We start from the raw sequence: 56,159 nt of genomic DNA, 5'->3' as shown, positions 1-56,159 counted from the left end.
CCTCGGCTACGACTACGACGACACCCTCCCCACCGCCTATCCGAGGGCGTGAGCCGGTGGAAGGCGCCGCCGTCACCGAGACCCACATCGGCGTGGTCTTCTTCGTCGGGGACCGCGCCTACAAGCTCAAGAAGCCGGTGGACCTGGGATTCCTGGACTTCAGCACCCGTGAGCTGCGCGAGCGCGCGTGCCACGAGGAGGTCAGGCTGAACCGGCGGTTCGCCCCCGACGTCTACCTCGGCGTCGCCGACGTCCACGGCCCGGACGGCGGCGTCTGCGACCACCTGGTGGTGATGCGGCGGATGCCCGCCGACCGTCGCCTGTCCACCCTGGTCGCGGCCGGCGCGCCGGTGCGGGACGCGCTGCGCGAGACCGCGCGGACCCTGGCCGCCTGGCACGCGAGGGCGCCGCGCGGCCCCGCCATCGCGGCGCAGGAGACCCGCGACGCCGTCCGGGGCCGCTGGCACGACAGCTTCGACCAGGTCAGGCCCTTCCACGGCACCGTCCTGGACGCCGGGGCCGCCGCCGAGACCGAGGAGCTCGCGAACGAGTTCCTCGCCGGCCGCGAGCCCCTGTTCGACGCGCGCATCGCCGACGGCCGCGTGGTCGACGGGCACGGCGACCTGCTGGCCGGCGACATCTTCTGCCTCGACGACGGGCCGCGGATCCTCGACTGCCTGGAGTTCGACGAGCGGCTCCGCCGGCTGGACGGCCTGGACGACGCCGCGTTCCTGGCGATGGACCTCGAACGCCTGGGCGCCCCCGAGGACGCGGAGCGCTTCTTCCGCTGGTACGCCGAGTTCGCCGCCGACCCCGCCCCGACCTCGCTCCGCCACCACTACGTGGCCTACCGCGCCTTCGTCCGCGCCAAGGTGGCGTGCCTGCGGCACGGCCAGGGCGCCCCGGACGCGGCCGCCGAGGCGCGCGCCTACGCCGACGTCGCGCTGCGCCACCTGCGCGCCGGCCGCGTCGGCCTGATCATGGTCGGCGGGCTCCCGGGCACCGGGAAGACGTCCCTGGCCGGGGCGCTGGCCGACCGGCTCGGCTGCACACTGCTCAGCAGCGACCGGATCCGCAAGGAGCTCGCCGGGCTGGCGCCCACCGCGCCGGCGGCGGCGTCCTACGGCTCCGGCATCTACACCCCGCAATGGGGCCGGCGCACCTACCGCGAGATGGCCGCGCGCGCCGCCCGGCTGCTGCGCATGGGCGAGACGGTCATCCTGGACGCCTCCTGGACGTCCCAGGAGAACCGGAACCTCGCCGCCGCGGTCGCCGAGCACGAGCACGCCCACCTGACCTCGCTGCGCTGCGAAGCACCGGAGGCCGTCTGCGCCGAGCGCATGCGGACCCGTCCCCGGGGCCCCTCCGACGCCGACCCCGGCATCGCCGCCGCCATGCGCGCCGACTCCGCGCCCTGGCCCGGATCGATCGCCATTGACACCGCCCGGGAGCTTCCCCACGCGGTCGAGCAGGCCCTCGCCGCCCTCCACCACCCGGCAGGCCCGCCTGCGCGTTCGCAGGCGGGCCGTTCCGCCTGACGCGCGGCGGCGCCGGACACCGGATCCGATCCCCGGCTCTCCCGCTCACCGGGTGTCGACGGCCGCGGACACGCGTACGAGGGGCGCTCCTCTCGGAGCGCCCCTCGGGTGTCGCGGATCAGGTCACTTGAGGAAGGGGAGGCGCTTGACCAGGGGGGTGCTCCCCCACCAGCGGCCGAGTCCCAGGGTGTCGCCGGCGCTGACCAGGGCCAGGCCGATGATCAGGACCGCGTAGACGAGGTGGTCGTCCATGAAGGGGTTGTTCTCCGGAGGCAGGACGGCCGACCACATCATGACCAGCAGGGCGGCTCCCGCCGCGGCGGCGATCCGCATGCCCACGCCCAGGATGAGGGCGGCGCCGACGCCGGCCAGCCCGATCATGAACAGCCAGTCGGCCCAGCCCGCTCCCGCGATGTCGTGGTAGAAGCCGGCGAACGGTCCGACGGGCGCGTGCGCCAGGAACCCCTCGGTGGGGCTGCCGCCGTCGATCCACGCCTTGGCGGCGGGGGTCTCGTGGCCGAGCCCGAAGGTCTTGTCCAGGAACGCCCAGAAGAAGATCCAGCCGAGCGCGAAGCGGGCGGCGGCCCACATGTAGCGGGCGGCGGGCGACTCGGTCAGCGGCTTGGGGGTGACCACGCGGATGAGGGTGTCGCGTCCCACGTGGGTCTTGTGCTCGGAGAGTGCCATCGCCTCTCACCTTCCATCACTTCGTTGATCTCGTCACCTCTTACTGAATCCTGAACCGGCCTTTGCCTGTAGGACCGTTAGGCGCACGATCGGCGGGACGAAGGTCCCCGGGTGCGGTGGCCGGAGGACCCGGGAGGTCCCGGGCGCGAGGGGCTTCCGCCTCTGCGGCCGCCGGCCCCGGATGCGTAGCGTCGCCATGGAGGGAAGGTGAAGGGACCGCGTCATGGGAGCGACGACCATGCGAGCACGGGCCGGCCGCTGGCGCGAGCGGATCGACCGCCGGCGGCGCAGCTGCGGCTTCGACCGCAACGACCTGCGGCGCGGTGTGGACCGGATCCAGTGGAGGCTCGGTCTGCTGCTGCTCATGGTCTTCCTCAGTGCGACGCCGCCGCTGGTGGCCCATGCCGTCCGGGCCGCCTACGGCTCAGGGGTGCGGGCCGAGCACCGGCAGGCCGCCACCCGGCACCGCGTCGAGGCCACCATCGTGAAGGTGCAGGACCCGGGAGGCAGGCGCACGGTCACCGTCGCCTGGACGGACCCGAACGGGACGCGGCGGACCGCCGACTACACGACATGGCGGGGAGCTTCGGTCGGGGAGCGCCTCATCCTGTGGGCCGGGCCCGACGGCGTCTCGATCACGCCGCCGCGCCGGCACGCGCAGACGGTCGTCCACACCGCGGTGAACGGGACGGGGGTCGTCCTCGCCACGGGACTGCCCCTGCTCGGCTTCTACTGGCTCGTCCGGGCGCGGTGCGACCGGAGCCGCTACCGGATGTGGGACGCCGACTGGGCACGCCTCGACAACCACCGCATCGGCCCGTGACCTTCCGGTCAGGCGGGCTTGAGGGGCACGCGCCAGACCAGCACCGTGCCGCCCTCAGGGCGCCGCTCGGCGGTGCACGTTCCACCGAGCCCCTCGGCACGGGCCTCCATGTTGCGGAGCCCGCTGCGGCGGCCGCCTTCGGTGATGCCGACGCCGTTGTCCTCCACCCGCACCGTGACGTCGTCCCCGACATCGATGTTCAGGGCCGTCGCGGTGGCCTGGGCGTGCCGGGCGACGTTCGACATGGCCTCCCGGACGACGGCCAGGAGCTGCTCGCCGATCTCCTCGTCGACCGAGGTGTCCAGCAGGCCGTCCAGCCGCACCGAGGGCGCGAACCCCAGGTGCTCGGCCGCCCTGTCGGCCAGCGCGTGCACCCGGCTGCGCAGCGACGTCTCGTCGGTCTCGGGGCCCTGGAGCGCGAAGATGGACGAGCGGATCTGCCGGATCGTGTCGTCGAGGTCGTCCACCGCCCGCTGCACCCGGACGGCGACCTCCCGCTTCTGCGTGATCTTGATCGCCGCCATCAGCCCCATCGCGGTCGCGAACAGCCGCTGGATGACGGTGTCGTGCAGGTCCTTGGCGATCCGGTCGCGGTCCTCCAGCAGCGCGAGCCGCTCGGCGTCGCGGCGGCGCTCGGCCAGCTCCAGGGCCACCGCCGCCTGGCCCGCGAACGCCTCCAGCAGCCGCTGCGTCCCCTCCGAGAACAGCGCCCCGCCCGGCGGGTTGGCCACGGAGATGACGCCGCGCGCCGCCGAGCCGAGCCCCAGCGGGACGACCAGCAGCGGACCCACCGGCACCCGCATGGGCACGTTCGACTCGCGCGCCGCCTTCTCACCGTTGGCCAGCCGCAGGGCGACCCCCTCGGTGAACACGGGACCGGCCACCGACTCCTCCAGCGGCACCCGCAGGCCCTGCAACTGCTCGGCGTCCGCACCGCGGGCGGCCTCCACCACGAGGTGGCTGCTGCCGTCCTCCACCAGCGCCACGGTCGCGAGCCGGGCCTCGGCGATCTCCTGCGCCCGCTGCGCCACCAGCCTCGTCACCTCGTGCGGGTCGGTGCCCGACAGCAGCGCGGTGGACACCTCGGCCGACGCCTCCAGCCACCGCTCCCGGCGGCGCGTCTCCTGGTACAGGCGGGCGTTCTCGATCGCGACGCCGGCGGCCGTGGCCAGCGCGATCACCACGACCTCGTCCTCCTCCTCGAACTGGCCGCCGTCGGCTTTTTCGGTGAGGTAGAGGTTGCCGAACACCTCGTCCCGCACGCGGATCGGGACGCCCAGGAACGTGCGCATCGGCGGGTGGTTGGCCGGGAACCCGCTGGAGGCGGGATGCTCACCGAGGTCCGGAAGCCGCAGCGACCGCGGATCCCGGATCAGCAGGCCCAGGATCCCGTGCCCGTGCGGCCAGTGGCCGATCGCCTCGATCTCCTCGTCGCTCACGCCCACGGTGACGAACTGCACCAGGTGCTCGCCCTCCTCGTCGATCACGCCGAGGGCGCCGTAGCGGGCGTCGACGAGGGTGGTGGCCGCCTCGGTGATCCGCCGCAGCACCGATTCGAGGTCCAGCTCGCTGCCGATGGAGACCACGGCCTCCAGCAGCGCGTGCACGCGGTCGCGAGTCGAGCGCGCCGCCTCCAGCCGCGATTGCAGTTCCGACAGCAGGTCGTCGAGCTGCATCTGCGGCAGGATCAGTCGTGCCCTGTCATGACCGGTGCCCGAATCCTGTGCCACAGGTCCAGTATTACCCTGCGCGGGGCTAGAAGTCAGGTCAGGGACCTTCGTCCCTGATGACCTTGGTCACCGATGCGTCACCCTGGAGGGCATGCATCTCGACCACAGCGGCATGGAGATCCTCGACGACGGGGAATGCCGGTCACTGCTCCGCCGGTCGGCGATCGGCCGGATCGTGTTCACCCTCCAGGCGCTGCCCACCGTCCAGCCGGTCAACTACGTCTTCGACGGCGAGCACATCGTGGTGAAGACCTCGTCGGCCTCGCGACTGGCCACCGCCGCCTCCGACACGATCGTCGCCTTCGAGATCGACGACATCGACGCGGACGCCGGCAAGGGCTGGTCGGTGGTCACGGTGGGGCCCGCGCGCCGCGCCACCGAGCCCGCCGAGATCGCCCGGCTCTCCGCCCTCCCCCTCCGCAGCTGGGCGCCCGGCGAGCGCGACCAGTTCATCGTCATCCGCCCCCGGCTCATCACCGGCCGCCGGATCCCCGACCGCGTCCCGCTCAAGGCTCCACGATCATGACGTCGTCGATGGGCCGCCGGACGGTCTCCAGCCCCTCCCCCTCGGGCACGCCGATGCGCAGGAGCATCTGCGGGTAGGCGTCCCGGCAGAAGTGGGCGCGGATGAAGGCGCGCAGTTCCGGCACCTCCAGCGCCTGGGTGTGGAAGGCGGCCGCCAGGTCGCTCTCGGCCGCCCTCAGCAGCGCCCGCTGGAGCGCCAGGCCCGTGTGCAGCCAGTCGGCCGGCCCCTCGCCGTCGGACACCAGGAGCAGCGCCACCCCGGCCACCCCCGGCTGGCCCGGGTGCGGGGGCTCGGCCCCCCAGCCCTGGCCCCGCGCCCAGTCACGGGTGGGGAAGTTCGGGCTGGTCTCAGGGGTCTGCTTCGGGTAGGCCCCTTCCTGCATGCCGTCCTTGCGGGCCGTCCGGGGCGACGGCGCCCAGCGGCTGATCTCCGCCGCGTAGGCGGGGGTGCGGCGCTGGAGGTGCTCGGCCGCGTCGGTCAGGGCGGCCAGGGCCCCCTTGACGTGCGAGTCGACGGCCTCGATCAGCCGGGCGCCCTCGCGCTCGACGTCGTACCGCATGGCCGTGAGGACCCCGGCGGGGACGGTCTCCGGACGGAACGCGCCCCGGTGGCTGCGCCGGCGCCGGATCTGCGCGTACTCCCCCAGGGTCTGCTGGTCCGGTTCCTCGCCGGGCTCCAGATGCACGTCGGCGAGCAGGTGCGGGCGGTCCGGGTCGGGCAGCAGCCGCAGCACGGGTTCGTAGCCCTGCGCGCGCAGCGACAGCCGGAGGTTGTAGAGGGCGGCACCGCAGCTGATCAGCATCTCCCGGCCCTTCGGGTCCGCCACCCCCAGGCGGCGGTCCGGGTCGGCGCGCAGGCTGATCCGCGAGCCGCGCACGCCGAACCGCCACGGCTGGGTGTTGTGCACCGACGGCGCCCACAGGGCGTCCTCGACGGCGCGGCGCATGTCCTCCGCCATGTCCGCGGAAGTCCTGTACCTCGTCTGCATGGATGGCTCCCTTCCGTCACCTTTCAGCCTCGCCCGCGCGACCTGACCTGCGGCAGGGCCGAAGGTCCGTCCCGAAGGGGCGCAGGGACGCGCGTCAGGTCGGGACGTTCGTCCCGCGGGGGCGGGACGTCCGCTGACTGGGGGACGGCCCGGTCGGCGGGGTAGCGTCCATTCCGTCACCACTGGACCGAGGAAACGAGAGCCATGACCGCCGAGACGCCAGAGAACGCGGGGACGATCCGGGTCTTTCTGATGGACGACCACGAGGTCGTCCGCCGCGGAGTGGCCGCGCTGCTGTCCGCCGAGGACGACATCGAGGTCATCGGCGAGGCGGGCACCGCGGCCGAGGCGCTGGCGCGGATCCCCGCCGTCCGGCCCGACGTGGCCGTCCTGGACGTCCGCCTGCCCGACGGGGACGGCGTGAGCGTCTGCCGCGAGCTCCGCTCCCAGCTGCCGGAGCTGGCCTGCCTGATGCTGACCTCCTTCGACGACGACGACGCGCTGTTCGAGGCGGTCATGGCGGGCGCGTCCGGCTACGTCCTCAAGCAGATCCACGGCTCGGACCTGGTCGGCGCCGTCCGCACCGTCGCCACCGGGCAGTCCCTGCTCGATCCGCGCAGCACGGCCCGCATGCTCGAACGGCTCCGCACCCGCCAGGAGAAGACCGACCCCCTCAAGGGCCTGACCGAGCAGGAGCGCCACATCCTGGAGCTCATCGGGGAGGGCCTGACCAACCGGCAGATCGGCGAGCGCCTCTTCCTGGCCGAGAAGACGGTCAAGAACTACATCTCGAACATCTTCGCCAAGCTCGGCATGAGCCGCCGAACCCAGGCCGCCGCGCTGGCCGCGCAGCTCAAGGCCGACGGCGCCCAGTCCCGGGAAGGGCGCGGCTGAAACCCTGGCCCGGCCGATCCTGGGGGGGCGGCCGGGCCAGGCCCTCCCAAACCGTCACCCGCGTCCGCGGACGATCCCCGTCACCCGCGTCCGCGGACGATGGCGACCGGGCAGTGCGCGCGCATCAGCATCGCGTGGCCGACGGACCCCAGCAGGAGCCCGCCGAAGCCCCCGTGCCCCCGTGAGCCGACGACCAGAAGGCCCGCGTGGACGGACGCCCCCGCCAGGACCCTTGCGGCCCCGCCGTGGACGGCCTCGGACACCACGTCGACGTCGGGGTACTTCGCCCACCAGCCGGCGAGCGACTCGGCGAGGACCCGCTCCTCCTCCGCGGCGACGACGGCGCGGTCGTAGACGAGGGGCTGCATGTCGCCCCGGCCCGAGGGGACCGGGTGCGACCAGGCCGACAGGGCCCGCAGCCGCACCCCGCGCAGGGCCGCCTCCTCGAAGGCGAACCCGACGGCGTCCGCCCCGGCCGGAGAGCCGTCCACGCCGACCACGACGTCTCCCCGGACGTCCGCGTTCGGAGCCCGGGTGACCACCACGGGGCACGTGGCGTGCGTCGCGACCTGCATCGCCACCGATCCCAGCAGCAGCCCCGAGAGACCGCCGGACCCCCGGGAGCCGGTCACGACCATGACCGCGTCGCGCCCCTGCTCGACGAGCACCTTGGCGGGCTGCCCGCCGGTCTGCTCGCCGGTCACCTCCAGCCCGGGCACGCGGTCGCGGGCGCGCGCGACGCCGAGCTCGACGATGTCCCGGCCGCCGTCGAGCAGCCGCTCCCGGACCTGGGCCGCGCCCGGATCCGTCGGGACGTCGAACAGCCACGGCGTGACGACGTACACCACGTGCAGCGCGGCGCCCCTGCGGGCGGCCTCGTCGGCGGCCCAGTCGATCGCGAGCAGGCTCGGCTCCGACCCGTCGTCCCCGACGACGATCCTGTTCATGCCGACACGCTCCGCAGCTCGCGGGCGATGCCGGCGGCCCACTCGGCGACGCGGTCGCGGTCGCGGAAGTCCCCGGACGCGGTCCGGGCGACCTTGGCGGCCATGAAGCCCTTGGCGTCGGGCGCCAGCCGCCCGCCGAAGGTGGCGTGGCCGCGGGCGTCGAGGCGGCGGGCGAACTTGGCGACGCCGGACACGGGGTCGACCGTGCGCTCCTCGGCGCTGCGGTCCAGGGGACCGCTGCTGAACAGCCACACCGGCCGGTGCGCCAGCTCGTCCGCGTGGTGCCGGACGAAGTGGCGCGCCTCCCGGTGCCAGCGCCCGACGTAGAGGGCGCCGCCGACGACTGCGGCGTCGTACCCGTCGAGCATCTCGACGTCTCCGGCGGGCCGCACGTCGGCCTCCACGCCCGCCTCGCGCAGCGCGGCGCCCACCCATTCGGCGATCTCGGCGGTTCCTCCGCGCTCGGAGGCGTACGCCACCAGTACTCGGATCATGACGACTCCTTCACCTGCGTGTCGCGGTCGTGGACGACCGCGACCGGACTCGGCGCCTCGTGCAGCACGGACCGCGTGACGGCGCCGAGGGCGGTCTTGGGGGACGATCCGATCCCGCGGTCGCCGACCACGAGCAGCATCGCGTCCCGGGCGTTGTCGGCGAGGACGCGCCCCGCCCGCTCCAGGACGAACCGCTGCTCGACGGCGACCTCGGGGTGCGCGGCCAGGACGGGCGCGACCGCGGCGGCGAACCGCGCCTTGGCCTCCTCCTTGAGCCCCTGCGGATCGGTGAACGGGAGGCGGTCCGGGCCGGGGAGCACGGCGGGGTCCCACCATGCGCACACCAGCGTCACCGAGGCGTGCCACAGCGCCGCCTCGCGAAGGGCGAACCCCAGCGCGGCCCGGCTCGCGGGCGACCCGTCGACGCCCACGACGATCCGCTTCTCGACCCGTGCCGGTTCATGGGCGGGCACCACGACGACGGGACGATCGGCGTGCGCGGGGACGTGCACGGCCGTGGAGCCGAGCGGCAGCCGGTCGAAACCGCCCGCGCCGCGGGCGCCCACCACGATCAGTTCGGCGTCCCGCGCCGCCCCGAGGAGCGCGGCGGACGGCGTGCCCTCGGCGAGCAGGGGCCGCACGTCGAGGTCCGGGGCGGTCTCCCGGGCGATCCGGACACCGTCCTCCAGGGCGATGACCCCCATGCCGCGGACGATCTCCTGCGCCTCGTCTCCCCGCGGTCCCGGCGGATAGGGCCAAGTCCAGGCGTGGCAGACCCGCAGGGGCACGCCGCGCAGGGACGCCTCCGTCGCCGCCCAGCGCAGGGCGCGCCCGGCGGCCGGCGAACCGTCGAACCCGACCAGGACATGTGGTCCGTCCATCGTGTTCCACCTCCAGATCCCCAAGCCTCACAAGCCCGGGGGCCGGTGGTCAGAGTCGTGGGTCCGCGGGCGCCGGGACCTTAGGCCCTGAACCGCGCCGCCGCGAGCGGCCAATATGGTTGCGGCAGGAGGTGCGACGATGAACGTCCCTTACGGCCCCGAGACCGCCGGACCCCGCGGCGGCGGCCGCACGGCCCGATGACGACGGCTCCCGCGCCCTACCGCAGGCCCGTCGAGGACGTCGTGCGCGAGCTCGGCGGCGACGCCGCCGACGGGCTGGCCTCCGCCGAGGCGGCGCGGCGGCTGGAGCGGGACGGTCCCAACACGCTGCCCGCCGCGCGCGGGCGCGGCCCGGTCGTGCGGTTCCTCCTGCAGTTCAACAGCCCGCTGATCTACGTGCTGCTGGTGTCGGCGCTGGTGACCGGCCTGCTCGGCGAGCACGTCGACGCGCTGGTGATCCTCGGTGTGGTGGTCGTCAACGCCATCGTCGGGTTCGTCCAGGAGTCGCGCGCGGAGAAGGCTCTCGGCGCCCTGGCCGCCATGGCCGAGACGACGGCGCTGGTCGTCCGCGACGGCGCGGCCCAGCGCGTGCCGTCGGCCGGGCTGGTGCGGGGCGACCTGGTCAGGCTGGAGGCCGGCGACAAGGTCCCGGCCGACCTGCGGCTGATGCGCACCGACGAGTTCGCCGTGGACGAGTCGGCGCTCACCGGCGAGTCGGTGCCCGTCGCCAAGAACACCGCGGCGCAGGACGAGGCCGCCCTCGCCGACCGCACCGGCATGGCCTTCTCCGGCACGCTGGCGACGGCCGGCGGCGCCGCGGGCCTGGTGGTGGCGACCGGCGCGGCCACCGAGCTCGGCGGCATCCACCGGCTGGTGCAGGACACCGGCGCGGTCCAGACGCCCCTCACCCGCAAGATCACCGACTTCAGCAAGATCGTGACGGTGGCGATCCTGGCGCTGGCCGCGCTGACCTTCCTCATCGGCGTGCTCCGCGGGCGCGGCGCGACCGAGATGCTCACCGCCGCGGTCGCCCTCGCGGTCGGCGCGATCCCCGAGGGGCTGCCCGCGGTCGTCACGATCACCCTCGCGCTCGGGGTCTCCCGCATGGTCCGCCGCGGCGCCATCGTCCGGCACCTGCCCGCCGTGGAGACGCTCGGCAGCACCACCGTCATCTGCACCGACAAGACCGGCACACTCACCCAGAACCAGATGACGGTCACCGCCGTCACCGCCGGCGGCCGCGACTACACCGTCACCGGCACCGGCTACGCGCCCACGGGCGCGATCGAGCAGGACGGGCGGGAGGTCGACACGGCCGCCCATCCCGCGCTCCGGGAGGCGCTGCTGGCCGGCCTCGGCTGCAACGACGCGCAACTGCACCAGGCGGACGGCTGGCACATCACCGGTGACCCGACCGAAGGCGCCCTGCTGACCAGCGCCGCGAAGGCCGGCCTCGACCGCGCGCCGGGCCGCGTCGCGACGCTGCCGTTCACCGCCGAGCGGCGCTACATGGCCACCCTGCACGAGGACGGCACCGTCTACGTCAAGGGCCCGGTCGAGCGGATCCTGGAGCTGTGCGCGGACGCCGCCGGTCCGGACGGCGCACCCGTCCCGCTCGACCACGCGGCGGTCCACGCCCGCGCCGAGGACTACGGCGGCCAGGCGCTGCGCGTGCTGGCCTTCGCCCGGGGGCGCGCCGAGGGCCCCGGCCTGGACGAGCCGCCGCCGCTGACCTTCCTCGGCCTGCAGGCCATGCTCGACCCGCCCCGCCCGGACGCCGCCCGGGCCGTGCGGACCTGCCACGACGCCGGCGTCCAGGTCAAGATGATCACCGGGGACCACGCCGCCACCGCCCGCGCCGTCGGAACCCGCGTCGGGCTGGACGGCGAGGTGATGACGGGCGCCGAGCTCACCGCCGACGTCTCGCCCGAACGCGTGCAGGCCACCACCGTCTTCGCCAGGGTCTCCCCCGAGCAGAAGCTCCGGCTCGTCCAGATCCTCCAGGACTCCGGGCACGTCATCGCGATGACGGGGGACGGAGTCAACGACGCGCCCGCGCTCAAGCAGGCCGACATCGGCGTCGCCATGGGGGGCACGGGCACCGACGCCGCCAAGGAGTCGGCCGACATGGTGCTCACCGGCGACGACTTCGCCTCGATCGAGCAGGCCGTCGAGGAGGGGCGCGGCGTCTTCGACAACCTGGTGAAGTTCATCGTCTGGGCGCTGCCGTCCAACATCGGGCTCGGGCTCGTGCTGGTCGCGGCGATCGTCGCGGGCACGGCGCTGCCCGTCCTGCCGCTCCAGGTCCTCTGGCTGAACATGACGGCGGTGCTCGTGCTCGGCCTGCCGTTCTCCGTGGAGCCGAAGGACGAGCACATCATGCGCCGCCCGCCCCGCGACCCGTCACTGCCGCTGCTCACGCGCGCGATGACGCTGCGCATCCTGCTGGTCTCGGCGATCCTGCTCGCCGGCGCGTTCGGGCTCCAGCACTGGGAACGCGCCCACGGGGCGAGCCCGGCGGTGGCGCAGACGATCGTCGTCAACGTCTTCGCGCTGACGCTGCTCACCTACCTGTTCAACTGCCTCTCGCTGGACCGCCCGCTGCTGTGGCACGGCGTCCGCCGCAACCCCTGGGTCGGCGCCAGCGTCCTGGCCCTCATAGCGATCCAGGCCCTCTACACCTACGCGCCCTTCATGAACGACCTGTTCCACTCCGCGCCGCTCGGTGGCGCCGCCTGGGGCCGCATCGTCGTCATCGCCGTCATCTCCTACGTGGCGATCGAGCTTCTCAAGTACGTCCAGCGGGGCGCGGATCCGGCCCTCCAGGCCACCGGTCCGGGACGTTCGCCCCTGCCGCCGGGCACCGCCCGGCGGGAGGCTGGAGCCGGAGGCACTCCGTCCGGCCCCGAGGAGGACCCATGACCGCCAGCCCGCCCCTGGAGCAGCGCACCGCCGCCGAGCTGATGAGCCGCGACCTGCTCACCATCGCCGCGGACGAGTCGGTGATCATGGCCTGGGAGCTGATGTGCCGGGCCGAGATCCACCACCTGCCGGTCACCGACGTCGAGGGCGGCTTCCTCGGCGTCCTCGACGCCCAGACCCTCACCTCGACCTGGAGCGCCACCGCTCCGCGCGACGCCCGCCGCCCCGTCACCGACCTCCTGCCGTCCCGGCCCGCCGCGACGGTGCGCCCGTCGGCCACCGTCGCCGACGCGGCGCTGGCCATGCTGGAGTCGGACAAGGACTACGTGGCGGTGACCGACGAGCACGGCGCGCTGGCCGGCCTCATCACCGCACGGGACCTGATCAGCGCCCTGGCCGGGGTGCACCGCGAGATCCCGGCGCGCTCCGGGGGCATGCCGTCCCTGTACCGGATCGAGCCCGTGCTCCCGCGCGAGGCGCCGGCGCGCCATCCGGGGCGGAGCCCCATCGAACCCGACTGATCCCTGCCGACCGCCCCGCGGCAAGGTGCCCGAGGCGGCCGGTGAGGGCCCGCCTCAGGCGACGCGCTGGGCGGCGTACCGCGGCGACGGGACGATCGCGACCGAGCACGGGGCGTGGTGCAGCATCGCCGAACTGGTCGCGCCCAGCAGCAGCGGGTCGAGGCTCCCGGTACCGCGGTCCCCCACCACGAGCAGGTCGGCGTCCGCGGCGGCGGCCAGCAGGACCTCGCGCGGAGGCTCCAGCAGCAGCGAGACGTCCACATGGACCTTCGGGTACCGCCGCCGCCAGGGATGGACGGTCCGCTCCAGCATCGCGGCCCGCGCCTGGTACAGCCGGGCCTTGTCGGTGAACAGGGTCAGGTCGCTCGCGGGCACGGCCCCAGGCTCCCACGCCCCGTGGACCACGCGCAGGTCGCAGTCGCGCAGCGCCGCCTCCTCGATGGCGAACCCCACCGCCGCGTCCGCGTGCGCCGACGCGTCGACGCCGGCCACGACGAGGCCGCGGTCCCCGCCCGCGTCGCGGACGGCGACCACGGGGCGGCGGGTCCGCGCGGGCAGCTCCACCGCCGTCGAGCCCTCGGGCAGCCGGTGCCGCTCGTGCGAGCCGACCACGATCAGCTCCGCGTCGTCGGACTCGTGCACCAGGGTCTCGCAGGCGGGCTCGCGCCTCAGCAGCGTGCGGACCTTCCCCTGCGCGCCCAGGTCGCGAGCGCGGCGCGCGCCCTTGCGCAGCATGTTCTCCCCCGCCCGCTGGAGGATGGCCTCCACCCCGGCGTCCACGTGGCCGCTCGGGTAAGGCCAGTGCCAGCAATAGCACAGCTCCAGGTCGAGCCCGCGCAGCCGCGCCTCCTCGACCGCCCAGCGCAGCGCGGGGTCGTTCTCCTTGGTCCCGTCGTAGCCGAACAGGACGTTCGACCTCTGGGCCCTCGTCAGCGCGGCCATCCGTCCGGTCCCCTCCCTCGAACGACGGTCTCGCCTTCAGTTTTCGCCGGTCAGAACCCTTTGGGGAGGGGCCGAAGGTCCCGCCGCGCCGGGTCGTCCGGTACTGCCGGGCAGCCGCCGGCCGGTGCCAGCGTGAGAGGGGGAAAGCCCACCGGAGGGGCTCGGACGACGGTGAGGAGACGCCATGAGGCGGTGGATCCTGGCCCACGACGGCTACGATCCCGCGGCGGAGGGGCTGCGGGAGGCGCTGTGCACCCTCGGCAACGGCTACCTCGCCACCCGGGGCGCCGCGCCGGAGTCCTCGGCGGACGGCGTCCACTATCCCGGCACCTACGTCGCCGGCTGCTACGACCGGCTCCAGGCCGAGGTCGGCGGGCTGCACGCCGACAACGCCGACCTCGTCAACATGCCGAACTGGCTGCCGCTGACCTTCCGCGCCGAGGACGGCGAGTGGTTCGATCCGGACGCGGCCCTCGACGAGGGCCGGCTCCTGTCCTACCGGCAGGAACTCGACCTGCGGCGCGGCGTCCTGACCCGGCTCGTCCGCGTGCGCGACCGGGCGGGGCGGACGTTCCGCCTGGCCCAGCGCCGGATCGTGTCCATGGACGAGCCGCACCTGGCCGCGCTGGAGACCACGATCGTCGCCGAGGACTGGAGCGGCGCGCTGCACATCCGGTCCGGGGTGGACGGACGGGTCGCCAACGCCGGCGTGGAGCGGTACCGGAATCTGCCAGGGACCCATCTCACCCGCGAGGAACCGCCGCCGCAGCGCGACCCGGAGCTGCTCCTGCTGCGCGCCTCCACCGTCTCATCGAAGATCGGCGTCGGGGTCGCGGCCCGCACCCGGGTGTCGGTCCCCGCCAAGGCCGTCCGGCTCGCCGAGGCGGGCCTGGTCGCGCAGGACCTGACCGTGGACGCCGAGAAGGGCGCGCACGTCACGATCGAGAAGGTGGCGGCCGTCTTCACCTCGCGCGACCGCGCCATCGAGGAGTGCGGGGAGGCGGCGCTGGACGCCGCGGCCGGGGCGGGCGGCTTCGACGCCCTGCTGGAGCGGCACACGCTGGCGTGGAGCCGGCTGTGGCGGCGCTGCCAGCTGAGCGTCGACCAGATCGAGGTCCAGCGCATCCTCAACCTGCACATCTTCCATCTGATGCAGACCGTGTCGGAGCACATCGTGGACCTCGACGTCGGGGTCCCCGCCCGCGGACTGCACGGTGAGGCCTACCGCGGCCACGTCTTCTGGGACGAGGTGTTCATCCTCCCGTTCCTGACCATGCGGTTCCCCGAGATCGCCCGGGCCCTGCTGCTGTACCGGTGGCGGCGGCTGCCCGCGGCCCGGCGCGCGGCGGCGGCCGCCGGGCACCGCGGCGCGATGTACCCGTGGCAGAGCGCCGCCGACGGCCGCGAGGAGACCCAGCTGGTCCACCTCAACCCGCGGTCGGGGCGGTGGCTGCCCGACCACACGCACCTGCAGCGCCACGTCGGCCTGACGATCGCCCTCAACGTCTGGCGCTTCTACGAGGCGACCGGCGACGCCGAGTTCCTCGCCGAGTACGGCGCCGAGATCATGCTGGAGGTCGCCCGGTTCTTCGCGGACCTGACCGTCTACGACCACTCCACCGACCGGTACTCGATCCGCGGCGTCATGGGCCCGGACGAGTACCACGACGCCTACCCGGGACGAGACCGTCCGGGCCTGGACGACAACGCCTACACCAACGTCCTCGCCGCCTGGCTGCTGGAGCGGGCGCTGGAGGCGCTCGCCGTGCTCCCCGAGGACCGCCGCGGGGAGCTGCGCGAGCGGCTCGCGCTGACCCGCGAGGAGATCACCCGGTTCGAGGACGTGGCGCGCAAGATGTACGTCCCGTTCCACACCGGAGTGATCAGCCAGTTCGAGGGCTACGGCGACCTGGAGGAGCTCGACTGGGCCCGCTACCGGGAGCGCTACGGCGACATCCGCCGGCTGGACCGGATCCTGGAGGCCGAGGACGACTCGCCCAACCGCTACAAGGCGTCGAAGCAGGCCGACGTGCTGATGCTGTTCTACGTGCTCTCGCCGGACGAGGTGGACGCCGTCCTGCGGCGCCTCGGGTACGAGTACGGGCCCGAACTGGCCGCCAGGACCATCGCCTACTACCTGCCGCGCACCAGCGACGGGTCGACGCTGAGCTCGCTCGTCCACGCGTGGCTCCTCGCGCACACCGACGGCGACGAGGCCTGGGGCGTCTTCCTCGAATCGCTGTTCGCCGACATCACCGGCGGCCCGCACGGCACGATCTCCGAGGGCGTCCACCTGGGCGCGATGGCCGGCACCGTGGACCTCGTCCAGCGGTGCCACGCCGGCGTCGGCACCCGGGGCGGCGCGCTGCGGCTGGAGCCGCGGCTGCCCTCCGCGATCGGCGAGCTGCGGCTCGGGCTCCGCTACCGCGGCCACTGGGGCGTCGACCTGACCTGCCGCCAGGACCTGGTCCGCGTCGCCCTGCGCCCCGGCGCGGCCTCCCCCATCCGCGTCTCCTACGGCGCCGAGGACGTCGAGATCCAGCCCGGCACGTCCTGGGAGAGCCCCCTGCTGGCCGGAAGGCCGCCGCCGGCGATCGGCTGAGCCGGGCGGCGAAAGGCCCGGCCGGAAGGGGACCGACGGCGTCCGGCACGGTGACGTTGGACCTCTGCCCTCCCTCGCGGGCGGCGGCGAGCATGGAGTCATGAAGGAGGAAGCCATGAGGAGCGCGGACGGGGCGGCAGGCCTCTCGCGAGCGGAGTGCCTGCGCCTCATGAGCACCGCCGCCGTCGGCCGGATCGTCTTCACCGAGCAGGCGCTGCCCGCGGTGGCTCCGGTCGGTTTCGTCATCGACGGCGGGGACGTGGTCATCCCGGTTCCGCGCGGCTCCCGGCTGGTCGCCGCGACCCGCGGCGCGATCGTGGCGTTCCAGGCCGACGACCTGGACGCCGCCTCCCGTACCGGCTGGTCGGTCACCGCCATCGGCCGGGCGCGGATCGTCCCCGATCCCGGGGACGGCGCCCACGAGGCCCTCCTGCCCTGGACCGCCGGAACGGACCCGGAGTTCATCCGCGTGTCCTGCCAGCGCGTCACGGGCCTGCGCGTCGGAGCCGTCTCCGCCGGCGACTGCGAGACCGCCGCTTGACTCCGCCCGGGGCGGACGGCACCGCCCGGCCTCCTACTCGCCCCTGACGAAGAGCCCTGAGCACAAACACCCTGAACACGACGAGAGGCCCGGCGGTCGCCGGGCCTTTCGTCGTGCGGCGTTCGCCGTGTCCGGTTCCCTCAGGTCGCGGGGGTGCCCGCGGCGGGGACCACGGCGACCGGGCAGTGCGCGTGGTGCAGGAGCCCGTGCGTAACCGCGCGGCTGCGCGGCACGTTCAGGCCCTCGCGGGGATGCGAACCCGCGATCACCAGGTCGACGTCGCGGGACGCGGAGACGAGCGCGGCGGCCGGGTTGTCCTGGACGATGTCCTCCACGACGTCCACGCCGGGGAAGCGCTTGCGCATCGGCGCGTGCGCCTCGATGACGCGCCACCGGGCCCGCTCCTCGACGCGGCGGATGTCGACGCCCGCTCCGGGCTCGTCCAGGGCCGCCGGGAACGGCCAGGCGTGCACGACGCGGAGCCGGGCGTCCCGTGCCGCGGCGGCGCGGAACGCGTACTCCAGGGCCGCGGAGTCGTCGCCGAGGCCGATCCCCACGGCGATCTCACGGCGGTCGGCGGCCGGTTCCCCCCGCACCACCACGACCGGGCAGGCGGCGTGGCGGACCGCGCCGAGCCCGACCGACCCGAGGACGAGGTCCGCGAACCCGCCGAGGCCGCGGTGGCCCACCACGAGCTCGAACGCCTCCTCGGAGTGCTCGGCAAGCGCCCGGACGGTGCGCGCGGAGGCCAGTTCCAGGGTCACCGGCACCTCCGGCCTCCGGGCGTGCGCGACGCGCTCGGCGGCGGCCAGCACCTCCTCGCCCTCCCGCGACAGGAAGACGACCTCGCCGGGAGCGGTGTTGAGCGGGACGTCGTAGCCCCACCGCTCCACCGCGTGCAGGATCTTCAGTTCGCGCCCGTACCGGGCGGCCTCGTCGGCGGCCCAGGCCACGGCCCGTTCGGACGGGACGGAGCCGTCGGCCCCGACGATGATCGGATCGGACATGGTCAACTCCTCTTTCGGTCCCTCCGGCGGACGTCCCGCCGGGACGGCGCCGGTCACTGGTCGATGGGCACCACGGCCACCGGGCATTGCGCGTGGTGCAGGACCGCGTGGTTGACCCGGCCCAGCGCCATGCCGACCAGCCCCGTCCGGCGGGCGGCTCCGACCACCACGAGGGCGGCGGACCGCGACGCCTCGACGAGGGCCTGGGGCGGCGTGCGGTCCGAGACGAGCTGCTCGACCCGGACGTCCGGGTGGTGCTCGCGCAGGCCGGCCAGGGCCTCCGACAGCTCCAGGTCCTCCAGCACCCTCCGGCGGGGGGACCCGAACTCCGCGCCCACGGCGTGCAGCGCCAGGATCCCGGCGCCGCGCGAGGAGGCCTCCTCGAAGGCCCAGGCGAGCACGGCCCGCTCCCCCGGCCTCCCCTCGATCCCGACCACGACAAGGGCCGGGGCGTCGGCGGGGTAGGGCGCCGCGCGCGGCACCACCAGGACCGGGGACCGGGCGTGCGCCGCGGTGTACAGCCCGACCGACCCGAACAGCAGCCCCTCGAACCCGCCGAGGCCCCGCGAGCCCACGGCCACGAGCGCCGCGTCCTCGCTGCCCTCCACCAGCGCGGTCCCCGGATCCGTCCGGACGAGCCGCATCTCGATGTCGAGGTCCGGATGCACCTTCAGCGTGTACTGCCGGGCCTCGCCGAGCAGGTCCTCCCGCTCGGCGGCCAGCCGCCGCAGCGCGTCCGGCGGGATCGTCCCGTCGTCGACCAGCGCCCGGGAGGCGTGGACCAGCTCCAGCGGCATCCGGTGCCGGACGGCGTAGTCGGAGGCCCAGTCGAGGGCCTGCCAGGCGTGGGCGGAGCCGTCGATCCCCACGATGATCCGAGTCGGCATGGTGATTCCTTTCCGAGCCGTCCCGCCGGCCGGGCCTGGAAGGCGCCCGGTCGGCGGCCGGCCGGGCTCAGCGGGTCAGGACGACTTTGAGGGCGCCGGTGTGGGCTGCGTCGGCGAAGACCTCGTAGGCCTTCGGGAACTCGTCCAGCGTGAAGTGGTGGGTGACGAACCGTCCGGCGTCGAGCTGGCGTCCGGCGACGAGCCGGAGCAGGGTGGGCGTGGAGAAGGTGTCCACCAGGCCCGTGGTGATGGTGATGTCCCGGATCCACTGCTCCTCCAGGTGCAGCGCGGCCGGGGCGCCGTGCACGCCGATGTTGGCGATGTGGCCGCCGGGCCGGGCCAGCGCGACGGTCAGCTCGAAGGCCTCGGGGACGCCGACGGCCTCGATGGCCACGTCGGCGCCGAGCCCGTCGGTCATCTCGCGCACCACCTCCACGGCGTCCTGCCGGGAGTTGTTGACCGTGCTGTCGGCGCCGAACTGCTTGGCCGCCTCCAGTCGGCTGTCGGCCAGGTCGATCGCCACGATGTGGCTCGGGCTGAACAGCCGCGCCCCCATGATCGCCGCGAGGCCGATCGGGCCGGCGCCCACGACCGCCACCACGTCGCCGGGGCGGACGGCGCCGTTGAGCACGCCGACCTCGTAGCCGGTCGGCAGGATGTCGGCCAGCATCAGCACGTCCTGCGCGGGCACGCCGGGCGGCAGGGGGTGCACCGAGGTGTCGGCGAACGGCACCCGCACGTACTCGGCCTGCGTCCCGTCGATCTTGTGCCCGAGGATCCAGCCGCCCCCGCCGAGGCACTGCCCGTAGCGGCCCTCGCGGCAGAACCGGCACGTGCCGCACGCGGTGATGCAGGAGACCAGCACCTGGTCGCCCGGCTTGACCGTCTTGACGCCCGGCCCGACGGCCTCGATCGTGCCGACCGCCTCGTGCCCGAGGATCCGCCCGTCGGTCACCGCCGGGACGTCCCCTTTGAGGATGTGCAGGTCCGTGCCGCAGATGGTCACCGCGTCCACCCGCACCAGCGCGTCGCCGTCCGCGACGATCTCGGGCTTGGGCACGTCCTCCCAGGACTTGCGGCCGGGCCCGTGGTACACCAGCGCTCGCATGGCGAGCCTCCCTCATCCGTCCTCAGGTTCGCTACCAGGGTCGGATCCGGCGGTGCGGCGGCGGCAGGGCCTAACGTCCCGCCGGGCGGGCCTAACGTCCCGGCGCCGCGGGCACCGGCCCGGGCTCCGGCTCGGGCTCGGCACCGCCCATGTCGAGCCGGAACGGTGGGTAGCGGTCGGTCATCAGGAAGGCGTAGCCGGCCACCCGCAGGATCCACCGGTCCATCCCCATCACGAACCCGAAGACGCCCCGGAGGTAGCGGCCGGTGAACAGCAGCGCGATGGCGGTGAAGAGCACCAGCAGGCCGACCAGGCTCGGCGCGTCCCAGTTCGAGTCGTCCCCGCCGTAGCCGCCGCCGGTGAAGACCGCGACCACCAGGTAGTGCGGGATCGCCAGCAGCCACCACTTCACCAGCACCAGCCCCCGCGACAGCCGCTCGGGGTAGTCGATCCGCAGCCGGGCCGGGTAGTCCGGGACGTCCTGGAGCGTGAACGGCGGGTACCGGTCGGTGCCCAGCGCGCCGTACCCGTAGAAGGCCACCCGCCACGCCCAGCGCAGCACCCCGACGTCGAAGTCGAAGATCGCCCGCGGGTACCGGCCGGTGACCAGGATCGCGAAGAACGCGACCACGGTGAGCAGGGTGAACGCGATCCCGAGGAAGAACAGGACGATGTAGTGCGGGATCAGGAGCAGCCACTTCACCAGCCACAGCCACCGCGACAGCGGCTCCTCCAGCCGCCCCTCGACGTGGACCGGCATGTCTCGACCGTCCATCTCGACCTCCCCCTCAGGCGAGCGCCCGGCGGCCCCGGTGCGACCGGGCATGTCCTAGACCCACGGTCGGCTTCCGGCCCGCCGCGGCGTAGGGAGGAACGTCCGTACCCGGAAGGACCTAGGTCCGTGCGCGACGACGGCCCGGTGGGGGGCGGTCAGGTCCGCGCCGCCGGCCCCCTCCGCGGCGCCTGGGCGGCCCGGAGGTCCGGTCGCGTCGCGGTCGCGGGACGCGTCTCGGGCCTCTGCAGCCCGAGCTGCACCTTCCACATGGCCTCGGCCAGGGCGTGGAACTGGTAGAGCAGGCGCCGCAGGGCCGGAAGGTCCCCGGCGGACGCCGTCGCGACGGCGTGCTCGGCCACGATCGTGAGGCGGTTGACGCGGCACGCCAGGAAGTGCGCGAGCGCCTCCTGCCGCACGCTCCCGGCGAGGGTGTCGAGCAGGACGGCCTCGGCGGCGCCCAGCTCGGCCATGACCTCGGCGGTGGCGGCCCGCACGTCGACGCCCGTCCCGAGGCCGCTCCTCGCCACCAGCCTGAGCCTGCTCAGCGCGGGGAGGCAGCGCCGGTGGTGCTCGCGCAGCCGGTCCTCCGGAACCGCCCGCTCCATCACACCCGTACCTGTGCCGCTCATGTGCCCTCTCCGTCCCGTGGCGGCACGCCGGCCCGCCGTGCCCGTCCTGGCCGCCGCGCACCTCGACGATCCCGGCTCCGGGCGGCGGGCGGGTAGGGAGAGAGGTCCCGCGCGAAAGGACAAAGGTCCCGAACCCGCCCGGCATCGCGGCGCGGGCGGGGCGGCTCCCCCTCAGCCCTACACGGGGTTCACGGGCACACGGGGTTCAGCGGCACAGCGGGTTCAGCGGCACAGCGCTTCGATGTGGTCCGGGAAGTGCGGGAACTCCGCCTGCGCGGCGGCCACGATCTCGGTGGGCGAGCGGCGGCCCGGGGCGTGGCGCTCGGCGATCGCGCGGAAGGCGTCGTTCGGCTCCGCGGGGGAGCCGGGGTCGTCGAAGGCCTCTCTGGGCCCGAGACCGGCGGCGAACAGCCAGAGCAGGTCGCCGAGGTCCCGGGCGATCACACCGCGATCGCCCTCGGAGCCGACGTAGACCACGGGCTGGCCGGTGACCGGGGCACCGGGCCGCGCCAGCCAGAAGCCGGTGTAGTCGCCGGCCCCGGTCGTGCCGAAGAAGCGGAACTCGCCGCCGTCCGCTTCGGGGTTGCCGGTCCACAGGCGGAACCACCACGTCGTCTCGGCGGGTTCCTCGAAGCGGTCGTAGAGCTCGAAGTCGCAGCCGCGCGCCTCGTCGGTCTCCTCGTCCCACTCCCACTCGAAGCCGATCTCGGCCACCTCGGCGAGGGCGGGGGGCAGCGCGAGGTCCTCAGGCGTCTCCGTCATCCCGGCAGGCTACGCGATCTTCGTCGCCCCCGAGGCCGGGACCGGGGCCGTCAGGGAGGCGGAGCCCCACGTCCGCCGCCCACCCGGAACCGGTCCGGGGCCGCGCGCTCGCCCGCCGCCGATTCGGCGATGATCCGGCCGAGCAGCGGCGCGAACTTGGCGCCGTGCCCCGAGCACGGCGAGGCGACCGTGATCCCGTCGGCGCCGTCGACCACGAAGTCCTCGGTGGGGGTGTTGGTGAACAGGCAGGTGGTCTCCGCGTACGGCTCGGGGACGACGCCCGGCAGGGCCCGCCGGGCGTAGGCGGTGATCCGTTCACGGCTCGCCCGGTCGATCGCGCCGTCCTGCGCGGCGGCGCTCCGGACCGGCCGTCCGCCGTTGAACACGGCCACCTTCTGGCCGCTCCGGCCGCCGGGGAGGGCGGCGTCCCGGCCACCGGGCAGGCCGTAGACCAGCATGGCCGCCTCCGTGTGGATGAACGTCGGCCACGTCTCCGACGGGGCTTCCCGGTAGGGGAAGTGGAAGACGTGCTCCTGCATCACCTGGAGCGGGGGGAACGCCGACAGGAACGCCTCCGGCAGCGGGAGGCCGCCGAGCAGGTCGGGCAGCCAGCCGCCGGCGGCGACGACGACCTTCTCGGCCTCCACCGCCCGGCCGTCCGGACCCGCCACCCGGTAGCCCGCGCCCGCCCGCTCGACCGACGCCACCGGCCGGCCGGTCTCGACCCGGGCGCCCTCGGCCCGTGCCAGCCGCAGCATGGCCGACACCGCGGTCTCCGCGTCGACCACGCCGGCGGCCGGGTGCCAGAGCACACCGGCCCCGCCCGCGAAACGGAGCCGCGGCCACCGCGCGGCGGCCTCGGACGGGGTGAGCAGTTCGTGGTCGACGCCGACCTCCGCGAACACCGCGGCCAGCGCCGCGGGGTCGCGGGCCGCCCCGGCGTCCAGGGAGCCCGTCCGGGTGAAGAGCCGCTCGCCGGACAGCCGCTCCAGCTCGTCCCACTCGCGCCGTGCGTCGACGACCATCCGGACGTAGAACGGATCGGCGTAGCCGTACCGGAGGATCCGCGCGGACCCGTGCGAACTGCCCATGGCGTTGGCCGGCGTGTCACGCTCCAGCACCGTCACCTCGTGGCCGCGGCGGGCCAGCTGCCACGCGGTCGCGGCACCGACGAGGCCGGCCCCGACGACGACGAACGTGCTCATCGTGATGCCTTCCTTCTCAGCGTGTCCGGTCGCCGGGAACGCGGTCGCCCGCCCCTGAGGTCGGGGAGCGACCCCCGCGGCCTCGGATCTCGCCCCGGCCGCACCACCATAGGGTGACCGGATGGACAGCGATGAGTTCGTCGCCGGATTCGACTACCCGATGTTCGTGGTGACCACCGTCGATCCGGGCACGGGGACGCGGGCGGGCTGCCTCGTCGGGTTCACCACGCAGACCAGCATCGAACCGTTCAGGTTCCTGGTGTGCCTGTCGCGGCGGAACCGCACCTACCGGGCGGCGGAGGCGGCGAACGTCCTCGCCGTGCACGTCCTCGGGCGGAGCGAGGAGCAGCAGCGGCTGGCGGCGCTCTTCGGAGAGCGGACGGGCGACGAGATCGACAAGTTCGCCCGCTGCTCCTGGCGGCCGGGTCCGGAAGGGGTGCCCCTGCTCACCGACGCCCCCCGCCGCCTCGTCGGACGGATCGAGGAGCGCGTCGAGCTCGGCGACCACACCGGGTTCCTCCTGGCCCCGGTCGACGTGGCGATCGGGGCCGACACGGCCCCGCTCACCTTCCGCACGCTGCACGATCTCGAACCGGGCCACGAGGCCGGCTGACCGCTCCCCCGAGGCCCGAGGCCTCGCACCGGACCCGCGGTGGCTCAGCCGCCTGGCACGGTCCTTTCTGGGGTGGTCTGCTGAGCGGTGAGGCCTGTCAGTCCTGGACGGGCACCAGGTCGCGGTCGCCGATCTGCTCGGTCCGCGCCGGCGGGCCGGTCCGGCGCAGCACCGCGAGGGCGATCAGGGCGGCGGCGGCCAGGAGCGCGGCGCCGAGGCCGAGGCCGAGCGCGTAGCCGTCGTTGAGGGCCTCGGGTGTGGGCACGCCGCCGGTGCGGTGCTGGGCGGCCGTGCCGAGGGCGGCCAGGCCGAGGGAGGCACCGATCTGGCGCGAGCTGTTGAGCAGCGCCGAGGCGGTGCCGGTCTCCTGGGACGCGACGCCGGCGGTGGCGATGGAGACGACCGGCGCCAGGCAGAGCCCGGAGCCCACGCTTGCGACGATCGAGGGCCCCAGCACATCGGTGGCGAACGCGCCGTCCGAGCTGATCATGGCGAACCAGGCGAACCCGGTGGCGGTCAGCAGCCCGCCGGCGACCAGGAGGGTCCGGGGGGCCAGCCGGTAGCCGAGCTTGACGGCCAGCACCGATCCGGTGACGACCCCCAGGGCGAAGGGCAGGAACATGGTCCCGGCCAGAGCCGGTCCGTGCCCCAGGACCCGTTGCAGATAGAGGGACATGAAGTAGAAGGAGGAGGCCATCGCGGCGCCGACCAGGAGGTTGAAGGTGTTGGCGCCGGCCACCGAGCGGTTGGCGAACAGGCCGAGCCTGACCAGCGGCTCCCGGGCGGTGGTCCGCTCCTGCCAGAGGAAGGCGGCGAGCAGGACCGCCGCGGCGGCCAGGGTCGCCAGGGTGGTCGGGGAGGTCCATCCGTGCCGGTCAGTGCGGACGATGCCGAACACGAGCAGGGTCATCCCCGCGGTGGCCAGGACCGCGCCGAGGACGTCCGGCCGGCGGGCGCGGTCCGGTGCCGGGCCGGAGGTGACACCGCGCCAGGCCAGCGCCAGCGCGACGGCGGTCATCGGGACGTTCACCAGCATCACCCAGCGCCATCCGGCGTATTCGGTGAGCACGCCGCCGATCAGGACGCCGAACGCGCCGCCGGCGGCGTTCATCGCGCTCCAGATCCCGAACGCCCGGACCCGCTCCCGGCCCGACGGGAACGTCGCGCTCAGCAGCGCCAGCGCCGCCGGCGCCAGTGCGGCGGCGCCGACCCCCTGGGCGGCGCGCGCGGCGACGAGCTGGCCCGGTTCCTGGGCCAGTCCCCCGGCGAGGGACGCCAGGCCGAACAGGCAGAGGCCGAGCAGGAGGACGGGCTTGCGGCCGTACCTGTCGGCGGCCTTGCCGCCCAGCAGGAGCAGCCCTCCGAAGGAGAGGGCGTAGGCGTGGATCACCCATGTCAGGCCCACCGCGCTGAAACCGAGGCCGGCGGCGATCTGCGGGAGCCCGACGTTCACCACCGACAGGTCCAGCGACACCATGAACTGCACGACGGCCACCGCGGCGAGCGTCGGCCCGGGGCGGGCGGCGTCCTTCACTTCGTTCGTGTGCATGCCCGACATCGTGGTGTTCGAGCAGGTCGACGGTCATCGGGCCGGGGATGGCTTCTAGCCCTGACGCCCGCGGCGTACGAACGGCACCGCTACACCGCGGGGAGTAGTGGATTTCTCCGCCGCGACGCCGAGGAATCTCGCCGGAAAGAGTCCTAATCTGCACGAATGAGCTCCATGAACCGGTGGCGGCCGCTCGCCGAGGACGGCCTGCTCGCCGTGGCGATGGCCCTCTTCCTGTCGCTCGTCGTGGCCATCACCCCGCACGCGGGCATGCTCGATCTCGCGTTCGCCCTCGCCGGCTCGCTCGTGCTCGTCGCCTGGCGGCGCGCGCCCCTGGTGTCGCTGGTGGGCAGCGCGGGCTGCATGCTCGCGCTCGCGGCGCACGTCCGGCCGGGCCCGGCGGCCGCCTTTCCCGTGATCGTGGCCGTGTTCGCCGCCTTCAGCGCGGGCCACCGGCTGGCCACGGCGCTGGTGGGCGCGGCCTTCCTGGGCGCCGGCCTGATGGTGGGGCTGCCCAGCGCCGAAGGGTCGCTGCGCGACCTCCAGAGCCTCTCGCTGCTGGTCGGCTGGTTCGCGGCGGCCGGCGTGGCGGCGACCGTGGCCCGGCACCGGCAGGCGTACCTGGAGGAGGCCGAGCGGCGGGCCGCCGAGGCCGAGCGCACCCGCGAGGAGGCGGCCCGCCGGCGCGCCGGCGAGGAGCGGCTGCGCATCGCCAGGGAACTGCACGACTCGCTCACCCACAGCATCTCGATCATCAAGGTGCAGGCCGGGGTGGCCGTCCACCTGGCGCGCAGGCGCGGCGAGGACGTGCCGCCCGCCCTGCTGGCCATCCAGGAGGCCAGCGGCGACGCCATGCGCGAGCTGCGCGCCACCCTGGAGGTGCTGCGCGACTCCGACCAGCCCGAGGGCGAGTCCGCCGCCAGCGGTCTCGACCGGCTCGACGGCCTGGTGGAGCGGGCCCGCTCGACCGGGCTGCCGGCCACGGTGACGGTCTCCGGCACGCCGCGGGAGCTGCCGCCCGAGGTGGACCGGGCGGCGTACCGGATCGTCCAGGAGGCGCTCACCAACGTCTCGCGGCACGCCGGTGGCGCGGCCGCGGCGGTGCGCATCGACTACGCGGGCGGGGAACTGATCGTGCAGGTCGACGACGACGGCAAGGCCGACCCGGCCGCGCCGCCCGTCCCCGGCACGGGCCTGCTCGGCATGCGCGAGCGCGTCGCGGCGCTCGGCGGCCGGCTGCGGGCCGAGCCCCGCCCCGAAGGGGGCTTCACCGTCCGCGCCGAGCTCCCCCTCGGGGAGCCCTCGTGATCCGCGTGCTGCTGGTGGACGACCAGGCGCTCATCCGCGGCGGCTTCCGCGCGCTGCTGGAGATCGAGGACGACATCGAGGTGGTGGCCGAGGCGGCGAACGGCGAGCAGGGCGTCGCGCTCGCCGTCGAGCACCGGCCCGACGTCGCCCTCGTGGACGTCCAGATGCCGGTGATGGACGGCATCGAGGCGACCCGGCTGATCGCCGCGGACCGGCGGCTGAGCGGCGTCCACGTCGTGATCCTCACCAACTACGGCCTCGACGAGTACGTCTTCAACGCGCTCCGCGCGGGCGCCTGCGGATTCATGGTCAAGGACACCGAGCCCGCCGACCTGGTGCAGGGCGTGCGGGTCGCGGCCCGCGGCGACGCGCTGCTGTCCCCCGCGATCACCCGCCGTCTGATCGGCGAGTACGTCGCGCGCCGCCCCGAGCCCGCCCCCGAGGGGCTCGACATGCTGACCAGGCGCGAGCGGGAGGTCACCGTGCTGGTGGCCCGCGGCATGTCCAACGACGAGATCGCCGCGCACATGGTGATCAGCCCGGCCACCGCGAAGACGCACGTCAGCAGGGTCCTGGCGAAGCTGCATGTCAGGGACCGCGCCCAGCTCGTGGTGTTCGCCTACGAATCCGGCCTCGTCACCCCGCGGCGCGGCTGACGCGGCCGCGGCCCCACTGCTCGCGCGGCCTCACTGCTCGCGCAGCGCCTTGACGGCCTCGTCGGCGGTGGGGTGGAAGGCGAAGACCTGGTCGAGCCCGGTGATCTCGAAGACCCGGGTGAGGTCGGGGTTCAGCCCGGCGAGCACGATCCTGCTCTGCGCGGCCTGGGCCCGGCGGTAGCCGGCGATCAGCACGGTGATGCCGGTGGAGTCGCAGTAGTTCAGGTCGGTCACGTCGAGCACGGCGCCGCCCCCGGGGGCCAGCGGCAAGGCCTCCAGCGCCTCCCGCAGGCGCGGGGCGGTGTGGTAGTCGAGGTCTCCCGCGACGCGCAGCACGGGGACCTCCGCTCCCTCGGACGGGAGGTTGACGGTGAAGGTGGGCTCGGTCACCGAGGAGGCTCCTGTCCGGACGCGGCTGGACGGCGGGGCACGGAGAGGGCCAGCAACGCCGTGTCGTCACCGACTCCCGCGCCCAGTTCCGTGAGAAGTTTATGGATGTTCGCCAGCAGATTATCCGCTCCGTCACTGGGCTTGCTGGTCAGATGGGCGGTCAGACCCTCGTCTCCGAGCATCGCACCGTCCGGCGTGCGGGCTTCGGTGAGGCCGTCCGTGTACAGCAGGAGGGCGTCACCTGGGGCGAGGCGGACGTCTGCCTGGGCGAAGCGCGGTTCGGGCAGTATCCCGATGAGCTGCCCACCGGGCGTGGGGACGGTGTCGACCGTGCCGTCCGCGCGGACGGCCAGTGCGGGCGGGTGACCGCCCCCGGCCAGGGTCACGGCGAACGAGCCGTCCGGTTCGGGGGCCATGACCCCGAACAGGGCGGTGCAGAACCGGGGGTCGCTCTGGTACTCGCCCTTGAGGACGGCGTCGAGGTTCCCGAGCACGGCGCAGGGGTCGGGGTCGTAGATGGCGGCGGAGCGCAGGGTGTAGCGGGTGAGGGAGGTCAGGGCGGCGGCCTCGGCGCCCTTGCCGCACACGTCGCCGAGGAAGAACGCCCAGCGCCCGTCGTCCAGGGGGAACAGGTCGTAGAAGTCGCCGCCGACCTCGTCCTGGGAGACGGGGTGGTACGCGGCGGCGGCGTCGAGGCCGGGCACCTCGGGCAGGGCGGGCGGCAGGAGCGTGCGCTGCAGGGTGCGCACCAGGCGTTCGGCTCCGGCGCGCATGGTCCGCTCGGCCGTGATGGTGCAGATCGAGGACAGCCGCCGTTCCAGCTCCTGGGCGACCAGCGCCGCCAGGTCGCCCAGGATGCCCAGCTGCTCCTCGGTCGCGTCACGGGGGCGGGTGTCCAGCACGCTGACGGTGCCGAGGCAGTGGCCGTCCGCGGTGGTGATGGGCGCGGCCGCGTAGAAGCGGACGCCCGGCTCGCCGCGGACGAGCGGGTTGGCGGCCGCCGCGGGGTCGGTGAGCGCGTCCGTGACGACGTACGGGGTGTCGCGCAGGATGGCGGAGGCGCACAGGCCGGGGCCGCGGGCGATCTGCGAGACGCCGGGCAGGCCGTGGACGGCCTTGAACCAGACGCGGTCGCGGTCCACGATGCCCACGGTGGCCATGGGCGTGCCGCAGCTGCGCGCGGCCAGGGAGGCGATGGTGTCGAAGGCGCCGTCGGGCGGGGTGTCGAGTATCCGGTAGCGGCGGACGGCCGCCAGCCGCTCCCGCTCGCCGGGCAGAGCGGGGTCGGGTCCGAGGTGGCGGCCGGGGTCCGTCACCGTCACCTCCTGTGGTCGGGAACGGGTCGGCGGCGATTCCGCCAGAAGATGGGCTTTACCCTGTTTGTACTGCTTATCACTTCGGCGGCGATCTGACGGTCGCCGGTCACCGCGGACGCGGCGCGCCGCACGTCCAGGTACCGGGGAAACGGTTGTTGGCTCCGGGTCTGCTGGGGTAAAGGGTTGGCCATGCGGTGCGCGGACGCGCGGGGCGTCCGCCGGATGCGGTGGGTGATCGCCTGAGTGGAAGAGGGGTGCGGTGGCGGTTTCGGAGGACGCCAAAGGTGCCGGGGGCGCCGGACGCGAGCCGCGGGCGGGGGCCGGGCTGTTCTCCGCCGCCGGAGAGATCGGCCCGGATCTCGCGGCCGTCGACTGGGCGGCGACGCCGCTGGGGCCACCCGGCGGGTGGCCGCAGAATCTGCGGACGGCGGTCGACATCCTGCTGTCGTCCCGCTTCCCGATGTGGATGGCCTGGGGCCCCGAGCTGACGTTCTTCTGCAACGCCGCGTACCGCCGCGACACGCTCGGCCGCAAGTACCCATGGGCCCTCGGCCGACCCGCGAGCGAGGTGTGGGCGGAGGCCTGGGACGCCGTCGCCTTCAAGATCGAGACCGTGCTCGGCACCGGGGAGGCGACCTGGGACGAGGGGCTGCTGCTGTTCCTCGAACGATCCGGATACCCGGAGGAGACCTACCACACCTTCTCCTACAGCCCGCTGCGCGACGACGCCCGCGACGTGGTCGGCATGCTGTGCGTGGTCAACGAGGACACCGAGCGGGTCATCGGCGAGCGGCGGATGACGACCCTGCGGGACCTGGGATCCGACCCGAGCATGATCCGGACGGAGGAGGAGACGCTCGCCTTCGCCGACCGGCAGCTGGACCGCAACCGGAAGGACCTCCCCTTCACGCTGACCTACCTCTTCGAGGACGGGGGGACGGCACGGCTCGCCGGGGCGACGGGCGTCTCCCGCGGCCACCCGGCCGCCCCCGCCGGGGTGGCGGTGGACGAACCGGACGCGATCTGGCCCGTGGCGGCGCTGGCGCGGGGAGAATCGGTGCTGATGCGGCTCGATGATCCCCGATTCGGGGTCCTGCCCTCCGGGGACTGGACCCAGCCCCCCGACCAGGCCCTGCTGGTGCCGCTGCTGAGGCAGGGCCGCGCGCCGTACGGGTTCCTGGTGGCCGCGCTGAACCCGTACCGCCAGATGGACGAGGCCTACCGCGGCTTCGTGGAGCTGGCCGCCGGGCACATCGCGGCGGGTATCGGCGGCGCCCGCGGCTACCAGGCGCAGCGGCGGCGCGCCGAGGAGCTCGCCGAACTCGACCGCGCCAAGACGACGTTCTTCTCCAACATCAGCCACGAGTTCCGCACCCCGCTGACGCTGATCATGGGCCCGGTGCAGGAGCTGCGCACCCGGCTGGGCGACGCGGGCGACCAGGTCCACCAGGAGCTGGACGTCATCCACCGCAACGGGCTGCGCCTCGGCAGGCTCGTCAACTCCCTGCTGGACTTCTCCCGCATCGAGGCCGGCCGGATGCAGGCGCGCTACGAGCCGGTCGACCTCGCCGAGGTCACGGCCGAGCTGGCCAGCGTCTTCCGCTCCGCCGTCGACAAGGCCGGCCTCGCCTTCGCCGTCGAGTGCGACCCGCTCCCCGAGCCGGTGTACGTCGACCGCGACATGTGGGAGAAGGTGATGCTGAACCTGCTCAGCAACGCGCTGAAGTTCACCTTCGACGGGGCGATCCATGTCCGGGTGGGCGCCGTGGACGGGATGGCGCAGGTGACGGTGGCCGACACCGGGGTGGGGGTCGCCGCCGACGAGGTGCCGCGGCTGTTCGAGCGGTTCCACCGCGTCGAGCACACCCGCGCCCGCTCCAACGAGGGCAGCGGCATCGGGCTGGCCCTGGTCAAGGAGCTCGTCGGCCTGCACGGCGGGACCATCACCGCCGCCAGCACCGAGGGCGAGGGGACCCGCTTCACCGTCCGGCTGCCGTTCGGGAGCGACCACCTGCCCCCGGACGCCGTCGCCCCGCCGCGCTCCTCCACGGCGGCGTCGGTCACCGCCGACCCCTACGTCCAGGAGGCGCTGCGCTGGCTGCCCGCCGAGCAGCTCGGCGGCGACCCGAACTCCACCGATCCGACGCCGCCCGAGCCGGTCCCGGCGCTCGGGCCCGAGGTCCCCGCGCGGGTCCTGGTCGCCGACGACAACGCCGACATGCGCGAGTACCTCACCCGGCTGCTGCGAGGCGCCGGCTACCAGGTGGACTCCGTCGCCGACGGCCGGGCCGCCCTGGAGGCGGTCCGCGAGACCGGCTTCGACATGGTGGTCAGCGACGTGATGATGCCGCACGTGGACGGGCTGGAGCTGGTCGCCGCGCTGCGCGCCGACCAGCGCACCGCCGCGCTGCCGGTGCTGCTGCTGTCGGCCCGCGCCGGGCAGGAGGCCTCGATCGAGGGCCTGCGGGCGGGCGCCGACGACTACCTGCTCAAGCCCTTCGCCGCCGCCGAGCTGCTGGCCCGCGTGCGGGCCAACGTCGAGCTGGCCCGGCTGCGCGGCCACCACGCCCGCTGGCGCACCGCACTGGTCGAGTCCATGCAGGAGGCGTTCTTCGTCTGCGACGAGGACGGCTCCTGCATCGAGTTCAACACCGCTTTCACCGACATCCTCGGCTACGAGGCCGCCGGGCTGCCCTATCCCCCGGAGCCCCCCTGGTGGCCGGACGAGAAGACCGATCCCGAGGCGCGCCGGGAGGTCGCCGCCGCCTTCGCCGACATGCTGGTGCAGGAGCGCGGCACCCGCAACGTCTCCCTCCGGCACCGCGACGGGCACCGGGTATGGGTCAGCGTGGCCTACAACCACGTCCACGACCCCGAGACCGGGCGGCGCGTCATCGTCGGCACCTTCCGGGACGTCACCGCCGACCACTACGCCATCCAGCGCGAGAGCGCCCTCGCGGCCCTCGGCATGCGCCTCACCGAGGCCGTGAACCTGCCCGACACCCTGGCCGGCGCGCTGGAGGAACTGCGCGACCTGTGGCACGCCGACCGGGTGCTGGCGGCCGTCTTCACCGGCGGCCCGCCCGAGCTGACCTCGACCGAGCCCGGACTGGCCTGGCAGGACCTGCCCGAGGAGCGCCGGGAGGAGATGGCCGCGCTGCGCGAGCACCCGACCCTCACCCCCGTCGCCGAGCACGCCACCGCGATCACGCTCGAACACCCCCGCGGGACCCTGGTCCTCTGGATCGACCTGAACGACCGCCGCCCCTTCACCGACCAGGACCGGCTGCTGCTGTCCCTGCTGGCCGGACGCCTCGCCCAGGGGCTGTCCCGCGCCAACCTGATCGACCAGCAGCGCGAGACCGCCCTCGCCCTGCAGCGCGCCATCCTCGGCCCGTCCGAGCTGCCCGACGGGTTCGCCGTCCGCTACGAGCCCGCGGCGCGGCCGCTGGAGGTCGGCGGCGACTGGTACGACATCTTCGCCCTCCCCGACGGCCGCATCGGCATCATCGTGGGCGACTGCGTCGGCCGCGGCTTGGAGGCGGCCACCGTCATGGGCCAGTTGCGCAGCGCCTGCCGGGCCCTCCTGCTGCAGGACGCCGGGCCGGCCCGGACCCTCACGGCCCTCGACCGCTTCGCCGCCGGCATCCCCGGCGCGCGGTGCTCCACCGTCTTCTGCGGCGTCCTCGACCCCCGGACGGGCGAGCTCACCTACTCCAGCGCCGGGCATCCGCCCGCCATCCTCGCCCAGCCGGACGGCACCACCGAGCTGCTCGACGGGGGCCGGTCCGTCCCGATCGCCGTCGGCTCGGCACGGCCCCGGCCCGTCGCCGCGACCACGATCCCGGCCCGGGCCACCGTGCTGCTCTACACCGACGGCCTCGTGGAACGCCGCCGCCGCTCCTTGTACGAGGGCATCCGGCAGGTGGGCGACGCCGTCCAGGACGGCCGCGAGCAGGGAGTCGACGAGCTCGCCACCCGCATCATGACGAGCCTGGCCCCACCGGGCGGCTACGACGACGACGTCGCGCTCATGCTGTACCGGCATCCCGCGCCGCTGGACGTGAGCTTCCCCGCCGAGTCCTCGCAGCTCGCCCCGCTCCGGGAGGCGCTGCGCGGCTGGCTCGCCCAGTGCCAGCTCCCCCGCCGCACCGCCCAGGGCGTCCTGGTCGCCGCCGGCGAGGCCTGCGCCAACGCCGTCGAGCACGGCCGCCCCACCGGCGGCGTGCACACCATCCGGCTGCGGGCCGAGGCCTTCGTCGACCAGCTGCATCTCACCATCGCCGACACCGGCCGCTGGAAGCCGCCCGGCCCGGACGGCGGCCTCAACCGCGGGCGCGGCACCGCGCTGATGCGCGCGCTGATGAGCAACCTCACCATCACGCCAGGACCGGACGGAACCACCGTCCACATGAACACCAGGATCGGCTCATGAGCACACCCCTGTCCCTCACGACCGCCCGGCGCCCGGACGGGAGGGCGCTCGTGACGGCCGTCGGCGAGATCGACATGAGCAACAGCCGGGCCCTCGCCGCCGCGCTGGCCACCGCGCACGAGGAGAGGGGCGGTCTCGTCCTCGACCTCACCGCGGTCGAGTACCTTGATAGCGCGGGACTGAGCGTTCTGTTCGCCCACGCGGACCATCTCGAACTGATCGCTCCGCGGCTCCTGGAACCGGTGCTGACCCTCTCCGGGCTTCCGGAGCTGGCCACCGTCCGCCTCGCGCCCCCCGGGGCCGCACCCCCCGAGCCCGCGCGGCCCGAGACCGACCACACCTGAAGTCCCGGCGCACCGGTGGCGCCGGACCCCGACCCAGAGGAAAGCGGAACGACGTGGAGGCAACGCCATGGCCGAGGTGACCGGCCACGCGCGGGACGGCCGGACTTTGATCACGATGACCGGTGACCTGGCCCTGGACACCGCGCAGCAGGCCGAGCAGCAGATGCGCCGGCTGCGCGGCGAGCACGGCGAGCACCTGGTCCTCGACCTGAGCGGCCTGCGCTACCTGGACTCGGTGGGCCTCAGCCTGCTGATGCGGTTCTACCTGGCGGCCGAGGGACGCGGCGGCAGCGCCGTGCTGGCCGGACCGCTGCAGGACTCGGTCCGGCGCGTCCTGCAGATCACCCACGTCGACGAGCGCCTGACCATCCATCCGACCCTCGACGACGCGCTGGCGGGCGCGCGGCCGCCGGGTGCCGACCTGCGGAGGACCTGAGTCCGGCGGCCGGCCGGTCCGCGCGGCGACGGCGGCCGTCCGGCGTGGACCCCGGCGGGCACGGCCCGGCCGGGCGGACGGAGGACCACCGGTACATTACGGTCGCGGTCGCGCAGGCCGTGCGGGCGGCGGACGGGTCGGAGCGCGGTGTGCCGCGGATGCATATTTGCCATAAGGCAACTACTATCGGCGCGGCACCGGCGGGGCGGAGGGGGGAAGAGGTGGTGGACGGACTGATGTCGCACGGTCTGGAGGCGACCGGTCTTGAGGCGACCTCTCCCGCGCTGCCCGGGCCGCGCATACCGGTCCCGGTGGACGGCGCCGCCGACGGCGGGCCGGAGCTGGGGCCGCTGCGGGTGCTGCTGGTCGAGGACGACTCCGCCGACGCGATCCTGGTGGAGGACACGCTGGCCGACACCGGGCTGCGGGCGTCCCTGCAGTGGGTGCGCTCCCTTCCCGAGGCGCGGGGCCCGCTGTCCGCGAAACCCGAGCCCGACTGCGTGCTGCTCGACCTGAACCTGGGCGAGTCGCAGGGCCTGGCGGTGCTCCGGCAGGTGCTGGAGTGGGCGCCCGGCGCCGCGGTGGTGGTGCTGACCGGGCTCGCGGAGTCGCAGGCGGGGACCGCCGCCCTGGCCGCCGGCGCGCAGGACTACCTGTCCAAGGACCAGCTCGAGTCGGATCGGCTCGGGCGGGCGATCCGCTACGCGGTGCAGCGGCGCCAGGTCCAGCAGGCGGTCGCGGCGCTGCAGGTGGAGCAGATGCGGGCCCAGGAGAACGCCCGGCTGGAGCGCGGGCTGCTGCCGCGCCCGAGGGTGTCCAACCCGGGGCTCCGGGTCGTCGCGCGCTACCGGCCCGGACGGGCGCACTCCCTGCTGGGCGGCGACTTCTACGACGTGGTGGAGACCGGCGACGGCCTGGTGCACGCCGTGATCGGGGACGTGGCCGGACACGGTCCCGCCTCCGCCGCCCTGGGCGTCAGCCTGCGGGTGGCGTGGCGGTCGTTCGTGCTGGCCGGGACCCGCGGGGCCCGGGTGGTCGAGCTGCTCGAAGAGCTGCTCGCCGGGGAGGACGGCGGCTCGGAGATGTTCGTCACCCTCACCACGGCGACCCTGTTCCCCGACCGCCCGGTGGCACAGGTCGTGCGCGCCGGGCACCCCGGGTTCCTGCTGCACGGGCGCGGCGAGGTCCGGCTGGTCGAGCCGCCGGGCGGGCTGGGCGTGGGCATGGTGCCCGGACTCGGCACCTGGCGCGAGCACGAGGTCGCGCTGCCGCCCGGCTCCTCCCTCGTCCTGTTCACCGACGGGCTGTTCGAAGGCCAGATCGACGCCGGCGGCCGGCGGCTGGACCTGACCGGCCTGCTCCGGCTCGCCCAGGGCCACCGCGAACGCTCCCCCGACGACTTCGTCGACACACTGATCACCGACGTCGAGGCGGCCTCGCTCCAGCACGGGGGCCTGGACGACGACGTCGCCGTCATACACCTTGGATGGACTCCCACATGAGCACACCGCCCCTGACGGTGCAGGACGCCGAGCCGGGCGAACCCGCCGGTTCCGCCGCGCCGGCGCCGGCGAAAGGCCCCCCGCCGCGGCGCGGACCGACCGTCCGGGCATGGTTCATGCTGGCCGCGCTGCTGATCGTCGGGCTCACCGTCACCGGCGCCGTGGTGGTCCACAACCTGCTGGAGGAGACCGCGCGGGCCTCCGACCGGCTGGTCGACAGGATCGCACCGGCGCAGGTGGAGGCGAGCCGGCTGCAGATGGCCATGCTGAACCAGGAGACCGGCGTGCGGGGCTACGCCCTGGTGGGCGACCGGCAGTTCCTGCGGCCCTACACCGACGGGGTGGCCACCGAGCAGGAGTCCCTCGCCCGGCTGCGGCGGCTGCTGGCCGACGAGCCCGAGCTCCGCGCCGACATCGACGCGCTCCAGCGGGCGATCGGCGTGTGGCGCCGCGACTACGGCGCCGTCGTGGTCGCCCAGGTCGACGAGCGGGGGCCCGGCGTGGAGGCGGCCGCCACCGCGGCGCGCGGCAAGTCCTCCTTCGACACGGTCCGCGCCACCTGGACGGTCCAGAACCGCCACCTGGCCCAGGTCCGCGCCGAGAGCCGCACCGACCTCCGGCACACCCGCGCGGTGCGGGACTGGACGCTGACGTCCCTGTTCATCGCGCTGCTGGCGACCGCGGCGCTGCTGGCGGCCCTGCTGCACTACGCCGTGGACCGGCCGCTGCGCATGCTCAGCACCGCCTCGCGGCGGGTCGCCGACGGCGACTTCACCCACGTCATCGGCGCGCACGGCCCCGCCGACGTGCGCGAGGTGGCCCACGCGGTGGAGGCGATGCGCGGCCGGATCACGATGGCGCTGGACCAGTCCACCGAGCGCGAGCGCCTGCTCCAGCGGCAGACCGCGGAACTGGACGCGCAGACCGTCGAGCTGCGCCGCTCCAACGCCGAGCTGGAGCAGTTCGCCTACGTCGCCAGCCACGACCTCCAGGAACCCCTGCGCAAGGTTGCCTCCTTCTGCCAGCTGCTGGAGCGCCGCTGCGCCGACCAGCTCGACGAGCGGGGCCACCAGTACATCGCCTTCGCGGTGGACGGCGCCAAGCGGATGCAGGTCCTGATCAACGATCTGCTGACCTTCTCCCGGGTCGGCCGGCTGCACCAGCACCAGCGGACGCTCGCGCTGGACGAGCCGCTCGACCAGGCGCTGGCCAACCTCGACGACGTCGTCGCCGAGGCCGGCGCCCGGATCGAGAGGCCGGATGACCTTCCGCAGGTCACCGCCGACCCGACGCTCATGGTCATGCTGTGGCAGAACCTGCTCGGCAACGCGGTCAAGTTCCGCTCCCCCGACCGCGACGCGGTCGTCCGCGTCACGTGCGAGCGGGAGGACGGGTTCTGGCACCTGACCGTCACCGACAACGGGATCGGCATCCCCGGCGAGTACGCCGACAAGATCTTCGTCATCTTCCAGCGGCTGCACAGCCGCGAGGCCTACGCCGGCACGGGCATCGGCCTGGCGCTGTGCAAGAAGATCGTCGAGTATCACGGCGGCCGGATCTGGCTCGATCCCGACCGCGCGGAGGGCTCCCGCTTCCACTTCACCCTCCCGGTCGAGGAACGGCCCGATGAGCCCGAGCAGTCCGACCGGCCCGCCGACGCGGCGTCCGGCGCCGCCGCCTCCGACACCGCCGCCTCCGACACCGCCGCCTCCGACACCGCCACGTCCGACACCGCCACGTCCGACACCGCCGCGCCGGACGCCGGCGTTCCGTCCTCGACCACCGACCTCCAAGGAGCCAGTTCGTGACCAGCACCGCCGTCCAGCCCATCACCGTCCTGCTGGTCGAAGACGACCCCGGTGACGAACTCATGACCCGCGAGGCCTTCGAGCACAACAAGGTCGGCAACACCCTGCACGTCGTCCGCGACGGCGCGGAGGCCCTGGACTACCTCTACAGGCGCGGGGACCACCCGGACGCGCCCCGCCCCGACCTGGTCCTCCTCGACCTCAACCTGCCCAAGCGCGACGGGCGCGAGGTCCTCGAAGAGATCAAGACCGACCCGGAGCTCGCCTCCATCCCGGTGGTGGTGCTGACCACGTCGTCGGCCGAGGAGGACATCCTGCGCAGCTACAAGCTGCACGCCAACGCCTACGTCACCAAGCCCGTGGACTTCGACCAGTTCATCAAGGCCATCCGCCAGATCGACGACTTCTTCGTCACCGTCGTCCGCCTCCCGACCCGCCACTGACCCGCGCCCCGTACCGCCTGGCCCGCCCCGGAGGCCGGGTTGGCAGAAGGCGGCGCGGGTAGTGCGCAGTGATGTTCTTCGACGGCTTCACACTGGACCATGTCGACGTCGGTGAGGTCACGCTGCGAGTGCGGCACGGCGGAGCGGGGAAGCCTGTGCTGCTGCTGCACGGTCATCCCCGGACGCATGCCACCTGGCACAAGGTCGCTCCCCTCCTCGCAGAGCGGTACAGCGTGGTGTGCCCGGATCTGCGCGGCTACGGGAAGTCGTCCAAACCCCCGACCGACGCCGGCCACACCCCTTACTCCAAGCGCGCGATGGCCGGGGACATGGTCGCCCTGATGCGGGCGCTCGACCACGACGAGTTCGCGGTCGCGGGGCACGACCGCGGTGCGCTGGTCGCGTTCCGGACGGCGATGGACCACTCGGCGGCGGCCACCGCGCTGATCGCCATGGACGGGCTGCCGGTGGTCGAGCACCTGGAGCGCTGCGACGCCCGCTTCGCGGCGGAGTGGTGGCACTGGTGGTTCTTCGGGCAGACGGACAAGCCCGCGGAACGGATCATCAGCGCCGACCCCGGCGCCTGGTACACCACCACGGACGAGCACATGGCCCCCGAGGCGTGGGCCGACTTCCGCGAAGCGATCCACGACCCGGCGACCGTGCACGGCATGTTGGAGGACTACCGCGCCGGCCTGGGCATCGACCGCCGGCACGACGAGGACGACCGCCGCGCCGGCCGCCGCGTCCAGTGCCCGACGCTGGTGCTGTGGTCCGCCCGCGACGACCTGGAGGACCTCTACGGCGATCCGGTGCGGATCTGGCGGGACTGGGCCGGCGACGTCACCGGCCGCCCCGTCGACTCCGGCCACCACATGGCCGAGGAGGCCCCCGAGGCCGTGGCCGGCGCGATCGGCGCCTTCCTCGATCGGCACGCGCCCTAGAACCCGCAGGAGAGTCCCCCGGCCGACCCTTCGTCGCCGCATGGCGGAGAGCCTCTCCGCTTCTGGGACCGCCGTGCCGTGTGAGCACGCCGATACCGGGTACGGAACCGAGCGGCGGATTATTGCCCAATGCAAAGATCACGGTGGTCGCGCGGGCGCCTCCCTCCGCCCGAGGACGTCTCCACAGGTCGTGCGCCGCGCGCCGCGGGAAGAGGCGATCATTGGCAGCGGACCGACGCGAATCGATCGACCGGCGCACCCATCAGCTCCTGGAGCGGCTGCACCGCCTCGCCCCGGACGATCCCGTCCGCGAGCGGCTCCGCGCCGAGATCGTCACGCTCAACACCGCCCTCGTGCGCAGCGTCGCACGCCGCTACGCCGGCCGCGGCGAACCGGTGGAGGATCTGGAGCAGGCCGCCTTCGTGGGCCTGGTCTCCGCCATCAACCGGTTCGACCCCGCCCGGGGCATCCGCTTCCTCGCCTACGCCTACCCGGTGGTCACCGGGGAGGTCCGCCGGCACTTCCGCGACCGGACCTGGGGGGTCAAGGTCTCGCGCCGCATACAGGAGCTGCGCCCGATGCTGCACCGGGCGATGACCGACTTCACCGCGGCGCACGGCCGCTCCCCCACCGCCGCGGAACTCGCCGACCGGCTCGGCGTCGGCCTGGAGGAGACGCTCGACGCGCTGGTGGCCAGCGAGGCCTATCGCCCGCTGTCCCTGGACGCCCCGGCCGGCGGCTCCGAGGAGGGCGACCCCGGCACGCTGGGCGACAGCCTGGGCGCCGACGACCCCGACCTGGAGGGCATCGTCGACGCCCAGGCGCTCCGGCCGCTGCTGGACGAGCTCCCCGAGCGCGAGCGCACCATCGTGCTGCTGCGGTTCTTCGGCAACAAGACCCAGTCCCAGATCGCCGCGCAACTGGGGCTGTCGCAGATGCACGTCTCCCGGCTCCTCGCCCAGACCCTGAAGCGGCTCCGGCAGGGCCTGCTCGCCGGCACTTAGCACCCGGCGGGCGCCGTCCGGCCGCGGCGTCCGTCCTGGCCGCCGCATGGCGAAGCCCGGGCGGCCCATGGCGAGACCCGTGCGGAGTCGGGAAGCGCGGCTGAGGAAGCCGCGGCTAGCGTGATCGGCATGGACATCACCATTCACACGACCTTCCTCCCCCATGACGACCCGGAGGCCTCGGTGGCCTTCTACCGCGACGCGCTCGGCTTCGAGGTCCGCAGCGACGTCGGCGGCGGCAGGATGCGCTGGATCACGGTCGGCCCGCCCAAGCAGCCGGACACCTCGATCCTGCTGGCGCCGCCGGCCACCGACCCCGGCGTCACCGACGACGAGCGCCGCGTCATCGCCGAGATGATGGCCAAGGGCACCTACGGCTGGATCCTGTTCGCCACCCCCGACCTCGACGACGCCTTCGGGCGGGTCCAGGCCGCGGGGGCCGAGGTCGTCCAGGAGCCGACCGAGCAGCCGTACGGGGTCCGCGACTGCGCCTTCCGCGACCCGGCGGGCAACCTGGTCCGCATCCAGGAGCTGCGCTGATCCGGCGGCGGACGATCGGTTTCGTCCACTTCATTCCTTGAATCCGAATTCGAGGGATCACGAGCTATTCATAGAAACTTGGCGGCTTTGTATCGACTACGCCCATGAGCAAGGTCATCATGGCGGCGTTCGCCCCCGGTCCCGGGAGCGCCGGGCCCGAGGGAACCGTCCCCTCCGGGGACTCACTCGTTCGTAGGAGGTACCTGTGCTCAAGCAGCGCTCCCGGCCGTCCTGGACGAAACGAGCCGCCGCCACCCTGGTGGCCGCGACGTGCGCGACGGGCGTCACCGCCAACGTCCCGGCAAGCGCGACGGTCTACGGATCCTGCACGATCTCACGCTGCTCCGACGGCCGCTACGCCGCCTCGGTGTGGGCCGGGAAGGGGTGGCCGGCCACCTCGGGCTGGTATTCCTGGCCGGACGGCCTGTACAACTACACCGGCGGCGTCTACCACAACTACGACGGCCAGCTCCCCTCCAGCGCCACCTACCACGAGTACGACGTGTACTCGCGGAACAAGGGCGCTTCGCGCGACGCCTACCGGATCGTCCACGGCAGCACCGGCGCCGTCTACTTCTCCCCGGACCACTACTCGAACTTCTACAAGATCTCCTAGAACGGGACCCGTCCGATGACCTCGCCGCCGCCCTGGTTGACGCTCACCAGTGACCCGGTGCGGGCCACCGTCGACGGGCACGACTGCCGGACCCGCGCCGCCTTCTTCCGGGAGGCGGCGCGGGCCCTCGGCTTCCCCGCCTACTTCGGCCGCAACTGGGACGCTTTCCTGGACTGCCTGCGCGACCTCGACCGGCCCGCCTTCACCGTGGCGCGCGCCGACGAGCTCCTGGCCGAGGAGGAGCCGCGCCAGCTGGCGATCCTTCTCCAGATCCTGGCGGAGGAGGGGCCGCCCACGACCTTCGCCGCCGCCCCCGACCGGATGACCGCCCTGCGCGCCCGCCTGGCCGCCGCGCTCCCTCCCGACCAGGTCACGTGAGCGGTGAACTTCCGCAAACAGGTTTTGATACGCGCTTAGGCCCCGTTTGAGGGGTTAGGGCTGCGTCATGGCCCTTGACCTCCTGCGCCGCGGACTGGCGGCGGCCGCCGCCCTCCCCGGTGGAGAGACCGTCGTCGCCGCGGCGGACCACGCGGGGGCTCTGGGGGTCCGGACGGGGGCTCTCGGAGTCCGGGCGGCGTCCGTCCCGATCCGGCAGGCGGGACGCGTCCTCGGCGGAGTCGAGGGCATGGTGGGGCGGGCCCTCCGGCCGGCGCGGACCGTCCACCGGTACCCCGAGCGGCTGCACATCGAGCTGCGGCACCTGCACAGGGCGGAAAGGCGGTCCGAGGCGAAAGCCCTGGAGCACGCCGTCGAAGGGCTTCCCTCCGTGCACTGGGCGCGCGTCAACGCGGCCCTGGGACGGTTGATCGTCCACGTGTCCGACGAGGTCTCACCGGAGACCGTCCTGGAGGTCGTCGAGGCGCTGGACGAGGCGTTGGAGGGCGAGGTGCCCGTTCTGGGCGGATCCGCGGCGCCGCCCGCGGCGCTGGCCCTCGGCGCCGACCTGGTGGGGCTCACGATCACGGGGGCGCAGCGGGTGCTCGGGCGGGCTCTGCTGCCGTCCGAGCTCTCGGGGCTGGTGGCGTTCGCGGACACGGTGCCCCTCCTGCGCGGAATCCTGGAGCGGGCCGTGCCGGGTGCGCCGATCGAGCGCTGGCTGCCGCTGACCCAGGCCGCCGTGCAGGCGCTGACGTCCAGCGGGGCGGGCCTCGCCGTCGACGCGGCGCAGCGGCTGTGGCAGTGCCGCGAGGCCGCCGCCACCGGCCGGCTGTGGCGGCTCGCCGAGGCGGAGCTGACCGGCGCCCCCGAGCGGGCCGCCTCCACCGCCGCCCCCGGCGGGCCCGCACGCGAGCTGCCCGACGGGCCGCCGGAGCGGCACGCGCGCCGGATGCTCGCCGTCGGCCTCGGCGGGATCGCGCTCGGCGGGCTCCTGACCGGAAGCGGGCGCCGCGCGCTGGACGTCGGGGTCTCCGCGGTGCCGAAGGCGCCCCACGCCGCGCGCGAGGTCTTCGCGGCCGAGCTCGCGACCCGGCTGGCCGGGCGGGGGGTGCTGGCCCTGGACCCGAGGGCGCTGCGCCGCCTTGACCGGATCGACACGGTGGTGCTGGACGCCGGCGCCCTCCAGGCCGGGGACCTGGTGGTGGACGAGGTCGCCGTGCTCGCGGACACGTCGGAGGCCGAGGTGTCCGAACGCGTCCACGCGCTGTTCGACCTCAAGGCGCCGGACGAGGTCCGGGAGGCGGACGGATGGTCCCTCGGCCCGGTCGGGAGCGTGCTGCCCGGCCGGAGGCTCCCGGCCGAGGGCCGGGAACTCCTCCGCGGTCCGGGGCCGGTGCTGGCCCTGGCCGAGGACGGACGGCCGCGCGCCTTCATCCGCATGCGCCGCTCCCTGCGGGATGAGACGAACGCCCTGGTGACCGCCGCGCGCGAGGCCGGCGCGACGATCGTGCTGGCCGGTTCCGGCGTCGAGCTGCCGATCCCCCCGGACGCCACCGCCCCCGGCGGCGCGGACCTCGCCGCCTCCGTCCACGGACTGCAGCAGGACGGGGCGTGCGTCCTGCTGGTCTCGGGCGATCCGGAGGCTCTCGCCGCGGCCGACATCGGCGTGGCGGTCCGGACGGACGGTGCGCCGCCGTGGGGCGCGCACCTGATGGTCCTGCGGGACCCGGCCGCGGCCGCGTACGTCGTCGCGGCGGTCGCCGCCGCGCGCCGCGTCAGCGAGCGGGGCGTCACGCTCGCGTGGTCGGGCACGGGGGTGGCCGCGCTGCTCGCCCTCACCGGGCCGCCCGGAAAGGCGGCGGACCGCGCGCTGGCGGCCGTCAACGGCGCGGCGGCCCTGGGCATGGTCCACGGCGCCTGGACGGCCCGCGAGGTGATGCGGCACGTTCCGGCGCCGCCGCTGGCGTCCACGCCCTGGCACGCCATGCCCGTGGAGGCGGTGCTGGACCGGCTCGACAGCCGTCCGGGCGGCCTGTCCGGCGACCAGGCGCGCGAGCGGGGCACGCGCGGACCGGAGCGCGAAGAGGGAGGCCGGCCGCTGCTGCGAGCCGTGCTCCAGGAACTGGCCAACCCCCTGACAGCGGTGCTGGCCGCGGGCGCGGCCGGTGCGGCGGCGGTCGGCTCGCCGGCCGATGCGGCGCTCGTCGCCGCGACCATCGGCCTGTCCGGCCTGGTGGGCGGGCGACAGCGGGTCGCCGCCAACGAGATCATCGCGGGGATCTCGGCCCGGTCCGGCGGGCCCGTCCGCGTCCTGCGGGACGGTGAGGAGACCCGGGTGCCGGCGGAGGACCTCGTCCGCGGCGACGTCCTGGTGCTCGCCGCGGGGGACGCCGTCCCGGCCGACTGCCGGATCGTCACCGCGCACGGGCTGGAGGCCGACGAGTCGTCCCTCACCGGCGAGTCCCTCCCGGTGGCCAAGGACACCGCGCCGACCCTGACCCGGCACGTCGCCGAGCGCCGCTGCATGCTCTACGAGGGCACCTCGATCGCCGCCGGGGACTGCACCGCCCTGGTCGTCGCGCTCGGCGACGCCACCGAGAGCGGGCGGGCCATGGCCGCCTCGCTGGCCTCGGGTCCCACCACCAGCGGTGTGGAGGCCCGCCTCAAGCAGATCACCGAGGCGACCACGCCGATGGCGCTCGGTGCGGCCCTCGGCGTCGTCACCTCGGGCCTGCTGCGCGGCGGACCGCTGCGCCGCGCGCTGTCCGAGGGTGTCAACCTGGCCGTCGCGTCCGTCCCGGAGGGGCTCCCGCTGCTGGTCAGCGCCGCGCAGGTGGCCGCGATCCGGCGGCTCGCCGACCGGGGGATCTTCGTCCGCGACCCGCGCACCATCGAGACGCTCGGCCGGGTCGACGTGCTGTGCTTCGACAAGACCGGCACCCTGACCGAGGGCCGCATCACGCTCGCCGGCATCGCCGACCACCGCCACGAGGGGGACGCCGGCCGGCCGGACGAGGCGCTCCGCGGCGTCCTGGCCGCCGCGCTGCGCGCCACACCGCTGCCCGCCAACGGGCGGCACAGCCACGTCACCGACGCCGCCGTGGACGAGGGCGCCGCGAAGGCGGGCGTGGACCGCGACTTCGGCGGGGCGTGGAAGCAGATCCACAGCATGCCGTTCGAGCCGTCGCGGGCGTTCCACGCGACCCTCGGCTCGTTCGGCGGGGAACCGACGGTGTTCGTCAAGGGCGCCCCGGAGGTCGTGCTCCCGCTCTGCTCCCGCACGCCGGACGGCGAACTGGACCGCGAGACCCGGCGGCGCATGCGCATGCGCGTCGAGCGGCTCGCGTCCAGCGGCCACCGCGTCCTCGCCGTCGCCGAGCGCCGCATGCCGGACGGCGCCGAGACGGTCGGCGAGGACGAGGTGACGGGCATGACCTTCCTCGGGCTGCTCGGACTCGCCGACACCGTCCGCGCCACCGCCGCGCCCGCGGTCGCCGAGCTGCGCGCCGCCGGCGTCCAGATCATCATGCTCACCGGCGACCACCCGGCGACCGCCGCGGCGATCGCCGCCCAGGTCGCCGGCGACAGCGTCGAGCACCGCGTCATCACCGCGGACGAGATCGACCGGCTCGACGACGACGCCCTGTCGGAGGCCCTGATCGGCGTGGACGTCGTGGCCCGGTGCACTCCCGTCCACAAGGTCCGCGTCGTGCGCGCCCTGCGCGGGCGGGGCCGCATCGTCGCGATGACGGGCGACGGGGCCAACGACGCGGCCGGCATCCGCCTCGCCGACGTGGGCATCGCGCTCGGCCGGCGCGGCACGGCCGCGGCGCAGGCGTCCGCGGACCTCATCGTCGCCGACGACCGGCTGGAGACCATCGTCTCCGCGCTCGTGGAGGGGCGCGCCATGTGGGCGTCGGTCCGCGAGGCCCTCGCCATCCTGGTCGGCGGCAACCTCGGCGAGATCGCCTTCACGCTGCTCGGCTCGCTGCTGACCGGCCGCGCCCCGCTGTCGGCCCGCCAGATGCTGCTGATGAACCTGCTCACGGACCTGGCCCCCGCCCTGGCCGTCGCCGTCCGCGTCCCGACCGAGGAGACCAGCACGGTGCTGCTGTCGGAAGGCCCGGAGACCTCGCTCGGCTCCGCCCTGACCCACGACATCGCGCACCGCGCGGCGGTGACCACGCTCGGCGCGCTGACCGGCTGGCTGGCGGGCCGCTTCACCGGCCCGGCCGTCCGCGCCCGCACCATCGGCCTGGTCGCCCTCATCGGCACCCAGCTCGCCCAGACGCTCAAGGCGGGCCACAACGACCGCGCCGTCCTCCTCAGCGCGCTCGGCTCGGCGGCGCTCCTGGCGGTCATCGTCCAGACGCCGGGCGTCAGCGGCTTCTTCGGCTGCATCCCCCTGGATCCGATCGCCTGGGCCACGGCCGCGGGGGCCATCGCCGCCGCGATGACGGTCAGCCGCTTCCTCCCGGCCGCCGACCGGCGCTCCGCTCCTTGACGTCCGGGGCGGCCGGGGTCCCGGGGATCCCTCGGCGGGCCGGATCACCGGTAGCGTCGGGGCATGCGGCTTCATGTGGGGTGCGCGATGTGGGCCCACGCGCGGTGGCAGGGGCGGTTCGTCCCGCCGTCGCTGCCTCCGGGCGAGCGGCTGCGTGCCTATGCGAGCTGGTGCAACGCGGTGGAGGGCAACACCACCTTCTACGCGACGCCCGAGCGCGGCACCGTGGAGTCGTGGGCGGAGCAGACCGGTCCCGACTTCCGGTTCGTGCTCAAGCTACCGAAGACGATCACGCACGAGCGGCGGCTCGCCGGGGGCGGTGAGGAGCTGCGGGCGTTCCTGCACGCGATCGAGCCGCTCGGGTCGCGGGCGCACGCGCTGTGGATCCAGCTCCCCGGCTCGTTCGGCCCCGGTGACCTCGGGACGCTGGCGGCGTTCCTGCGCGGGCTGCCCGCGGCGCACGCCTACGCCGTCGAGGTGCGCCACCGCGCGTTCTTCGAGGACGCGGGGTCCGCGCGCGACCTCGAACGGGTGCTGACCCGGGCCGGCGCCGAATGGGTCCCGTTCGACACGACCGCGTTCTTCCGGAGCCGTCCGACCAGCGACGCCGAGCGGGACGCCTGGACGAAGAAGCCGCGGGTACCGCGCCGGGCGGCGGCGCTCACCGACCGTCCCATCGTCCGCTACCTCGGCCGGGACGACACCGAGAGCACCGTCGAGGGCTGGCGGTTCTGGGTCGGCCGGGTCGCCGGATGGCTGGCCGAGGGGCGCTCCCCCACCGTGTTCGTCCACACGCCCGACAACGCCGACGCGCTCGCACTCGCCCGCCGCTTCCACGACGAGGTGCGGGCCCGCGTGCCCGGGCTGGAGCCGCTGCCCGAGCCCGTCCCGGCGGAGCCTCCGACGCTGTTCTGACCGGTCAGCCCGGCTCCAGCATCGCCCGGGTCGCCTCCTCGACGATGTCGCGCATGGCGCGCTCGGCGGCCTCGGCGTCCCCGGCCTGCACCGCCTGCGCCACCTCGGCATGCCAGCGGATCGCGGCCGGCTCGGGGTGCGCGGGCATCAGGTCGTGGTGGGTGCGGCCCGCCAGGACGGCGGCGACCACGCCGCTCAGCGCGCCCATCATCTCGTTGCCGGACGCCTCCAGGAGCGTCCGGTGGAAGCGGATGTCGGCGTCCAGGTAGGCCTCCAGATCGCCGGACCTGCCGTGCACCGCCATCTCCATGACCGCGCCGGTCAGCGCGCCGCACTGCGCGGGCGTCGCGCGGCGGGCGGCCAGCGCGGCGGCCACCGGCTCCAGGCCGCGGCGCAGCTCGCCGAGGGAGCGCAGCTGCTCGTCCCGGCCGTCGCCGTCGAGCCGCCAGCCGATGATCTGCGGGTCGAAGAGGTTCCAGGCCGAGCGCGGGGCGACCGTGACGCCGACCCGGCGGCGGCTCGTGACCATGCCCATCGACTCCAGGACGCGGATCGCCTCCCGGACCACCGACCGGGACACCGCGAACCGCGCCTCCAGCTGCTCGATCCGCAGCACCTCGCCCGCGGGCAGGGCGCCGGACGTGATCAGCATGCCGAGCCGGTCAAGGACGCTGCCGTGCAGGCCCGCCGGCGGGGTCTCCACCATGCGCCAATCATCACATGAAACAGGGTCAGATGCCGACAAAGATACGATTTTACGGCTCTATCCCTTGTTAACAGCAGGTTATAGCCGCGACACTCGGGCGACCATCATCGTTCGCTCCGGCTCCCAGGAGGATGACCCATGCACCCGATCGTGCTGGCCGCGGCGCCGGCGGCGTCGAGCGGGAGGCTCGTGCCGGCCGCGCTCGCCGGCATCGCGCTGATCGTCGTACTGATCACCTACTTCAAGGTGCACCCGTTCCTGAGCCTCACGCTCGGCTCGCTGCTGGTCGGCCTCGTCGCGGGGCTGCCGGTCGCCGACACCATCGACGCCTTCGTCAAGGGGTTCGGCGACACCGCCGCCGGGGTCGGCGCGCTGATCGCGTTCGGCGCCATGTTCGGCAAGCTGCTGGCGGACTCCGGCGGCGCGGACCAGATCGTCGACACGATCATCGGGCGCACCGGGCGCCGGTTCCTGCCGTGGGCGATGGCGCTCGTCGGCGCGCTCATCGGGCTGCCGATGTTCTTCGAGATCGGGCTGGTCCTGCTGGTGCCGGTCATCGTGCTGGTCGCGCGCCGCGCCCAGATGTCGATCGTGGCGGTCGGGATCCCGGCGCTGGCGGGCCTGTCGGCGATGCACGGGCTCGTCCCGCCGCACCCCGGGCCGCTCGTCGCGATCGACGCCCTCAAGGCCGACCTCGGCCTCACCCTCGGCCTCGGCATCCTCGTCGCGCTGCCGACCATCGCGCTGTCCGGCCCGGTCTTCGCCCGGTACGCGGCCCGCTGGGTCGACGTCCCCGCGCCGGAGCTGTACGTCACCGGCGCGGACGAGCGCGAGGCCGCGGACGAACGCGGCGCCGACGACGAAGCCGTCATGAAGGTCAAGCCGCGGCGGCGCCCGTCCTTCCCGGTCACCCTGCTCACCGTGCTGCTCCCGGTCGTGCTGATGCTGGGCAAGGCCATCGCCGACATCACCCTGGACGAGGGCGGCCAGGTGCGCACCGTCCTGGACAACCTCGGCACCCCGCTGGTCGCCCTCCTCATCGCGGTCGTCGTCGCCATGTTCACCTTCGGGCGCGGCTCGGGCATGGACCGGGACGCGATCGCCTCCTCGCTGGCCGGGTCGCTGCCGCCCATCGCCGGCCCGCTGCTGATCGTGGCCGCGGGCGGCGGCTTCAAGCAGACGCTCGTCGACACCGGGATCGGCGAGCTGGTCGCCGACTGGGTCAAGGACAGCGGCATGTCGGTGCTGTTCCTGGCGTGGCTGGTCGCCGTCCTCATCCGGCTCGCCACCGGGTCGGCGACCGTCGCCACCGTCACCGCGGCCGGGATCCTCGCGCCGCTGGTCACCACGCTCGACAGCGGCGAGACCTCGCTGCTCGTCCTCGCGATCGGGGCCGGCTCGCTGTTCTTCTCCCACGTCAACGACGCGGGGTTCTGGCTGGTCAAGGAGTACTTCGGGCTGTCGGTGGGGCAGAACATCAGGACATGGTCGATCATGGAGACCCTCATCTCCGTGAGCGGCCTCGTGTTCGTCCTCCTGTTGAACCTGGTGGTGTAGCCATGACCTATCCCGACGCCCGCTACTTCGGCGACGGCGGCGAGAGCAGTGGAGCGTTCCGTCCCGCCGGGGCCGCGCCCGACCTGCTCATGGGCGCGGCCGACGACGACGGCGTCCACCGCGGGACGCGAGTGCACTACCTCGGCACGGGCGGCTCGACGAACGGCGCGTTCGGCCTCTACCGGTGGGAGATGGGGCCGAAGCCCTCCGGCCCGAGCCCGCACTTCCACCGGACCATCACCGAGTCGTTCTACATCCTTTCGGGGACGATCCGGCTGTACGACGGGACGGGCTGGAAGGACACCTCGGCCGGCGACTTCCTGTTCGTCCCCGAGGGCGGCGTGCACGCGTTCCGCAACGAGTCGGGCGAGCCGGCGGCGATGCTGATTCTCTTCACGCCGGGCGCTCCCCGCGAGGCCTACTTCGAGGAGCTCGCGGAGATCGCCGCGACCGGCCGGCAGCTGAGCGACGAGGAGTGGACGGACCTGTACCGGCGCCACGACCAGTACATGGTGTGACGCCCTGGCCGGGTGGCCGGGGCGGCCGCGCGCCGCCCCGGCCACCGGCTACCCGCCGATGAACCCCTTGGACTTCAGCCAGCTCTCGGCGACCTCCTCCGGCTGCTCGCCCTTGATGTCGACCTCGCCGTTGAGCTCCTGGAGCACCGAGTCGGTGAGCGCCGCGGCGATCGGGTTCACGATCTTGCCGATGGCGGGCGCGTCCTTGTAGACGGACTCCCGGACGGTGAGGGCCGGGTTGTAGACGGGGAAGAACTTCTTGTCGTCCGGCACCGGGGTCAGGCCGAGCGCCTTGATGCGCCCGTCGGTGGTGGCGACCTCCCCGAAGGCGCACGGCTTGCCCTTGCCGACGGCGTCGTAGATGGCGCCCTCGGCCAGGGTCGCCACGGCCGACTTAGGCAGGGTGAACCCGTAGGCCTTCTGCAGGCCTGGCCAGCCGTCGCTGCGTCCCGCGAACTCGCTCGCCACACACGTGGACGCCTTCGACGGGTCGCTCTTCGCCAGCCGCGCGTAACCCGACAGGTCCGCTATCCCGAGCTGCCGCATGCTCGTCGTCTTCACCGCGATGGCGTAGGTGTTGTTGGCGGGCGCGGCGGCCAGCCACCTCACCTCGTTCTTCGCGAGGTCCTGCTCGGCGACGGCCGCGTACTGCCTGGCCGGGTCGCCGATCGGCTCGGTCTGCTTGAGGTAGTTGATCCAGGCGGTTCCCGTGTACTCCCAGTACGTGTCGATGCTGCCGGACGTCAGCGCGGCCCGGGTCGTGTTGCTGCCCTGGAGCCCGCACTTCTCCTTGACGGTCGCGCCCGCCGAGCGCAGCGCGAGCGCGGTCACCTGGCAGAGGACGAGCTGCTCGGTGAACTCCTTGGACCCGACGGTCAGGGTGACGCCCTTCAGCGAGGCGCCCTTGGCCAGGCTCCCGGCCTTGGCGTCGGTTCCGGTCGAGCTGAAGCATCCGGCGGTCAGGGCGACGGCGGCGAGGGACGCGGCGGCGGGGAGCATGCGCATGGTGACTCTCCTCAGGGGTTCAGAGGCCGCGGGGGCGCAGGACGAACTCGACGATGCCGACCAGCCAGTCCGCGGCCATCGCGAGCACGGCGGTCAGGACGCTTCCGGTGAGCAGGATCGGGGTCCGGTTGAGGGAGATGCCGGTGTTGATGAGGTCGCCGAGCCCGCCCGCGTTGGTGAACGCGGCCAGCGTCGCGCTGCCCACGTTGAGGATCACCGCGACCCGGACGCTGGCGAGGATCACCGGGACGGCGAGCGGCAGCTCGACGCGGAACAGGACCGCCGCCCTGGACAGGCCGATGCCGCGCCCCGCCTCGACGAGCGACCGGTCGACGCCCCGCAGGCCGACCATCGTGTTGCGCAGCACCGGCAGGGCCGACACGAGGATGAGCGCGATCACCGCCTTCTGGAAGCCGATGCCCACCGTCACGGCGAGCAGGACGAGGACCCCGATGGACGGGACGGCCTGGCCCACGTTGGCGAGCGCGAGGAACGGCGCCGCCAGCCGGTCCAGCCGCGGCCGGGTCAGCAGCACGCCGAGCGGGATCGCGATCGCCAGGACGAGTGCCGTCGACACCGCGACCAGCGCGATGTGCCGGAGGAACTGGTGGGTGGTCTCGGACCGGTCGAGGGAGCGGCGCTCGATCGCGTCGAGGTCGAGGCCGCGCACGTACAGGTAGAGCGCCGCCGACACCGCGGCGAGGAAGACGGGGGTGACGAGGAGCCCGGCGAGGGAGCGTCCGCCGGCCGCGTCGCCGGGCCTCGTCCGCTCCGGCACCGCCGTGACGGTCATCGCCGCCGCTCCGGGGCCTGCCGGACGATGGCCGACCACGAGACGGCGCCGGCGGGGCGGCCGTCCTCGTCCAGGACGGTCGCGGTCTCGGCCCCGGCGCGGAGCATCGCGTCGAGGGCCTCGTACAGGGACTGGTCCGCGCGGACGGTCGCGCCCGCGGCGCCTTCGGCGGCGGGCCGCAGCTCGATCGAGCCGACCTCGACGAGCCGCAGCCGCCGCATCGCGGCGCCCGCCCCGACGAACTCCCTGACGAACCCGTCGGCCGGCTCCGCGAGGATCGCCTCGGGCGTGTCGTACTGCACCAGCTTCGCCCCCTGTCCGAGGATCGCGATCCGGTCCCCGAGCTTGAGCGCCTCGGTGAGGTCGTGGGTGACCAGCACGATCGTCTTGCCGATCCGGGCCTGGAGCTCCAGGAACGCGTCCTGCAGGCGCTCCCGCGTGATCGGGTCGAGGGCGCCGAACGGCTCGTCCATCAGCATCGCGGGCGGGTCGGCGGCGAGGGCGCGTGCGACCCCCACGCGCTGCTGCTGCCCGCCGGACAGCTCCTTCGGATACCGGCCGCGGTAGGTGCCCGGGTCGAGGCCGACCATGTCGAGCAGCTCGTCGACGCGGGAGCGGACGCGCCCCTTGTCCCAGCCGAGCGTGCGCGGGATGAGCCCGACGTTCGCGGCGATCGTCATGTGCGGGAACAGCCCCACCTGCTGGATCACGTAGCCGATGCGGCGGCGCAGCCGGTCGGGGTCGGCCCGGGTGACGTCCTCCCCGTCGAGCAGGATGCGTCCCGCGGTCGGCTCGATCAACCGGTTGATCAGGCGCAGCGTGGTCGTCTTGCCGCAGCCGGACGGGCCCAGCAGCACGACGATCTCCCCGTCCCGGACGCTGAGCGTGAGGTCGTCGACGGCCGGGGCGTCCTGCCCCGGATACCGCTTGGTGACGCCCTCCAGCCGGATCATCTCCCGTCCGGGCGGGGCGGCCTGCGCGGTCTCGGTCGCGGCGGGTTCGGTCATCGCAGCCCCCTGGGGGTGGTGAGCCGGGACAGCAGGAGGAACAGCGCGTCCAGGACGAGCGCCAGGACGGCGACGCCGAGCGTGCCGGCGAGGGTGTCGTTCAGCGCGTTGGCGCCGCCGATGCGGGCCAGCCCGCCGAAGATCAGCTCGCCGAGCCCCGGCCCGGCCACGGCGGCGGCGATCGCCGCGATCGCCACGGTCATGATCGTGGCGACCCGGACGCCGGTGAGCACGACCGGCCAGGCCAGCGGCAGCCTGACCCGCAGCATCCGGCTCAGCGGCCCCATCCCCATCCCCCGTGCCGCCTCCTCGACGGCGCTCGGCACGCCGTCCAGGCCGGTGATCGTGTTGCGCAGGATCGGGAACACCGCGTACAGCGCCAGCGCGGTGACGGTGGGCGCCAGGCCCAGCCCGAACACCGGGATGAGCAGCCCGAACAGCGCGAGCGACGGAACGGTGAGCATGGTGCCGGTGACGCCGAGGGCCAGTCCCCGCGCCCGCGGCCGCCCCTCGACCGCGATACCGAGCCCGATCCCGACCACCGCCGCGATCCCGACGGCGATCAGGACGACCTCGGCGTGCTCGCCCGCCATCCGGGCGATCGTGGCCCAGCGTTCGGCGAGGTACTCGGAGAAGCTCATCGCCGCCTCCCCTCACCGCGGGGGTCGGCGGGAGCCCGGACAAGGACGGTGGGGTCGGCGTCTCCCATACCTCAGAGGCTGCCTACGGATGATCAGTCTGGCAATAACAGATCGGTGAGAACGAACACGCACCCCCGCCCCCAGCGCCGCCAGACCCGTGCCCCCCACCTCCGCCGCGCCGAAGCGACCGCGGATCGACCACCGAGGAAGTCCTCCGGAAAGGCGGCTGGGCAAAGGGCGCGGACCGGCCGACACTGGTGGGACCGCGCCGAAAGGAGCCCCGAGGTGCCGTACGCCTACGATCCGGAACTCCTCCCGTGGATCGAGACGGTCCCGGATCTGTCGATCGCCGACATCGAGCAGACGCGCCGGGACGAAGCGAAGATGTTCGGCGGGATGCCGGAATACGTCCCTCCCGCACCGGTCGAGACCCGCGACGTCACCATCCCCGGACCACCGGGCGCCCCGGACGTCCCGCTCCGCGTCTACGCTCCGGCGAACCGGGAGGGCGTCCTTCCCGGCCTCGTCTACCTCCATCCGGGCGGATTCGTCCTCGGCAGCATCGACATGTCCGAGGACGACGCGACTCGCATCGCCGCAGAGGTCGGCGCCGTGGTGGTCTCCGTCGAGTACCGGCTCGCTCCCGAAAACCCCTTCCCGGCCGGCCTCGAGGACTGCTACGCCGCCCTTACCTGGACGGCGGCGCACGCCACCGATCTCGGCATCGCCCCTGACCGGCTGGCGGTGGGCGGCGAAAGCGCGGGCGGCGGCCTCTCCGCGGCCGTCGCCCTGCTAGCCCGGGACCGGGGCGGTCCCCCGCTGTGCTTCCAACTCCTCAGCGTCCCTGAACTGGACGACCGCCTAGACACGCCTTCCATGCGCACCTTCACCGACACGCCGATCTGGCACCGCCCCAACGCCGAACTGAGCTGGGACTACTACCTGGGCAAGGGTGTCCGCGGCACCGAAGCCGTCTCCCCGTACGCGGCACCCGCCCGAGCCGCCGACCTGTCCGGTCTACCGCCCGCCTTCATCACGGCCTGCGAGTTCGACCCGCTACGCGACGAGGCCCTGACCTACGCCCAACGCCTGATCCAGGCAGGCGTCCCAACGGAGGTGCACCACTACCCCGGCACCTTCCACGGCTCCACGATGATCACAGCCGCCAGCATCACAAACCGCATGCTCGCCGACCGCAGCAACGCCCTCCGCCGCGCCCTACACCCCACCCCCTGACCAGCCCAAGACGACCACGCGAACGAGCCAACCCACAGCACCACACCGCCGGGCCCGCGAAGACCGCTCGCACGCACCTCCACCCCACCGACCACCCACCGGCAACGCGGCCCCGCTCGCAGGCACATGAAACCGACCGCCGCACCCCGGCATTGGCCCGCCAGCCAAGCCGTACTTCCGCACAGCGGAAGGAACCAACACCCCCGTTACGCCCACCCACAAGGATCGAAGCGTCGGACGCGCCCCAACTCACGCCCCCGACTGGACGCGGCCCCATGCTTCCCAGGGCCGCGTCCAACCCCACCGCCAGCAGTCACGGCAGTCCATCCGGGCACGGTGGCGCCGACGCCGCCGACCGCCGGCACCGGTCCCAGCACCAGCGCTCTTGCCAGTGCCCGGCTCATGCTGATCCTTCCGGGCCGCGTCCTGACCTGCGCCATGCACGCCTTCGCCTGCTTCCGGGACGAGTGGGCGGCCCTGCTCTCGCATCGGCGCGTGTCGGTGGGGGCGGCTAGCCTCTGGCCATGGCAGCGCGCTTCTCCCACCTGGTCATCGATTCTCGTGAACCGTCCGCCCTCGCCGAGTTCTGGGCGGCCGTCCTCGAGCAACCGGTCCTCTACCGGTCGGACGACGAGGTCATCGTAGGGGCGGACCCGCACACCTACCCCGGGCTGTGCTTCATCCGCGACGACGGCACGAAGACCTCGAAGAACCGGCTGCACATCGACCTCGACCCGGACGACCAGGACGCCGAAGTGCAGCGCATCCTCGCTCTGGGCGCCCGCCGAGTCGACATCGGCCAGTCCGCCGACGTGTCGTGGGTCGTGCTCGCCGACCCCGAAGACAACGAGTTCTGCGTGTTGCGGCCTCACACCTCTCTCGTTGAGTAGCTCCTCCGTGAACGGGCCGACTTCAGGAGGGAATGGCAGAAATGAGTGACTTCGACGCGTTGGTCCAGGTGCGGGAGATCTGCATGTCGCTGCCGGAGGTGGTGGAGAAACCCTTCGGCGGGCACACGGCGCCCTCCTTCCGCATTCGCGACAAGTTGTTCGTGATGACCTCCGAGGACGGCCTGTCCCTGACGTTCAAGGCCGGACCCGGCGTGCAGGAAGCCCTCGTGTCGGAGGCCCCGGAACGCTTCTTCGTCCCGAAGTACGTGGGCGCCAAAGGCTGGGTCGGCGCACGACTCGACATCGACCACGACTGGGACGAGATGACCGAGCTGATCGAGGACAGCTACCGGCTCATCGCACCGAAACGCCTGGTCAAACTCCTCGACAGCGAGCAGCCCTCCTCTCCCTGACCCATCGCCGCCGACGTCCGGTGCCAACGAATCCGGTCCTCGCACACAACGCTCGACCCATGCGCACGGCGGGCGCGCCGCCACACACACGACAGACTCAATGACCTGCGCGCGGCGCGCTCGATGGCAGACATACGCACGGCGCGCTAGACGGCAGACGTGCGCGCGGCGTGCTCTATGGCATACGCATGTCGCGCCGACCCGTCCGCGTGGCTTGCCGGGTGCCATACACGCGTCTGCGCCCGGCCCATCCGCGCGGCTGCGGCGCCCACACCGGCGGCGT

General features: G+C 73.9%; 52 protein-coding genes (1 of these 52 running past the window's edge). 30 read left to right on the top strand and 22 right to left on the bottom strand.

Going from position 1 to position 56,159, the window contains the following annotated elements; translation table 11 throughout:
* Both ABWI07_RS14460 and ABWI07_RS14455 read left to right on the top strand, forming a co-directional pair.
* On the top strand, positions 1–52 hold the 3' portion of the coding sequence (locus ABWI07_RS14460; protein WP_149257050.1) for a CBS domain-containing protein. The gene continues 638 nt to the left of window position 1, outside the view; the window shows 52 of its 690 coding nt (coding positions 639–690); its start codon lies beyond the left edge, outside the window; its stop codon occupies positions 50–52.
* A gap of 4 nt (positions 53–56) precedes the next feature.
* On the top strand, positions 57–1,538 hold the full coding sequence (locus tag ABWI07_RS14455; RefSeq protein WP_353818824.1) for a bifunctional aminoglycoside phosphotransferase/ATP-binding protein: 1,482 nt from the start codon (positions 57–59) through the stop codon (positions 1,536–1,538).
* A 123-nt stretch (positions 1,539–1,661) separates the two neighbouring features.
* Here ABWI07_RS14455 and ABWI07_RS14450 read toward each other — a convergent pair whose 3' ends face one another.
* Positions 1,662–2,225 carry a DoxX family membrane protein gene (locus ABWI07_RS14450; RefSeq protein WP_149257052.1) on the bottom strand — a complete coding sequence of 188 codons (564 nt, stop codon included), beginning with the start codon at positions 2,223–2,225 and terminating at the stop codon, positions 1,662–1,664.
* A gap of 223 nt (positions 2,226–2,448) precedes the next feature.
* Between ABWI07_RS14450 and ABWI07_RS14445 the strand changes: the two genes are divergently transcribed.
* A complete protein-coding gene (locus ABWI07_RS14445; RefSeq protein ID WP_353818823.1) occupies positions 2,449–3,048 on the top strand; it encodes an Rv1733c family protein in 600 nt (199 codons plus the stop codon).
* Positions 3,049–3,056: 8 nt separating this feature from the next.
* Here ABWI07_RS14445 and ABWI07_RS14440 read toward each other — a convergent pair whose 3' ends face one another.
* Complete coding sequence (locus tag ABWI07_RS14440; protein ID WP_149257054.1) at positions 3,057–4,778, bottom strand: GAF domain-containing sensor histidine kinase; 1,722 nt, start codon at positions 4,776–4,778, stop codon at positions 3,057–3,059.
* Positions 4,779–4,869: 91 nt separating this feature from the next.
* Between ABWI07_RS14440 and ABWI07_RS14435 the strand changes: the two genes are divergently transcribed.
* Complete coding sequence (locus tag ABWI07_RS14435) at positions 4,870–5,304, top strand: pyridoxamine 5'-phosphate oxidase family protein (RefSeq protein ID WP_149257055.1); 435 nt, start codon at positions 4,870–4,872, stop codon at positions 5,302–5,304.
* Here the strand turns inward: ABWI07_RS14435 and ABWI07_RS14430 are convergent.
* The gene (locus ABWI07_RS14430) at positions 5,285–6,292 is read right to left on the bottom strand and encodes an Acg family FMN-binding oxidoreductase (RefSeq protein WP_235036504.1); all 1,008 of its coding nucleotides are present in this window, start codon (positions 6,290–6,292) and stop codon (positions 5,285–5,287) included. The two genes, ABWI07_RS14435 and ABWI07_RS14430, sit on opposite strands and share 20 nt — an antisense overlap.
* 204 nt (positions 6,293–6,496) lie before the next feature.
* Here ABWI07_RS14430 and ABWI07_RS14425 point away from each other — a divergent pair, with 204 nt between their 5' ends.
* Positions 6,497–7,186: a response regulator transcription factor gene (locus ABWI07_RS14425; RefSeq protein ID WP_149257056.1), complete on the top strand. Its 690-nt coding sequence runs from the start codon at positions 6,497–6,499 to the stop codon at positions 7,184–7,186.
* A gap of 80 nt (positions 7,187–7,266) precedes the next feature.
* Here ABWI07_RS14425 and ABWI07_RS14420 read toward each other — a convergent pair whose 3' ends face one another.
* The 3 genes from ABWI07_RS14420 to ABWI07_RS14410 are packed head-to-tail and all read right to left on the bottom strand — an operon-like array spanning position 7,267 to position 9,508.
* Positions 7,267–8,133 (bottom strand): universal stress protein, encoded by an 867-nt coding sequence (locus ABWI07_RS14420; protein WP_149257057.1) that lies wholly within the window; start codon positions 8,131–8,133, stop codon positions 7,267–7,269.
* A complete protein-coding gene (locus ABWI07_RS14415) occupies positions 8,130–8,627 on the bottom strand; it encodes a flavodoxin domain-containing protein (RefSeq protein WP_353818822.1) in 498 nt (165 codons plus the stop codon). The genes ABWI07_RS14420 and ABWI07_RS14415 overlap by 4 nt, the downstream gene beginning before the upstream one ends.
* Positions 8,624–9,508: a universal stress protein gene (locus tag ABWI07_RS14410; RefSeq protein ID WP_353818821.1), complete on the bottom strand. Its 885-nt coding sequence runs from the start codon at positions 9,506–9,508 to the stop codon at positions 8,624–8,626. Before ABWI07_RS14410 ends, ABWI07_RS14415 begins: the two co-directional genes overlap by 4 nt.
* Before the next feature lie 198 nt (positions 9,509–9,706).
* On the opposite strand from ABWI07_RS14410, the gene ABWI07_RS14405 reads away from it, so the two are divergent.
* Positions 9,707–12,430 carry a cation-translocating P-type ATPase gene (locus ABWI07_RS14405; protein ID WP_353818820.1) on the top strand — a complete coding sequence of 908 codons (2,724 nt, stop codon included), beginning with the start codon at positions 9,707–9,709 and terminating at the stop codon, positions 12,428–12,430.
* Positions 12,427–12,951 carry a CBS domain-containing protein gene (locus tag ABWI07_RS14400; protein WP_149257061.1) on the top strand — a complete coding sequence of 175 codons (525 nt, stop codon included), beginning with the start codon at positions 12,427–12,429 and terminating at the stop codon, positions 12,949–12,951. Before ABWI07_RS14405 ends, ABWI07_RS14400 begins: the two co-directional genes overlap by 4 nt.
* A 54-nt stretch (positions 12,952–13,005) precedes the next feature.
* Here the strand turns inward: ABWI07_RS14400 and ABWI07_RS14395 are convergent, their stop codons facing one another.
* Complete coding sequence (locus ABWI07_RS14395) at positions 13,006–13,893, bottom strand: universal stress protein (RefSeq protein ID WP_149257062.1); 888 nt, start codon at positions 13,891–13,893, stop codon at positions 13,006–13,008.
* Between the two features lie 184 nt (positions 13,894–14,077).
* On the opposite strand from ABWI07_RS14395, the gene ABWI07_RS14390 reads away from it, so the two are divergent.
* Together ABWI07_RS14390 and ABWI07_RS14385 are read left to right on the top strand one after the other, a co-directional pair.
* Positions 14,078–16,495 carry a glycoside hydrolase family 65 protein gene (locus tag ABWI07_RS14390; RefSeq protein ID WP_353818819.1) on the top strand — a complete coding sequence of 806 codons (2,418 nt, stop codon included), beginning with the start codon at positions 14,078–14,080 and terminating at the stop codon, positions 16,493–16,495.
* Positions 16,496–16,610: 115 nt separating this feature from the next.
* The gene (locus ABWI07_RS14385) at positions 16,611–17,036 is read left to right on the top strand and encodes a pyridoxamine 5'-phosphate oxidase family protein (protein WP_149257064.1); all 426 of its coding nucleotides are present in this window, start codon (positions 16,611–16,613) and stop codon (positions 17,034–17,036) included.
* Between the two features lie 140 nt (positions 17,037–17,176).
* Here ABWI07_RS14385 and ABWI07_RS14380 read toward each other — a convergent pair whose 3' ends face one another.
* From ABWI07_RS14380 to ABWI07_RS14350, 7 genes are all read right to left on the bottom strand, one after another.
* Positions 17,177–18,043: a universal stress protein gene (locus ABWI07_RS14380; RefSeq protein ID WP_160160838.1), complete on the bottom strand. Its 867-nt coding sequence runs from the start codon at positions 18,041–18,043 to the stop codon at positions 17,177–17,179.
* A gap of 53 nt (positions 18,044–18,096) precedes the next feature.
* Positions 18,097–18,930, bottom strand: coding sequence for a universal stress protein (locus ABWI07_RS14375; RefSeq protein WP_149257066.1), 834 nt, complete (start codon positions 18,928–18,930; stop codon positions 18,097–18,099).
* Positions 18,931–18,997: 67 nt separating this feature from the next.
* Positions 18,998–20,038, bottom strand: a complete 1,041-nt coding sequence (locus ABWI07_RS14370) for a zinc-dependent alcohol dehydrogenase family protein (protein ID WP_149257067.1) — start codon at positions 20,036–20,038, stop codon at positions 18,998–19,000.
* Between the two features lie 91 nt (positions 20,039–20,129).
* On the bottom strand, positions 20,130–20,813 hold the full coding sequence (locus ABWI07_RS14365) for a DUF4389 domain-containing protein (protein ID WP_353818818.1): 684 nt from the start codon (positions 20,811–20,813) through the stop codon (positions 20,130–20,132).
* Positions 20,814–20,968: 155 nt separating this feature from the next.
* Positions 20,969–21,442 (bottom strand): hypothetical protein, encoded by a 474-nt coding sequence (locus ABWI07_RS14360; protein WP_149257069.1) that lies wholly within the window; start codon positions 21,440–21,442, stop codon positions 20,969–20,971.
* A 222-nt stretch (positions 21,443–21,664) separates the two neighbouring features.
* Entirely contained in the window at positions 21,665–22,204 is a 540-nt protein-coding gene (locus ABWI07_RS14355; RefSeq protein ID WP_149257070.1) for an SMI1/KNR4 family protein, read from the bottom strand.
* A 50-nt stretch (positions 22,205–22,254) separates the two neighbouring features.
* Complete coding sequence (locus ABWI07_RS14350; protein WP_353818817.1) at positions 22,255–23,409, bottom strand: FAD-dependent oxidoreductase; 1,155 nt, start codon at positions 23,407–23,409, stop codon at positions 22,255–22,257.
* 121 nt (positions 23,410–23,530) lie between these two features.
* On the opposite strand from ABWI07_RS14350, the gene ABWI07_RS14345 reads away from it, so the two are divergent.
* Positions 23,531–24,022 carry a flavin reductase family protein gene (locus ABWI07_RS14345; RefSeq protein WP_353818816.1) on the top strand — a complete coding sequence of 164 codons (492 nt, stop codon included), beginning with the start codon at positions 23,531–23,533 and terminating at the stop codon, positions 24,020–24,022.
* Between the two features lie 97 nt (positions 24,023–24,119).
* On the opposite strand, the gene ABWI07_RS14340 is transcribed toward ABWI07_RS14345, so the two are convergent.
* A complete protein-coding gene (locus ABWI07_RS14340) occupies positions 24,120–25,571 on the bottom strand; it encodes an MFS transporter (RefSeq protein ID WP_149257073.1) in 1,452 nt (483 codons plus the stop codon).
* 165 nt (positions 25,572–25,736) lie between these two features.
* On the opposite strand from ABWI07_RS14340, the gene ABWI07_RS14335 reads away from it, so the two are divergent.
* Together ABWI07_RS14335 and ABWI07_RS14330 are read left to right on the top strand one after the other, a co-directional pair.
* Complete coding sequence (locus ABWI07_RS14335) at positions 25,737–26,879, top strand: sensor histidine kinase (protein WP_353818815.1); 1,143 nt, start codon at positions 25,737–25,739, stop codon at positions 26,877–26,879.
* The gene (locus ABWI07_RS14330; RefSeq protein WP_149257075.1) at positions 26,876–27,535 is read left to right on the top strand and encodes a response regulator; all 660 of its coding nucleotides are present in this window, start codon (positions 26,876–26,878) and stop codon (positions 27,533–27,535) included. Before ABWI07_RS14335 ends, ABWI07_RS14330 begins: the two co-directional genes overlap by 4 nt.
* Before the next feature lie 30 nt (positions 27,536–27,565).
* Here ABWI07_RS14330 and ABWI07_RS14325 read toward each other — a convergent pair whose 3' ends face one another.
* Entirely contained in the window at positions 27,566–27,925 is a 360-nt protein-coding gene (locus ABWI07_RS14325; RefSeq protein ID WP_235036505.1) for an STAS domain-containing protein, read from the bottom strand.
* Positions 27,922–29,241, bottom strand: coding sequence for a PP2C family protein-serine/threonine phosphatase (locus ABWI07_RS14320; protein WP_353818814.1), 1,320 nt, complete (start codon positions 29,239–29,241; stop codon positions 27,922–27,924). The genes ABWI07_RS14325 and ABWI07_RS14320 overlap by 4 nt, the downstream gene beginning before the upstream one ends.
* 259 nt (positions 29,242–29,500) lie before the next feature.
* Between ABWI07_RS14320 and ABWI07_RS14315 the strand changes: the two genes are divergently transcribed.
* From ABWI07_RS14315 to ABWI07_RS14255, 13 genes are all read left to right on the top strand, one after another.
* Entirely contained in the window at positions 29,501–33,676 is a 4,176-nt protein-coding gene (locus tag ABWI07_RS14315; protein ID WP_200841646.1) for a SpoIIE family protein phosphatase, read from the top strand.
* Positions 33,673–34,020, top strand: coding sequence for an STAS domain-containing protein (locus ABWI07_RS14310; protein WP_149257077.1), 348 nt, complete (start codon positions 33,673–33,675; stop codon positions 34,018–34,020). Before ABWI07_RS14315 ends, ABWI07_RS14310 begins: the two co-directional genes overlap by 4 nt.
* Positions 34,021–34,087: 67 nt before the next feature.
* The gene (locus ABWI07_RS14305) at positions 34,088–34,456 is read left to right on the top strand and encodes an STAS domain-containing protein (RefSeq protein WP_353818813.1); all 369 of its coding nucleotides are present in this window, start codon (positions 34,088–34,090) and stop codon (positions 34,454–34,456) included.
* Between the two features lie 224 nt (positions 34,457–34,680).
* Positions 34,681–35,958, top strand: a complete 1,278-nt coding sequence (locus ABWI07_RS14300; protein WP_353818812.1) for a PP2C family protein-serine/threonine phosphatase — start codon at positions 34,681–34,683, stop codon at positions 35,956–35,958.
* Positions 35,955–37,766, top strand: a complete 1,812-nt coding sequence (locus tag ABWI07_RS14295; RefSeq protein WP_353818811.1) for a sensor histidine kinase — start codon at positions 35,955–35,957, stop codon at positions 37,764–37,766. Before ABWI07_RS14300 ends, ABWI07_RS14295 begins: the two co-directional genes overlap by 4 nt.
* The gene (locus ABWI07_RS14290) at positions 37,763–38,209 is read left to right on the top strand and encodes a response regulator (protein WP_149257080.1); all 447 of its coding nucleotides are present in this window, start codon (positions 37,763–37,765) and stop codon (positions 38,207–38,209) included. The genes ABWI07_RS14295 and ABWI07_RS14290 overlap by 4 nt, the downstream gene beginning before the upstream one ends.
* Before the next feature lie 71 nt (positions 38,210–38,280).
* Positions 38,281–39,153, top strand: a complete 873-nt coding sequence (locus tag ABWI07_RS14285) for an alpha/beta fold hydrolase (RefSeq protein WP_353818810.1) — start codon at positions 38,281–38,283, stop codon at positions 39,151–39,153.
* Positions 39,154–39,374: 221 nt separating this feature from the next.
* A complete protein-coding gene (locus tag ABWI07_RS14280) occupies positions 39,375–40,157 on the top strand; it encodes an RNA polymerase sigma factor SigF (protein ID WP_353818809.1) in 783 nt (260 codons plus the stop codon).
* Between the two features lie 129 nt (positions 40,158–40,286).
* On the top strand, positions 40,287–40,697 hold the full coding sequence (locus ABWI07_RS14275; RefSeq protein ID WP_149257083.1) for a VOC family protein: 411 nt from the start codon (positions 40,287–40,289) through the stop codon (positions 40,695–40,697).
* Positions 40,698–40,902: 205 nt separating this feature from the next.
* Positions 40,903–41,313, top strand: coding sequence for a ribonuclease domain-containing protein (locus ABWI07_RS14270; RefSeq protein ID WP_149257084.1), 411 nt, complete (start codon positions 40,903–40,905; stop codon positions 41,311–41,313).
* Between the two features lie 15 nt (positions 41,314–41,328).
* A complete protein-coding gene (locus tag ABWI07_RS14265; protein WP_353818808.1) occupies positions 41,329–41,691 on the top strand; it encodes a barstar family protein in 363 nt (120 codons plus the stop codon).
* A 67-nt stretch (positions 41,692–41,758) separates the two neighbouring features.
* Positions 41,759–46,195, top strand: a complete 4,437-nt coding sequence (locus ABWI07_RS14260; protein WP_353818807.1) for a cation-translocating P-type ATPase — start codon at positions 41,759–41,761, stop codon at positions 46,193–46,195.
* Positions 46,196–46,258: 63 nt separating this feature from the next.
* Complete coding sequence (locus ABWI07_RS14255; protein WP_353818806.1) at positions 46,259–47,110, top strand: DUF72 domain-containing protein; 852 nt, start codon at positions 46,259–46,261, stop codon at positions 47,108–47,110.
* A 4-nt stretch (positions 47,111–47,114) separates the two neighbouring features.
* On the opposite strand, the gene ABWI07_RS14250 is transcribed toward ABWI07_RS14255, so the two are convergent.
* Positions 47,115–47,816, bottom strand: a complete 702-nt coding sequence (locus tag ABWI07_RS14250; RefSeq protein ID WP_149257088.1) for a FadR/GntR family transcriptional regulator — start codon at positions 47,814–47,816, stop codon at positions 47,115–47,117.
* Positions 47,817–47,954: 138 nt separating this feature from the next.
* Between ABWI07_RS14250 and ABWI07_RS14245 the strand changes: the two genes are divergently transcribed.
* Positions 47,955–49,373, top strand: coding sequence for a GntP family permease (locus tag ABWI07_RS14245; RefSeq protein WP_353818805.1), 1,419 nt, complete (start codon positions 47,955–47,957; stop codon positions 49,371–49,373).
* A 2-nt stretch (positions 49,374–49,375) separates the two neighbouring features.
* On the top strand, positions 49,376–49,891 hold the full coding sequence (locus ABWI07_RS14240; RefSeq protein ID WP_353818804.1) for a cupin domain-containing protein: 516 nt from the start codon (positions 49,376–49,378) through the stop codon (positions 49,889–49,891).
* Positions 49,892–49,939: 48 nt separating this feature from the next.
* On the opposite strand, the gene ABWI07_RS14235 is transcribed toward ABWI07_RS14240, so the two are convergent.
* The 4 genes from ABWI07_RS14235 to ABWI07_RS14220 are packed head-to-tail and all read right to left on the bottom strand — an operon-like array spanning position 49,940 to position 53,337.
* Positions 49,940–50,896: a glycine betaine ABC transporter substrate-binding protein gene (locus ABWI07_RS14235; protein WP_353818803.1), complete on the bottom strand. Its 957-nt coding sequence runs from the start codon at positions 50,894–50,896 to the stop codon at positions 49,940–49,942.
* Between the two features lie 19 nt (positions 50,897–50,915).
* A complete protein-coding gene (locus ABWI07_RS14230; RefSeq protein ID WP_353818802.1) occupies positions 50,916–51,689 on the bottom strand; it encodes an ABC transporter permease in 774 nt (257 codons plus the stop codon).
* Positions 51,686–52,696, bottom strand: a complete 1,011-nt coding sequence (locus ABWI07_RS14225; protein ID WP_353818801.1) for an ABC transporter ATP-binding protein — start codon at positions 52,694–52,696, stop codon at positions 51,686–51,688. Before ABWI07_RS14225 ends, ABWI07_RS14230 begins: the two co-directional genes overlap by 4 nt.
* Complete coding sequence (locus ABWI07_RS14220) at positions 52,693–53,337, bottom strand: ABC transporter permease (RefSeq protein WP_353818800.1); 645 nt, start codon at positions 53,335–53,337, stop codon at positions 52,693–52,695. The genes ABWI07_RS14225 and ABWI07_RS14220 overlap by 4 nt, the downstream gene beginning before the upstream one ends.
* Positions 53,338–53,622: 285 nt before the next feature.
* Here ABWI07_RS14220 and ABWI07_RS14215 point away from each other — a divergent pair, with 285 nt between their 5' ends.
* From ABWI07_RS14215 to ABWI07_RS14205, 3 genes are all read left to right on the top strand, one after another.
* On the top strand, positions 53,623–54,573 hold the full coding sequence (locus tag ABWI07_RS14215) for an alpha/beta hydrolase (protein ID WP_353818799.1): 951 nt from the start codon (positions 53,623–53,625) through the stop codon (positions 54,571–54,573).
* 524 nt (positions 54,574–55,097) lie between these two features.
* Positions 55,098–55,463 (top strand): VOC family protein, encoded by a 366-nt coding sequence (locus ABWI07_RS14210; protein ID WP_353818798.1) that lies wholly within the window; start codon positions 55,098–55,100, stop codon positions 55,461–55,463.
* Between the two features lie 41 nt (positions 55,464–55,504).
* On the top strand, positions 55,505–55,876 hold the full coding sequence (locus ABWI07_RS14205; RefSeq protein ID WP_353818797.1) for an MmcQ/YjbR family DNA-binding protein: 372 nt from the start codon (positions 55,505–55,507) through the stop codon (positions 55,874–55,876).
* Positions 55,877–56,159: the final 283 nt, after the last annotated feature.

The sequence above is a fragment of the Actinomadura sp. NPDC000600 genome (genome assembly GCF_040492135.1).
Lineage (GTDB): Bacteria > Actinomycetota > Actinomycetes > Streptosporangiales > Streptosporangiaceae > Spirillospora.
Note: the sequence above shows the minus strand (reverse complement) of the source record. Positions and strands in the feature narration are given on the sequence as shown.

Excerpts from the sequence above, each read along its gene's own strand:
- ABWI07_RS14450 (WP_149257052.1), bottom strand. The coding sequence starts at position 2,225 with ATGGCACTCTCCGAGCACAAGACCCACGTGGGACGCGACACCCTCATC.
- ABWI07_RS14445 (WP_353818823.1), top strand. The coding sequence starts at position 2,449 with ATGGGAGCGACGACCATGCGAGCACGGGCCGGCCGCTGGCGCGAGCGG.
- ABWI07_RS14435 (WP_149257055.1), top strand. The coding sequence starts at position 4,870 with ATGCATCTCGACCACAGCGGCATGGAGATCCTCGACGACGGGGAATGC.
- ABWI07_RS14430 (WP_235036504.1), bottom strand. The coding sequence starts at position 6,292 with ATGCAGACGAGGTACAGGACTTCCGCGGACATGGCGGAGGACATGCGC.
- ABWI07_RS14425 (WP_149257056.1), top strand. The coding sequence starts at position 6,497 with ATGACCGCCGAGACGCCAGAGAACGCGGGGACGATCCGGGTCTTTCTG.
- ABWI07_RS14420 (WP_149257057.1), bottom strand. The coding sequence starts at position 8,133 with ATGAACAGGATCGTCGTCGGGGACGACGGGTCGGAGCCGAGCCTGCTC.
- ABWI07_RS14415 (WP_353818822.1), bottom strand. The coding sequence starts at position 8,627 with ATGATCCGAGTACTGGTGGCGTACGCCTCCGAGCGCGGAGGAACCGCC.
- ABWI07_RS14410 (WP_353818821.1), bottom strand. The coding sequence starts at position 9,508 with ATGGACGGACCACATGTCCTGGTCGGGTTCGACGGTTCGCCGGCCGCC.
- ABWI07_RS14405 (WP_353818820.1), top strand. The coding sequence starts at position 9,707 with ATGACGACGGCTCCCGCGCCCTACCGCAGGCCCGTCGAGGACGTCGTG.
- ABWI07_RS14400 (WP_149257061.1), top strand. The coding sequence starts at position 12,427 with ATGACCGCCAGCCCGCCCCTGGAGCAGCGCACCGCCGCCGAGCTGATG.
- ABWI07_RS14395 (WP_149257062.1), bottom strand. The coding sequence starts at position 13,893 with ATGGCCGCGCTGACGAGGGCCCAGAGGTCGAACGTCCTGTTCGGCTAC.
- ABWI07_RS14390 (WP_353818819.1), top strand. The coding sequence starts at position 14,078 with ATGAGGCGGTGGATCCTGGCCCACGACGGCTACGATCCCGCGGCGGAG.
- ABWI07_RS14385 (WP_149257064.1), top strand. The coding sequence starts at position 16,611 with ATGAGGAGCGCGGACGGGGCGGCAGGCCTCTCGCGAGCGGAGTGCCTG.
- ABWI07_RS14380 (WP_160160838.1), bottom strand. The coding sequence starts at position 18,043 with ATGTCCGATCCGATCATCGTCGGGGCCGACGGCTCCGTCCCGTCCGAA.
- ABWI07_RS14375 (WP_149257066.1), bottom strand. The coding sequence starts at position 18,930 with ATGCCGACTCGGATCATCGTGGGGATCGACGGCTCCGCCCACGCCTGG.
- ABWI07_RS14370 (WP_149257067.1), bottom strand. The coding sequence starts at position 20,038 with ATGCGAGCGCTGGTGTACCACGGGCCCGGCCGCAAGTCCTGGGAGGAC.
- ABWI07_RS14365 (WP_353818818.1), bottom strand. The coding sequence starts at position 20,813 with ATGGACGGTCGAGACATGCCGGTCCACGTCGAGGGGCGGCTGGAGGAG.
- ABWI07_RS14360 (WP_149257069.1), bottom strand. The coding sequence starts at position 21,442 with ATGAGCGGCACAGGTACGGGTGTGATGGAGCGGGCGGTTCCGGAGGAC.
- ABWI07_RS14355 (WP_149257070.1), bottom strand. The coding sequence starts at position 22,204 with ATGACGGAGACGCCTGAGGACCTCGCGCTGCCCCCCGCCCTCGCCGAG.
- ABWI07_RS14350 (WP_353818817.1), bottom strand. The coding sequence starts at position 23,409 with ATGAGCACGTTCGTCGTCGTCGGGGCCGGCCTCGTCGGTGCCGCGACC.
- ABWI07_RS14345 (WP_353818816.1), top strand. The coding sequence starts at position 23,531 with ATGGACAGCGATGAGTTCGTCGCCGGATTCGACTACCCGATGTTCGTG.
- ABWI07_RS14340 (WP_149257073.1), bottom strand. The coding sequence starts at position 25,571 with ATGCACACGAACGAAGTGAAGGACGCCGCCCGCCCCGGGCCGACGCTC.
- ABWI07_RS14335 (WP_353818815.1), top strand. The coding sequence starts at position 25,737 with ATGAGCTCCATGAACCGGTGGCGGCCGCTCGCCGAGGACGGCCTGCTC.
- ABWI07_RS14310 (WP_149257077.1), top strand. The coding sequence starts at position 33,673 with ATGAGCACACCCCTGTCCCTCACGACCGCCCGGCGCCCGGACGGGAGG.
- ABWI07_RS14305 (WP_353818813.1), top strand. The coding sequence starts at position 34,088 with ATGGCCGAGGTGACCGGCCACGCGCGGGACGGCCGGACTTTGATCACG.
- ABWI07_RS14295 (WP_353818811.1), top strand. The coding sequence starts at position 35,955 with ATGAGCACACCGCCCCTGACGGTGCAGGACGCCGAGCCGGGCGAACCC.
- ABWI07_RS14285 (WP_353818810.1), top strand. The coding sequence starts at position 38,281 with ATGTTCTTCGACGGCTTCACACTGGACCATGTCGACGTCGGTGAGGTC.
- ABWI07_RS14275 (WP_149257083.1), top strand. The coding sequence starts at position 40,287 with ATGGACATCACCATTCACACGACCTTCCTCCCCCATGACGACCCGGAG.
- ABWI07_RS14265 (WP_353818808.1), top strand. The coding sequence starts at position 41,329 with ATGACCTCGCCGCCGCCCTGGTTGACGCTCACCAGTGACCCGGTGCGG.
- ABWI07_RS14260 (WP_353818807.1), top strand. The coding sequence starts at position 41,759 with ATGGCCCTTGACCTCCTGCGCCGCGGACTGGCGGCGGCCGCCGCCCTC.
- ABWI07_RS14255 (WP_353818806.1), top strand. The coding sequence starts at position 46,259 with ATGCGGCTTCATGTGGGGTGCGCGATGTGGGCCCACGCGCGGTGGCAG.
- ABWI07_RS14250 (WP_149257088.1), bottom strand. The coding sequence starts at position 47,816 with ATGGTGGAGACCCCGCCGGCGGGCCTGCACGGCAGCGTCCTTGACCGG.
- ABWI07_RS14245 (WP_353818805.1), top strand. The coding sequence starts at position 47,955 with ATGCACCCGATCGTGCTGGCCGCGGCGCCGGCGGCGTCGAGCGGGAGG.
- ABWI07_RS14240 (WP_353818804.1), top strand. The coding sequence starts at position 49,376 with ATGACCTATCCCGACGCCCGCTACTTCGGCGACGGCGGCGAGAGCAGT.
- ABWI07_RS14235 (WP_353818803.1), bottom strand. The coding sequence starts at position 50,896 with ATGCGCATGCTCCCCGCCGCCGCGTCCCTCGCCGCCGTCGCCCTGACC.
- ABWI07_RS14230 (WP_353818802.1), bottom strand. The coding sequence starts at position 51,689 with ATGACCGTCACGGCGGTGCCGGAGCGGACGAGGCCCGGCGACGCGGCC.
- ABWI07_RS14225 (WP_353818801.1), bottom strand. The coding sequence starts at position 52,696 with ATGACCGAACCCGCCGCGACCGAGACCGCGCAGGCCGCCCCGCCCGGA.
- ABWI07_RS14220 (WP_353818800.1), bottom strand. The coding sequence starts at position 53,337 with ATGAGCTTCTCCGAGTACCTCGCCGAACGCTGGGCCACGATCGCCCGG.
- ABWI07_RS14210 (WP_353818798.1), top strand. The coding sequence starts at position 55,098 with ATGGCAGCGCGCTTCTCCCACCTGGTCATCGATTCTCGTGAACCGTCC.
- ABWI07_RS14205 (WP_353818797.1), top strand. The coding sequence starts at position 55,505 with ATGAGTGACTTCGACGCGTTGGTCCAGGTGCGGGAGATCTGCATGTCG.